The organism is Mycobacterium sp. NGS11, from assembly GCF_059813315.1.
Map to the genome: position 1 here is coordinate 1 of NZ_JCALEJ010000021.1, position 57671 is coordinate 57671.

The window sequence follows — 57671 nt, forward strand, 5'->3', positions numbered from 1 at the left end:
AACCCTCGGTGTTGTAGAACAAACCCGCAAACGGGCTGTAGCCGTTGACGAGCGTCCCGAGGTTGGTGGGAAACGTGGTCTGCCCGGTCAACAAAAACCAGATCTCGGACAACGGATCCGTGGCCGTGGTGGCCTGGGTGGTCGCGTTGGTGGTCGTGGTCGCCGCGGGCTGCGCCAGCGACTGCAGGGTCTTCGACGTGTTGGTCGCCGTCGAATTCGCCGTCGCGTTGCTGACCGCATTGGCCTGATTGGCCTCCCCGGACTGGTTGGTGACCTCGGGCGCCTTCTGGAACGGCGTCTGCTTGGTCGCGGTCGCCGATTGCCCGGCGTAGCTGTACATCGCTGCGGCGTCCTGAGCCCAGTACTCGCCGTACTGCGCTTCCAACTGGGCGATCAGCGGCGTGTTCTGCCCGAGGACGTTGGTCGCCTGCAGCTGGGTCACCTGGGTGCGGTTCGCCGCGATCAGCGGGGGCGGCACCGAGGAGGCGAGCGCGGTTTCGTAGGCCGCCGCGGCCGAACGCGCCTGCGTGGCGGCCTCCTCCGCCTGGGCGGCGGTAGTGGTCAGCCAGTCCACGTATGGTTGGGCCGCCTGTGCCATCGCCGTGGAGGCGGTGCCCAGCCACTCCTCGCTGTTCAGCGCGGTGATGACGTTGTCATAGCTCAGCGCGGCCGAGTTGAGTTCGGCCGCCAGCGCGCTCCAGGCCGATGCCGCAGCCACGAATGAACCCGACCCCGGACCCGAGTAGATCCGCGCCGAATTGAACTCCGGCGGGAACGCCCCATAATCCACCACGAATCTGCCCCTTAACCTGTGATTTTCGAATCGACGAGTCGAGTACTAAAAGACGTTAATGCGCTGGTGACCACCGCCACGGCGGTCGGTGCAGGATCGGCCATTCGGCGCGCCTGCGCATCGGGAATCGGAACCGGTCGCCCGGCCTCGGCCGGTCGCCCGCAGCCCGGCCCGAATCGTAGGTGTGAGCTGCCGAAATGGCCAGTACTGAGCATCTTCTGATCGCGTCCGGCGCGGTGCGATTGCGGCGTAGCCGGGCGCACATCTGTCGAGGCCTGGGAAAAAATCCGGCCGCGGATAAAGGTCAGGACGTACATCGTCGGATTCCGCCTGCTATCCGGCCGATGGCGGGCGGGTCAGCACGCTGTAGCGGAACCCGTATTTGTTGACGTAGCCGGCGGCGGCGCCGCGCCGTCCCATGCCGCCGACCGGCATCCCCCGCAGCAGGCCATTGGCCGGCGACCCGGGGGCTCCCGTCGCGCCGACGGCCTGGACGGGGGCGGCCTCCTCGGCGACCGCGGCCGGGCTGACCGCCGAGGTCAGCGTCGCCCAGTGCTGGGGCACCGAGAGCATCCCCACCCGCGCGGCCTGCCCGGCACCCGCGGAGACCGCACCCACGTGCCCGACCCCGCCGCCGAGGTTGCCCAGTCCCAAGCTGGCGAACTGCGGCGTCGGGAACCAGGCACCGCTGGCACCCGCGGTGCTACCACCCGGACCGAACGTCAACTGCTGCGCGATCGACGAACTGAAGCTCGCCAGACCGTTCGAGAAGTAACCCAGACCCGTCATCCGTTTGAGGATCGTGTCGAAGACGCTGGGAGTCAGCCCCAGGTAGTTATTGGTCGGGGTGGGCAGCCCGGAAGTCAAAAATCCTTGGATGAGGTTGTCCAGCCAAGTGAACGGCCCCGGCTCGGTGGCGGCCGTGGTCGACGCCTGGGTCACCGCCTGAGATGTTGTGGCGGACAACACTTGTGGGGTCGCCAGTTGCGAGGTGGCATTGGCGGTGCTCTGCGCGCTGTTGCCCGCCGGCTCGGCGACGGCCCGTGCGACGGCGTCGGCCTGGTTGGAAACCGCTTCCGGGGCGGTGGTATTGGGCGGCGCTGGGAACGGAGCCAGCACCGACGCGGTCGCCGACGATGCGGCGTAGCCGTACATGGCGGCGGCATCTTGTGCCCACATCTCCATGTACTGCGCCTCGGTGGCCGCGATCGCCGGGGTGTTCTGTCCGAAGAAGTTCGTCGCCACCAGGGTCGCCAGCAAAACCCGGTTGGCTGCGATGACCGGCGGCGGCACCGTCATCGCGAACGCCGTCTCGTAGGCCGCCGCGGCCGCCCGCGCCTGCCCTGCGGTCTCCTCAGCCTGCGCGCCCAACACGCTGAGCCAACTCACGTAGGGCGTGACCGCCGACAACATCGCCGTCGACGCCGGACCCACCCAGGGCGCGTTGGTCAGCTCCGAAATCACCGATGTGTAGCCGCTGGCCGCCGAGCCCAGCTCCGCACCGAGTCCGTCCCACGCCGCCGCCGCGGCCATGATCGGACCCGACCCCGGACCCGCGTACATGCGACCGGAGTTGACCTCCGGCGGTAATGCCCCGAAGTCCATGGCTACCAAGCACCGGGCTCGAACGACATGCATCCCCTCGCAGGTGATCTTTCAGCGATGGCCTTGACGAATTTGCTTGCCAAAGGCTAAGTGGCCGCACCGGCCCGTCGCCGCCTCGCGATACGGCCGACGGTCCGGTGGCGCCGATCTCGGCAGCGGGATTCCGGCCCAGCGGCGCGATTGGAAGACGCCGGACGGGTTGGCGTCGCCACGGCCACCACCTGCGGGAATGCCCTGGCGGGGCCGTCCGTCGCCCGGGCACTACCCCGGGATCGCGCGCCGTGCCGGCTCGACGGCAACGACGCGAAAACCCCAGCTGGGGATAAAAATCCGGCCGCAGATAAAGACCACCTGACGTTGCGCTCCGGCGGGGACTATCCGGCGAAGGGTGGTCGGGCCATGACGGTGGGCCGGAAGCCGTATTTGGGCCCGGCGACTCCGTGGCCCGCGGCGCCGGCGCCGGCCAGCGGCATCCCACCCAGCAGGTTGCCCGGTCCGCCCGCGGCTTCCGGGGCGGCGCTGATGCTGCTGACCGGGATGGCACGGCCCAACGTCGGGGCGGCTGCGGTCGGGCCACCCGACCACGCCACCGGCACGGACAGCTTGCCGCCCACGGAGGCCGCGCTGCCCAGCGCGGCCACTGGGTGGGCGGCCGCGGCGCCCCCGCCGAGCATGCCGCCCAGGCCGCCGAGTCCGGGCAGGGCCTTGGCCGCGGCCGGAGCCGCGCCGCCGATCACACCCAGCGACTTGGCGATCTGCACGAAGTTGTTGCCCATACCGATGCTGAAGTACGGCAGACCCTCGGTGTTGTAGAACAAACCCGCAAACGGGGCGTAGCCGTTGACCGCCGTTCCCAGGTTGGTGGGGAAGACGGTCTGACCGGTCAACAGGAACCAGAGCTCGGTCAACGGGTCCGTGGCCGCCTGAGTGGCCTGGGTGGTCGCGTTGGTCGTCGCGTTCGTGGCGTTCGTCGCCGCATTGCTCACGACCTTCGATGTGTTGCCCGCCGTCGAGTTCGCCGCGGCGTTGGTCACCGCATTGGCCTGGTTGGCCGTGCCCGCCTCGTTGGTGACCTTCGGAGCGGGCGCAATGTTGGCCATGCTCTTGGTGAGCGTGGTCGACTGAGCCGCGTAGGTCGACATCGCGGCGGCGTCCTGGGCCCAAAACTCGCCGTACTGCGCCTCCAACTGCATGATCAGCGGGGTGTTCTGCCCGAGGACATTGGTCATCTGCAGCTGCTGCGACTGCATCCGGTTTGCCGCGATCAGCGGTGGCGCCACCGACGACGCGAGTGCCGTCTCATAGGCGGCCGCCGCCGCCTGCGCCTGGGTGGCCGTCAACTCAGCCTGAGCCGCCGTGCTGCTCAGCCACTCCGCGTACGGAGTCGCCGCCTGAGCCATTGCTGCCGAGGCGGTTCCCGTCCACTCCTCACTGGACAGCTGCGTGACCACCGTCTGATAACTCAGCGCGGCCGATTGCAGCTCCGCGGCGATCGCATTCCACGCCGACGCCGCGGCCACGAACGAACCCGACCCCGGACCCGAATAAATCCGCGCCGAATTGAACTCCGGCGGAAACATCCCGTAATCCAACATCATCGACTCCTTAACCAGCCGCGACGGCGTTGGCCGCCTCAGTCAACGCGTACGACCCGGAGCTTGTGCTCAGGGTGTTGACGAACATTTCGTGGATCGCCGCAGCCTGAGCGCTGACGGCCTGGTACATCTGCGCGTGGGCAGCGAACTGCGCCGCCGTCAGCGCCGACACCTCATCGGCGGCAGCCGGCACCAGCCCCGTCGTTGGGGCCGCCGCCGCGGCGTTCTGGGCGCTCAGCGTGGAGCCGATTGTTTGGAGGTTGCCAGCTGCCGCTGCCAGCGCCTCCGGCTGCGTGGTCACAAACGACATCTAGATCCTTCTTCCCTTACATCCGACCCGGCGACGTTCCGGGGCTGGCTCGTGAGTGGGTTCATCTGGGCTCTCCGTTATCCGGCCGATGGCGGGCGGGTCAGCACGCTGTAGCGGAACCCGTATTTGTTGACGTAGCCGGCGGCCGCGCCGCGCCGTCCCATGCCGCCGACCGGCATCCCCCGCAGCAGACCATTGGCCGGCGACCCGGGGGCTCCCATCGCGCCGACGGCCTGGACGGGGGTGGCCTCCTCGGCGACCGCGGCCGGGCTGACCGCCGAGGTCAGCGTCGCCCAGTGCTGGGGCACCGAGAGCATCCCCACCCGCGCGGCCTGCCCGGCGCCCGCGGAGACCGCACCCACGTTGCCGACCCCGCCGCCGAGGTTGCCCAGACCCAAGCTGGCGAACTGCGGCGTCGGATACCAGGCACCGCTTGCACCGGCCGTGCTACCACCCGGACCGAAGGTCAACTGCTGGGCGATCGACGAACTGAACTGCGCCAGACCGTTCGAGAAGTAACCCAGACCCGTCATCCGTTTGAAGATCGTGTCGTAGAAGGTGGGGGTCAACCCTAGGTAGTTGTTGTCCGGCGTGGGCAGTCCGGACTGGAGGAAGTTCTGGATTGCGCTGGTAAGCGGATCCGATGCGTTCGCCGCGGCCGTGGGTGCCTGCACGGCTTGAGTTGTGCTGAGCGACAACCCTTGTGACGACGCCAATTGCGAGGTGGCGTTGGCTGTGGTCTGTGCGGTGTTGCCCGCCGGCTCGGCGGTGGCCTGCTCGACGGCGGCGGCCTGGTTGGCGAGCGCTTCCGGGGTGCTGGTGTTGGGCGGCGTCGTCACCGGAGGCAGCACCGACGCGGTGGCCGACGATGCGGCGTAGCCGGTCATCGCGGCGGCGTCTTGTGCCCACATCTCCATGTACTGCGCCTCGGTGGCCGCGATCGCCGGGGTGTTCTGCCCAAAGAAGTTCGTCGCCACCAGCGTCGCCAGCAACACTCGATTGGCCGCGATCACCGGCGGCGGCACCGTCATCGCGAACGCCGCCTCGAATGCCGCCGCGGCGGCCCGCCCCTGCCCGGCCGTCTCCTCGGCCTGAGTGGCCATCGTGCTCAGCCAGCTCACGTAGGGAGTGATCGCCGAAACCATCGACATCGATGCCGGCCCCACCCATGGCCCGCTGGTGAGCTCGGTGACGACCGAGCCGTAGCTGCTGGCCGCGACACCCAATTCCGCAGCAATCTCATCCCAGGCGGCGGACGCGGCCATCATTGGCCCCGACCCCGGACCCGCGTACATGCGACCGGAATTGATTTCGGGCGGTAACGCCGCGAAGTCAAACACCGTGTCCTCCTCAGTCGGCCGGAAACGCGATCTCGGCTGTCACACAGGTATCAGTGGTGGCTGTGGTCACGGCTCTGTCGACGACGCCACCGGTTGGCTGCCGCGCCCACGGGAGTCCACCAGCGGAGCCTCTTCACCCCGCAACCCCATCAGCCGGGCCGGCGGGCGCATGTTGACCAGTTGGCTGTGTCCGTAAAGGCGTTCTGCCACCGCGCTTTTCGGACGTCTGGTCGGAAACGACATGCACTCCCTGCCCCGGCTAATCTCCCGCTATCAGCAACCGAGCGACAGCTCTCGTAGTGCCCGAACTGCCGCCCGGCACTGAGATTAGTTCGTTAGGGGGCAAACACCGACACCCCGAAGCCACCTGTTGATCAATGGCCAGCCACTGTTCATTCCCGGTCGGCGGGAGTTCATGAAGGGCAACGAAATGTTCACTAACCGTTTGCTTTCCGCAAGCTGCGGTAGTGCCGCCAGGCCGCCGTCAGTCCTCTTCGAGCACCAGCGCCATTTCGGGACACGACGCGACCCCGTCACGGGTGGCTTGCTCGTCCTCGGGCCGGACCTCATGCTCCTCGAGGATCGAATAGCCCGACTCGTCGATGGGAAAAAGGTCTGGGTCGACGGCGTAGCACTGCGCGTGGCCCACACACTTCGACTGGTCCAGACGAACCCTCACGAGGCTTCCTCCCTAGGCGGCCCGGCCAGGCCGTAGACGGCTTCACGGTTCGGTAGCCAGATTAGTCGGTCGGTAAAGTGTCCAGAATGCTCGCGAACCGCTCACCGGCACCGGGAGCCCGGGATTAGCGCGGGCGCAGGGAGCGTGTTTCGTTGCCGCGCATGCAATATTGATGCGCCGCCCACTGTTGGTATCGACGACGTGCGACAGACAACCGGAGACCGAAACGCATGAGCGATGGCCAGCAAGGCTCGTTCTACCTACCCCGGCTCGATTTCGCGACGCTACCGATGACCGCCGACCGGGGTCTCGGGTGGAAGACGCTGCGCGATGCCGGACCGGTGGTGTTCATGAACGGCCACTACTACATAACCCGGCGCGAAGATGTGCTGGCCGCGCTGCGCAACACCAAGGTCTTCTCATCGACGGTGCTGCAGCCCCCCGGCCACCCACTCCCCGTGCTGCCATTGGCTTTTGATCCACCGCAACACACCCGCTACCGCCAACTCCTGCAGCCGTACTTCAGCCCGCACGCGCTGAGCAAGTCCCGTCCGGTGCTGGTGCGCCACGCCAGTGACATGATCGCGGCGCTGGCCGGCCGCGGCGGGTGTGAAGTGATGGCGGACTTCGCCCACCTCTACCCGTTCCAGGTGTTCCTGGACCTCTACGGTCTGCCACTGGAAGATCGTGACCGCCTCATCGATTGGAAAGACGCGGTCGTCAGCGACAAACCGTTCATCACCCGGACCGACATCGAGAAGTCCGAGCAACTGCTGGCGTACCTGGCCGATGCCATCGCCCAGCGCCGGCATAACCCGGGGTCGGACATGCTGTCGCAAGTCATGACCGGCAAGGGCGACTTCACCGACCTCGAACTGCTGGGCATGAGTCACCTGCTCATCCTGGCGGGCCTGGACACGGTGACCGCGGCCATCGGATTCTCGTTGTACGAATTGGCGCGCCGACCGCGGCTGCGCAACGAGCTGCGCGACAACCCGAAGCAGATCAGGGTTTTCATCGAGGAGATCGTCCGGCTCGAACCGTCGGCGCCGGTGGCGCCGCGGATAACCACCGACTTCGTCGAGGTCGGCGGCATGACGCTGCCGCCGGGCACCCCGGTGCGGCTGTGCATGGCCGCGGTCAACCGTGACGACAGCGACCCAATGTCCACCAACGAACTCAACATGGACGGAAAGGTCCACCGGCACTGGGGGTTTGGCGGTGGGCCGCACCGTTGCCTGGGTTCCCATCTGGCCCGCATCGAGCTGACTGTGGTCGTCGCGGAATGGCTGACCCAGATCCCGGATTTCGAGCTGCCGGAGGACTACTCCCCCGTGATCAATTACCCGTCAAAGAGTTTCGCGCTCAAGGAATTGCCGCTGCGCTGGGGCTGAACCTCGGTCCCACCCGGCCGCCCCGCGCAGCGGCTCCAGCCCTACTTGCGCAGTTCGGTCGCCGCGACCTGAACGAACACGCCGGTGTCCTCTGCCATCAGCAGGCCGCGGCCTCGAGGCAGCGGACCGCCCTTCATCTTGCCGCGGATGAATCCCTCGTCGGGGTCGGCGTCCATCACCAGCAGCGGTGCGTTCGCCTGCGCCAGCGCCCGCAACATCGGGTCGCTGCCGGCCGAAGACCAGCCACCGAACGTGCGCGTGACGATCACGTGCAGGCCGACGTCGGCGGCCCGGGTCACCCAGGGCGCGGCCTTGTGCAGCGGCGAGTCGAAACCGGCCGGCAGCTGCTGGATGTCGTCGACGATCAAGAAGATCTCCGGCCCGCTCCACCAGTTCCGCGCCAACAACTCCTCGGCGGACAGCCCCGGCGGCGGCTCGCGGCCGGCCAGGACGGCGGCCAGTTCGCCCATCATCGCCTGCACGCCATCGAGGTTGTAGGCGAACTTCTCCACGTAGTCGGAGCCAAGCGTGGTCAGCAGCTGACGACGCGGGTCCACCAGCCACACCTGGGCCGAAGGCTGCCCGGCCGGCGGCGTCGGTGCGCTGGTCGCCCCGGGCGCGTACAGTCGCCCGATCTCGGACATGATCGTGGCCAGTGTTGTAGTCCGCCCACATTCGCGACGCCCGGTCACCATCAGATGCGCGTTCTCGGCGAAGTTGAGGTAGACGGGTGACAAGTCCAATTCCGAGATGGCCCAAGCGATTCCGCCCGCGCCGACGCCCTGGCGGGTGTCCTGCGCGGCGAGCTCGCGAAGCTGTTCCACCCCGAACCTCGCCGGCAGCCGGCGCACCGGCGGAGCATGGCCGCTCGTGATCCGGCTGACGGCTTCCGCGACGCTGTCGGATTCGAACCGGTTGTCAGGCGTGGCGGCCAGCGCGGGACGCGCCACGAGGGTGTGCAGACCGGATTGCGGGTCGGCGTCGAGGCGGACATAGTTGACCGCGACCATGCCGCGCCCCGGCTTGACCGGAACGTCCTTGGCGAACCGGGACCGCACCAGCTTGGCGTCTTCCACGGCGGCCAGCCGCAACTCGACCCGGGAGCCGAAACCGCTGCGCACCGGTGGCCGCAGCTCCGACTCGCGATCGGCGGTGACCACCACGTGCACCCCGAACGAGGGGCCCTGGTTGATGATCACGTTCACCTGCTCGATCAGCACCTCGTTTTCCTCGGCCAGCGCCCGGTAGTTGTCGACAACCAGGTAGACATCGCCGAACCCGTCGTTGGGCACCGGACCCGGCTCGTTGCCGAATTTGCGCCGGCGGAACACCTCCATCGAGGCGATCCCGTACTCGAGGAAGCTGCGCTTGCGCTCCCGCACCAGGGCCAGCAGCTCGGCCACCGTGCGGCGGACGCCGTAGGGGTCGGTCGGGCCGGCCACCTCACCGACGTGGGGCAGGTGGGCGACCGTGGTCAGCGCGGTGCTGCTGTAGGCCAGGCAGTAGAACTGGATCTGCTCGGGAGTGTGGGTCAGCGCCGCCGAACAGATCAGCGTCTGCAGCGCGGTGGTCTTGCCGGAACCGCCGGCACCCAGAATCAGCACGTTGGCACCGGGCCCCGAGGTGTCGACCGTCCACGGCGGCTGGTCGTGCTTGAAGGGACGGTCGATGATGCCGATCGGGAAGACGAGGTCCAGGGCGGTGCCGTAGTCCTGCTGCCAGGGGCGCCCGAGGAACCGGTTCACCAGTTCGTCGATGGCGACGGGCTGGCTCAGCGGCGGCTGCCACAGCCGGTACGGCTCGAAGTCGATCTTGCGCAGCTGGTCGATGATGACCGTACCGACCTTGGGTGTACGGATCCCTTCGGAGTCGTCGTCCTCGGCCGCCTCGATCGGCAGCGCGTCGCCGTCGGCGGGGATCGCCGGGGCGGTGAGGTCCGGTCCCCCGACGCTGACTTCCAGCGGGGTGAACGAGTTGGTGAACAGTTGCGGACGGATGTAGTCGATGCTGTGCACCAGCGCCGGCGCTTCCTCTCCGTCGTCGGTGAGGCCGCGCGGAAAGTAGTCGCGCCAGAGGAATTCGGCCTGGAACCGGGTGATGTCTTCCAGGCTGCGGCGGAAGTAGCCCAGACCGGCCTGGGCGGGCAGGTTGACCGCGTTCGGCACGCCCGCCGCCTGCGCCGCACCGGCGGTGCGCGCCTTCAGCACCAACCGGTAACCCATGTTCTCCATGAGCTTTTCGGCGCGGCTTTCGATGGTCTGCGACGCCATCATCAGGTGGATCCAGTACGCGCGGCCCTGACGGCCGATCGAGTCGAGGACGTCGACCGCCGTCGGCATGATGCGGAACCACTCGTAGAACTCGTCGATGACGACCACCAGCATCGGCAGCGGGGCCATGTCCTGGCCGCGCGCCCGCATCCGGCTGCGCACCGAGTTGTATTCCTTGGCGTCGTCGACACCGGCGCTGTCGCAGATCGCCTTACGGCGGGCGATCTCACCCCACAGCGCGTCCAGGAAGCGCTCCATCAACGCCTGGTCTTCCTCCAGGTCGGTGATGATCCGGGACACGTGCGGCACCCCGGCGAACGGCTTGACGGCCGACCCACCCTTGAGGTCGGCCAGCACGAACTGCAGCTCTTCGGGCGGGTGGCTGAGCATCAGCGATTCGATCACCGTCCGCACCAGGGTCGATTTACCCGAACCCGTCGTACCGGACATGACGCCGTGCGGACCGTCACCGCCTTCGTCCAGCGACTTCATGTCCAAGAACAGCAGCTCGCCGTTGTCGGAGCGAACACCGAACGGCGCCCGCAACCGCGACCTGCCCATCGAGTCGTTGCGGCTACCCCACAGCGCCTCGAAGTCGATGCGGCCCGGATCGTCAATTCCGTAGTAGGCCATGATGTCTCGGGCGCCGATGTGCGCCACCCGCTGGCCGATCTCCTCGTACGCCTCGGCGAGCCGCCAGCGCGCCAGCTTCTGCGAGAACTCCTCGGCCTCGACGATGCTGATGTGGTCGGTGAGGGCGAAGAACCACGGCTTCTCGTCGATGACCATCCAGGTGTCGCGATCGCGGGGCAGCGCCTCGATCACACCCTTCTTGTCGAACCGCAGCGTCCGCTCCGGGACGGCGGTCCACATCGCCGAACCGGTGAGGTCGAAGAACGTCACGCCGTCGACGCCTTCGCCGCTGATCACGTACTCCCATTGCGGGTCAACGACATCGGCGATGATCACGGTGTGCGGCGTCGGGGTCTGGGCCGACGAACTGGCGTGCCGGGGCGTGAAAGAGCCACGGCCGGCGAACAATTCGGCCTGCTCGGCGGCGAACTCGCGCACCGAGCTGTAGACCATCCGCGCGTTGCCCGCGGCGTCCTGGCGGCGGGGGTCCCCGAAGTGCGGCAGCCACTTCACCCAGTCCCAGTCGTCCAGGTTCGAACTCACCACGATCATGCGCATGTGGTCGGGCCCGTGCGAGAACGCCAGCTGGCAGATGATCGCCCGCATCAGTCCCGCCGCCTGCTCGCGATCTCCGACCAGCGAGTACCAGGGCTCGACCAGCACCGAGATCATCTTCGGCAGGTTGTACACGACGCTCTGATAACGACCAAACTCCTGGAGCGCCTTACCGGTCACCGGCTCGAGCTCGATGTCGGTCGGCATGTTCTGGGGCTCGCCCCAGGTCACCTCGGGACGCGTCATACCGACGCCGACGCGGACCACGCCGAAGTTCAAGTCTTTGCCGTCGGGCTTGCGTTCCCACATCCGCGACGATCCGACCGCGGCGGCCAGCGTGGTGGGAGCCGGGTGAAACCAGCGGTAGTTCGCGTCCATGCTGTCGGCCGACTCGTGGGCGGTCTCCCGCAGCATGTCCAGCATCAGCATGAACTGGGCGCGCATCGAGTCCAGCTTGGGCCGGCTCATCTGCTGCTGGCCGCCGAATCGGCCGCCGAACATCATCATCGCGACGCCACCGATCATGAAGATCGGGAAGATCGAGCCGGCGCCGCCGAACACGTGCGAGCCGCTGGCGAAGGTCATGGCGACCATGCCGATCAGCAGGCCGACCACCACGACGCCGACCACGATCAGCCACCAGGGCTTGCCTTCGGGCGGCGGGATGCTCAGCGGCGTCGGAAGGACGATGTTCTCCGGCTTGATTACCGGGGGCTTCTCCGGCGTCGGCCGCGCAAATCCACGTTTCACTTCGGTACCGCCAACTCTCCTGGGGACATATCCATCGGTAGCGTGTCGTGGGCCACCAGCGCATCCGCTCGCGACAACGTCGGTCCTTGCGGGAGCAGCCGCAGCGCCACCCACGGCGCCAGGCCCGGTTTCGTCTTCAGGCCCAACGCTTCTCGCACCTCACGGGTGTCGTCGACCCCGAAGCGCGCACCCGCATCGGTGACCCACCACAGCGATTCGGTCGTCTTCGCGCCGGGGTCGTTTCCGGTGACGGCCACGAAGTTCGCGTAGTCGGGCCCGAAGAAGACCTGGTCCGCTTCGCGTCCGGTGGTGTCCGCCTTGACCAGCGACACCACCTTGTTGACGTCCTTGGACTCGACCGGAATGGTCGCGCCGGAGATGACCTGTACGCGGGCCCGGTTCTCACCGGAGGTCTTCTGCCACCACCAGCAGGTCGCCGGGTTCTCGCGGATGTCCATCACGTTCAGCGGTGCATCCGGGTAGGACGACAGGTCCAGCTTGTTGACCACCGGCATCTTCGCCAGCGCGGACGGTTCGACCGTCACCGGCTTGGTGTTGCCCGGTCCGGCGTTCTGCAGGATCTGGGCCACCAGCGGCGGCAGCGTCTGCACGCCGTCGGCCAACACCAATGAATACTGTTGCGGCCCACTGATTTGCGGGGTGACTATCACCGTCCCGATCGGGCCGGGCGCGTTCGGGAACGACGCCCCGGCGCCGGCATTCTGGATCTGCGGCACCGTCAGCTCCGGACCCACCGGCAAGGCGTCGTACAGGGCGCGGCTCATCGGCTTCGCCATGCTGACCTGCTCCGGGGTGAGCCCCAGCGGCAGCAGCACCGATCGGTTCGACCCGTCGATGCGTGACCGGCGCCCGTCGCGGATCACCCACGCGTCCCCGCCGTAGTTCAGCACCACCGCGTCCGACCCGGTGAGCACCCGCCGGTGGTTGCTCAGATCGGGATTGCCGTCGATCACCGTCACCGTTACACCCGACGGTGCGCCGGCGCCGGTCGAATTCGCCACGGTGTCGCAGACCAACCAGGAAGACGCGGTGGGGCTGGTCGGGTGAAAGCTCGACGGCGCGCCCGGAATGCCCACCATCGGACCGCGCGGCAGGGTGGCGATCTGGTTGGCCTTGACCAGGTGGGGGTTGTCGGGGCGCCCCGTGATGAGGCGGGCCGACGCCAGGTTCAGGGCCGGGTACAACTTGTCGCCGACGCGGACGTAGAGCGCGCCCGAGTCGCGGTCGGCGATGATCGGCGACTCGTTGATCTGGCCCGCCGGGCTGATGAAGGAGTAAAGCAGCGCGCCCAGGCAGATCACCAGGGCGGCCGAGATCGATGCCACGATGGCCAGGTTCTGCCGCCGGCCCGGCTCGACCTCCATGCGGACGCGCCACCGGGTCAGTGCCATCGCGGTCCGGCGCGCAAGGAACTGGTAGCCGGTCACCTGGGTCCGGGTCGACAACCCGAGGCCGTACCCCGACCCGCGCTGCCCGCGACTCTCTTCCGCCACTTAATTCACCATCCGGTCTGCTGATGCGTCTGAATATTTGTCCCTGCTGAACTGATCCAGCGCGAATTACATGACAACGTTAAGGCACCTGCGCGGACCTCGCCACGCGGCAACAAAGCCGTTCACGTCTACATCTCTTCGTGCACCCGAATCCGGCCGCGCCCACCGCGCCCGGAGCCCAGCGAGGGTGGCCGCGCCAGACGGCACTGAGCTGGCAGTTTCTTTTCCCCCACGGATGAGCTCACGGCTCCTTGTCATCTCCTCGAAGCATCGTAGTGGCCGCGCGGCCTCTCGTCCTGTCGAGCGCAGAGCCCCGTCGCCCGCAGAAGACTTCGATGAATGGCAGGCCACCGCCCAGCAAACAATGCGCTAACTTGCGCCGGGTCCGAGTCGCCGGCCCGCGAATCCTGGCAGCAAGATGGCGGTATGACTGAACTCGCGCCGTCGCTGATCGAACTGGCCCGCAGATACGGCATCGCGACGGATTACGAGGACTGGAGCGGCCGGCGAGTGCGGGTTTCCGAGGCCACGTTGAAGGCCGTGTTGGCTTCGCTCGGCGTCGCGGCCGACACCGAACAGGAGCGCAACGTCGCGCTGACCGCGAAGTTGCGGTCGCACTGGGCGCGCCCGCTGCCGGCGACCATCGTCGGGCGCACCGGCGAGCCGATCCGATTCTGGGCGCATGTCACCCACGGCGACCCCGCCGAGGTGTGGTTGCAGCTCGAAGACGGCACTACGCGCGCCGACGTCGAACAGGTGGACAACTTCACCCCGCCGTTCGACCTCGACGGCCGCTGGGTCGGCGAGGCGAGCTTCCTGCTGCCGGCCCATCTGCCGCTGGGCTATCACCGGGTACACCTGCGCTCCGGCGACACCGAGACCAGCACCGCGCTGATCGTGACGCCGGACTGGCTCGGGCTGCCGGAGCGGCTCGGCGCCCGCCGCGCGTGGGGCCTGGCCGCCCAGCTCTATAGCGTGCGGTCACGGCAGTCGTGGGGGGTCGGCGATCTGACCGATCTGACCGACCTGGCGGTCTGGTCGGCGTCGCGCCACGGCGCCGACTATCTCTTGGTCAATCCCCTGCACGCGGCCGCCCCGACCAAGCCGATGGAACCGTCGCCGTACCTGCCGACCTCGCGGCGCTTCGTCAACCCGATTTATCTGCACGTCGAGGCGATCCCCGAATTCGCCGACCTGACCAAGCGCAGCCGGGTGCGGCGGCTGCGCTCCGAGGTGCAGCAGCGCGCCGCCCGCGTCGACGCCATCGACCGCGACAGCTCATGGGCGGCCAAGCGGGCGGCACTCAAGCTGCTGCACTCAGAACCGCGGTCGGCGGGTCGCGAGTTGTCCTACACCGCGTTTCGCGACCGGGAGGGCCGCGCTCTCGACGACTTCGCCACCTGGTGCGCGCTGGCCGAAAGGTACGGCGCCGACTGGCATTCCTGGCCCGAGGCGCTACAGCACCCGGACGCGTCCGGGGTCGCGGACTTCGTCAAAAAGCATTCGGACACAGTCGATTTCCATCGCTGGCTGCAGTGGCAACTCGACGAGCAGCTTGCCGCGGCGCAGTCACAGGCGATCCGGGCGGGCATGTCGTTGGGCATCATGCACGACCTGGCCGTCGGCGTGCACCCCAATGGAGCCGACGCCTGGGCGCTGCAGGACGTGATGGCGCTGGGCGTGACCGCGGGCGCACCGCCGGACGAGTTCAACCAGCTGGGCCAGGACTGGTCGCAGCCGCCGTGGCGCCCAGATCGGTTGGACGAGCACGAATATCGGCCTTTTCGTGCGCTGATCCGCGCGGTGTTGCGCCATGCCGGCGGGGTGCGCATCGACCACATCATCGGGTTGTTCCGGCTGTGGTGGATTCCGCGGGGTAGCCCGCCGACCGAAGGCACCTACGTCCGGTACGACCACGAAGCCATGATCGGCATCGTCGCGCTGGAAGCGCACCGCGCCGGCGCGGTCGTCGTCGGCGAGGATCTCGGCACCGTGGAGCCGTGGGTGCGCGATTATCTGTTGTTGCGTGGGTTGCTCGGCACCTCGATCCTCTGGTTCGAGTTGGACCGCGACGGTAACGGCGGCCCGCTTCCGGCCGAGCGTTGGCGCGAGTACTGCCTGTCCTCGGTCACCACGCACGACCTGCCTCCGTCCGCCGGCTATCTCGCGGGAGACCATGTGCGACTGCGTGATTCGCTGGGTCTGTTGACACGTCCGGTGGAGGAGGAGCTCGAGTCCGACCGGACCGAGCTGGCGGCGTGGATGGCCGAGCTGCGACGCGTCGGGTTGCTCGGTGACGGCGAGGACGACCCCGAGCAGGTCTCGGAAAAGGTCATAGTGGCGCTGTACCGCTATCTGGGCAGGACGCCGTCGCGGCTGCTGGGAGTGGCGCTGACGGACGCCGTCGGTGACCGCCGAACCCAGAATCAGCCCGGGACCACCGACGAATACCCCAACTGGCGGGTGCCGCTGACCGGTCCCGACGGTCGCGCGGTGCTGCTCGAGGACGTGTTCGCCGATCGCCGCACCGCCGCGCTCGCCGAAGCCGTGCGTGCGGCGATCGCGCCCGTCGCCGCGGAAAGCGCGGCCCGCTAGTCGTCCCGGCTCGAGCCTTGTTAGCTTCGAAAACCATGAAGGTCTCAGTCGTGGCCCCGGTCGGCGACGGTGTCACCGCGGACCCCGACTGGATGGTGGCCTTCGCGCGCCACCTCGAAGCGTGCGGATTCGAATCGATCGTCGCTGTGGAACACACCGTGTTGGTCACCCGCTACGACAGCGTCTATCCCTACGACAATTCGGGACGCGTCGGCCTGGCGCCGGACTGCCCCATCCCGGATCCGCTTGACCTGCTTGCGTTTCTGGCCGGCCACACCAGCCGCCTTGGGCTGGCCACCGGCGTGCTGGTGCTGCCCAACCACCACCCGGTGGTGCTGGCCAAGCGGGCAGCCACCGTCGACGCCCTGTCGGGCGGCAGGCTGCGCCTATGTGTGGGCGTGGGCTGGCTGAAGGAGGAGCTGGCCGCCTGTGATGTGGACTTCGAGAGCCGGGGCCGGCGGGCGGACGAGCAGCTGGCCGTCATGCGGGAATTGTGGGCGCAGCGGCCCGACGGGGCGTCCTTCGCGGGCGAGTTCTTCGACTTCGAGAACGTCATGTGCTACCCGAAACCCGTTGCGGCGGAGCATCTCCCGATTCACATCGGTGGTCACAGCCGAGCGGCCGCACGCCGCGCCGGACGCCTTGGCGACGGCTTCCAACCGCTGGGGGTGACCGGGCCCCGGCTCGCGTCGCTGATCGCGCTCATGCGTGACGAGGCATCCTCGGCGGACCGTGATCCGGCGGCCCTCGAGGTGTCGTTGGGCCACGCGGTCACCAAGATCGATGCCGAGCGCGCGGCGGCCCTCGTGGACCAGGGCGCCGATCGTCTGGTGCTGGCCATGCCGCCGACCACCGACATCGAGCACGCGAAGGACGTGTTGTCGGCCTGTGCGCAACGGCTGTCCTTGAGCTCATGACGCTTTCGGCCGAACAGCGCGCCGCGCTGAGCGATCTGGTGCACCGATACGCCGCCTACGTCGATGATCGCGAATTCACCGCCGTTGCAGAGCTTTTCGTTGACGATGCAGAGCTGGTGCTGCCCGCACCGCCGGCCGACCTGCGGCCGGTCCGGTCGCATCGCGGCCGCCAGCCCATCGCCGTTGCGGTCGCGGCCGTCGCCGCGGTCGCCCGCACCGAGCACGCGATCATCGGTGAGGTGTACGACGCGGCCGCGCAACCCGGCACCGCCCGAGGGCGGATCGCCGCCGTCGCGCACCACTGGAACGAGCGCGACGGTGAGCTGGTGGACGTGGCGTGGCACCTGCGCTACGACGACGAGTATCTGCTGGCCGACGCGGGCTGGCGGATCAGCCGCAGGGCATTGACGGTCAACGCCATCGAAACCCGCCCGGTGCGCCGGCTGCTGCCGCATGACCCCGCCTAGCGTGTTGGCAGCAGATTATGCGCACACTCACAGCAAAACTCATCGGTTCTTATCTGCGGCGCAAATCGCCGCTTTCTTGGGGTAGATGCGGCTAGTGCTGCCGAGGGCCCGCGGAATTCTGAGCGCGCCGCGCGTTACCTGGCCATTCCTGCCCGCACGGGCGCCGCGACCATGGCCCCCGTTCCCGACCTACTCCAATTAGTCCAGGTCGATTCGTGTAATTTCGGCCGCGTGACGAACACCGTTGATTCCGCGGGGACCGGTGGAGGGCGGGCAGCGCAGGGCGGCTCGGTATCGGCCCTGGCAGTGGGCACGCCGCTGACGTCCATCCCGGACTTCCGCAACGAGATACACACCGCCGAAGACGTCATCGACGTGGAGCACTACGGCGGCGGCTTCGATCTCACCCGGCGGGCCACCGCTCCTAAGCTGCGAGTCGGCCGCGACAAGTGGTTCAACCTCCTGTGGCTCATTCCCATCGGCTTTGCCGTCCTGGTCGCGGCGGTGGCCATCGGCAAAGGGCTGTACAACATGCCCTCGGTGCAGGAATTCATTCATCGTTATCCCGGCGCCGACATCCCCGCGAAGGTGCCCGGCGTGCCCGCCTGGCTGGGCTGGACGCACTTTTTCAACCTGTTCATGATGATGTTCATCATCAGGACCGGCATCCAGATCCTGTGTGACCACCCTCGGCTGTACTTCAGCCGCAACGCCACCCCCGGCAAGGACGAGTGGCTGCGCGTGGGGCCTCCGGTGCCCGACGACGAGCTGTGGACCGCCAACGCCGACACCGTCGCCCTGCCCCCGCAGTTGGGATTGCCCGGGTTCCGGCACTCCATCGGCCTGGCCCGTTGGTGGCATCTGGGCATGGACGTGCTGTGGCTGGTCAACGGCCTGGTCTTCTATGTTCTGTTGTTCGTCACCGGGCAGTGGCGGCACATCGTGCCGACCAGCTGGGACGTGTTCCCCAATGCGCTTTCGGTGGCGATTCAATACCTGTCCGTGGAGCACTGGCCCGCCGATAACGGCTGGGTCGCCTACAACGGCATGCAGGTGCTGGCGTACTTCACCACCGTCTTCATCGCCGCGCCGGCAGCGTTGATCACCGGCCTGGGCATGTCGCCCGCGCTGTCGCAGCGCGTCCATTGGCTCAGTAAGCGGTTGAGCATTCAGCACGCCCGCTCGCTGCACTTCCTGGTGCTGGTGTACTTCCTGTTCTTCATCATCGTGCACGTCACGCTGGTGTTCGCGACCAGCGCGCTGAAGAACCTCAACCACATGTTCGCCGCCCGCGACGACAACGGCTGGATGGGCTTTTGGATCTTCGCGGCGGCGATGGTGGTGACGGCCGTTGCCTGGGTGTGGGCCACTCCGTTCACCATCAAGCACCCCCGGGTGGTTCAGCGCGTCGGATACGCCCTCGTGGGACCGTTCCAGCGGGTGCTCGAGCGGCTGGACCCCAAGCCCGGCGCCTTCACCGAAAAAGACATCTCGCCGCATCACTGGCGCAACGGCCGCCTGCCGGAGACCGTCGAGTACAAGGAACTCGAGCGTGACGACTTCAAGGACTGGCGGCTGAAGGTCTACGGTCTGGTCGAGCACCCGATGGAATTCTCGCTCGAGGATCTGATGGCGCTGCCCTACCACGAACAGATCAGCCAGCACTTCTGCATCCAGGCGTGGTCGGGCGTCGCCAAATGGGGTGGCGTGCAGATGAAAACGATCATGGACATCGTCAAACCGCTGCCCGAAGCGAAATGGGCGGTCTTCTATTCGATGGGCCTGGGCGCCACGGGCGGCATCTACTACAACGCCCATCACATCGGTCAGATGGACCACCACATGACGATGCTGGCCTACAACATGAACGACCAGCAGCTCCCGTACATGCACGGCAGACCGCTGCGGCTGCGCAACGAATTGCAGCACGGCTTCAAACTGGTGAAGTGGATCAAAGGCATCGAGTTCGTCGCCGACTACCACGACATCGGCAGCGGTTATGGCGGCTACAGCGAAGACCACAAGTACTTCGGGCGTCACCAAACTCTCTGAGCCGCGGCCGCACCCACCTCCGCCAAGTCGTTTGTCCCAACGGCCTTTCGGGTAGCTCCAACACATCGGTCGTAACGGATGTGACAGCAGAGGAGACGCCGATGAGGCACAGCCCTGTCGACCACGAGCGGACCGCTGATCGCGACGTCCACCGATCGGCCGAGGCGCGCACAGCCGGGCTCCTCGTCGTCGCGGCGGCGGCACTGGCGTTCGCCGTGTGCGTGACCACTTTCGCCCTCGGCGAGGCCCACGCGGGGGTTGTTTCCGCCATCGTCTCCATGCTCGCGTTCGGTGCCGGGCTGTCCTGGCTTGCGATGGACCGCAGGCGAGTCCGCGATGCCGAACGGAACTGGGTGCTCGGCCGCCGAATCCGCCGACGCAGCGGCTAACGCAGTGCCGCGAGGTTGTTCACGGACTTCTGCACGTCGGAGCGCAGGACGCGGGCGACCAAGCCCCCGACCGGCCCACCGAGCAACCCGCCACCGAGGTCGGCGGTGAGGTGAAACGTCGAGCCGGGGTGATCATCGGTCACGGTCATCGCCACCGTGAGGCGGATGCCGCCGCGCCCGCGGCCCTGCAACTCGATCGCTTTGGGCTCGTCGTATCGGGTGACCTTCCAGTGAATGACATTGCGGAAGCCCTTGACCTTGACGCACGACGACACACATGTGCCCTCTTCGATCGTGTCGGGCACCGGACCCCGCCACCCGGCAAAAATCGTCATCCACTCGTCGAATCGATCCAGGTCGGACGCCAGCTTCCATGCGGCTTCCGGTTCCACCTGCGACGACACCGAGACATCTACGCGAGCCAACGTCTTCCTCCCTGGCGATCAGAACGCACAACCTTGGCTGGGTACCCCGACGCCGCCGCACGTACTCCTGTGCCGGTCCGTTCAGGGCCAGGCCTGCTCCAGCTGCTGGGACACGTCGATGATCTGCGCCGCCTGCGATTGCGGCGCGTCGATCTCGGTGGCGACATATTGCGCGATGAATCGACGGATCTCGCCGTCGACGCCGGCAAGGATTCGCAGCACCTCGCCACGGATCGACTTCGACGAGACGTTGACGGTGATATCGGAAGGCCGCGGTTTGGCGACGTCGACGATCAGCAACAACGGTTCGGCCGCTCGCGCGGTCGCGCGCAATTGAATATCACCGGAGACCATGAAGCGCTGCTTGTCGAGCCATAGGTCGACCAGCAGATCGATCGAAAGCGGAATGTGAATGACGAACGTGATGGCCTCGCCCAGCCGGCGCGTTACCCGGGGCTCTTCGATCTTGACGTTGGCACTGACTTTGGCAATTCGCCCCGGCCCCTGGGCAATCGGCTCCATCGCGAACTCGCTGCCGGCGATGTCCGCGAACGCGGCAGCGACCCGCTCCGGAGTGACGGCGACCTCGAAGAACCTGCGGCCAAACTCTTCGTAGGTGACATAATCGTGGTTCGTCATAGGCTTATACCGTCTCATGTCGCCTGCCGGAACGGCCGCTGATCTGGTCGCGTCGCACGAATCGCGCGTCAGATCCACTTTCCGGAAGGATCAGCAAACCCGATCGGTGTCCGGGGGCGATCTGCGTCGATTCCAGCGGATTTGTGAAGCGCATCACAGACGAGGCGCTTCGATTCGATGTGTCGGGCGGTGGCCTGCGAGGCTTGATGGTGGAGGTGTTTCTCAGTCCCATGCCCCAGGAAGTAACTGAACAACGCGCGGGCCTGGCGGGGGTCCTCATCTGGCTCGGTGGCGGACACCGGCGCGAGCTGGGTGAGCGTCACGAACGGTCCGCCCACGCGGTCGCCGGCGCGGTCGTGCTGTCGGGTGCGGTGCTGGCCTGGCTGGTCGCGGCCCTGGCGATCAGCGAGTCGGCTCGCTGGCCGCTGCCGGCCGTCGTGCCGCTCACCCTCGTCTTCGGCCTACTGGTCGGCGCGGTCGCCCGTGCCACCATCCCGGGGCCGCAACGGACCCGCCCCGGTGTCGTGGGCCGCGCCGCGGTGGCGGCGGCCGCAGGAGTCGTCGTCGGTGAGCTTGCGGCACTGGTCATTCTTTCCAGCTCGATAGCCCATCGCCTCGACGAACGAGCGTTGCGCAGCGCCGAATCGGCCCCCGCCGTCGCGCAGGCGTCGGCGTCCCTGCAGCAATCCAGGGCTGCCCGCTCGGGGCTGGACAACGCGGTCGCGCAGGCCCATGACCGTCAGGACAAGGCCCTGGTCGTCGCCCGCTGCGAATACCATCCCACGCCCGGCTGCCCGCAGACCCGGATCACCGGTGATCCCGGTGCCGGGCCGGAAACCCGCACGGCCAACCAGCTTCTCGCGGACGCCCAGCGTGAATTGGACACCGCGTTGGCCACGCGCGACAGCCGCGCACCGGAGCTGGAAGCCACGATTTCACGACAAGAGCTGACGCTGCGCAACGCGCAAGACGGTGTCGTGACGGATGCCGGTCGCGGCCTGGGCGCACGTCGGGTCGCGATGAACGACCTCACCTCCGCCGACGCCGGGGCAATGACCCTGCGGCTGGCGACGATCGCGCTGTGCGTCCTGCTCTATGTGACGCCGGTGATCCTGGGTTTGTGGCGCGGTGAGACAACCCACGACCGGCGTGCAAATTCGCGTGCCGAGCGTGAACGCGCCGACCTCGAGGCGGACACCGCCATCGCGGTCAAGCGCGCCGAGGTGCGCCGCGAGGCCGAAATCCTCTGGGCCGAGCATCAACTGACGCAGGCTCGGCTTGCCATTGAGGCGCAGACCGAGATCGACCGCGAGCAGCAACGCCGCCGGGTCTCCGAGGCGTTGGACGTTGCGGTGCACGCGCCGTCGCACCGGGCCTTCGAACCAAGCGCCGACGACGTGTACCTGCCGATCGCCGCCGAAGCCGAGGCGGCCAGCCGGGCGATCACCCGACTGCCCGCCCCGGAACCGGCCGCAGACATCGCCCACGCCCCCGATGTTCCGGACAACCTGCCTGCTCCCCTGTCGCCGGCCGGAGAGGTCGAAGCCCACGAGCAACGGAGCGCCCCGTCGATCCCGTCGATCCCGGACGCCACCAAGGCCGCGGCCCGCTGGATTCGCCCGCTGGTGCCGCCCTTCGTGGCGAAGGTGATCGACACCACGACTGCGCCACTGCGCACCGCCCGCCAGGCGTTCGAAGGCGTCCTCGAGGAAACCGAGGAAATAACGTTCACCCTCAAACGCTCCCGAAAGGTGACGGTCAGCTCGGAGGCCTCGGACACCCGGCTGTCCGGGCGCCCCGCAAGCGCTGAAACCAGCTCGGCGGAAACGGAATTCGTCAGTTCGTCGCGGCATGAACCCGGCAGTCGAGAACACCGGCAGCTGGCGGGTCGCGATTTCGGTTCACCCTTGCCGCGGCGGTCCGATGATGCTCGACGGCTGTCGGTGGAATCCGGTGACGGCGGCCGTCGGCGGGCGCTGACGAAGCGTGATGGGCCACCGGAATTGGATCCGCCGGATGGCCCGCGTCAGCTGCCGCCGCCGAAATAGCCTGCCGCTATCTGCAAACCCAAGGCGTTGTCGTCCAAACGCGGTTGGGAAATGTGGTAGTTGGCGGCGGCCGGGCAACCCCTCGAAGCTCGGCCGCCCCAACGTCTTGGCGCCCTCAGCAGGTCAGGGCGGCGGATTTGAACAGCGCACCCCACTCGTGACGGGCCGCGGACTGCGCGTCGACGAAGCTGGGGGTCTTCTCGCCGTCGCCCGCCAGGTGGACCAGCGCCCATGCCATGGCGAATACCGGAACCTTGTGCCGTATCGCCGCGCTGTGCAATTCGTCCAACGCGGCGTCGGAAGGACACCGGCGCAGGCCGATGAGAATGCCCCGTGCGGTGTCGAGAATACGACCGGAATTCGGGCCACAAGAAGTTTGGGCGGGGACCCAGTTCGTCGTCATGCTGTGTGATACCTCCTGCTGCGCCCTTGCGAAACCGCTACCCGAACAGCGGCAGGAATGTGTGCGGTACGCTTCGTCGCGGCCGCAATCCCCAAAAGGCGCCCTGTGCAATGATTTGCGGATCTGTCGCGTTGTGCCAGTCAACCATTGACATTGAGACACGGCCGTGACCGTTTCGGAATCGGTTGCTCATCAAGAAATTCGCGACACGTGGTATCGAAAAAGGCTGTGAAGCAGCGCAATCAGCTGCACCGGACCCGCTAGAGGATTGCCTTGGCCGCCTTGGCCTTCGCGATGTCGTCCCAGTCGATGTCGAGTTCCAGCAGGATTTCTTCTGTGTGTTGCCCGTGCTCCGGGGCGCGCGCGGGGGCCGGTGGTGTCTCGTTGAATTGCACTGGCGCGGCGACGATTCGGTACTTCTCGCCGTGGTCGTCGACATTGGTGACGACGTATCCGTTCGGTTCGACCTGTGGATCGTTGAGGGTTTCGCGCGGGGTCGCCAGCGCGCCCCACACACCGGGCTCGTCCTCGAGCACCGCCTGCCAATGTGCGAGGTCGTGACGCGCGAAAGTCTTCGCCAGCAGCTCGGTCGCCGCCGCCGCGTTGGCGATCAAGTTGGTGGAGGGGACGAATCGCTCGTCGTCGGCCAGTTCCGCAAGTCCCATGCGCCGGCAGAAGCCCACCCAGAATTTGTCCGGCTGTAAGAACACCAGCTGGATCCACCTGTCGTCTTTGGTCTTGTACCGGTTGACGAGCGGGTTGATGGCCAGGCCGGGCGGGGCGCCCGGAATCCCATCGATATCGAAGAAGTCCGCAGCCGAGATCGACGGCGCTATCGACCACATCGCCTGCGCCAGCAGCGAAGAGTCGACGACGCTCGGTTCGCCCGTGCGTTCGCGGTGAAACAGTGCCGCGCACACCCCGCCGGCCAGCGTTGCCCCGCCCTGCAAGTCGCCGAAGCCGGGCCCCTGTACCGCGGGCGTCTCGCTTCCGAACGGCGTGAGCGTATAGGCGACCCCACCGCGCGCCAGGTACGTCGCGGCATCGAAACCGCCGCGATCGCGATCCGGACCGCGGACGCCCAGGCCTGTCCCGCGCGCGATGATGATCTTCGGGTTGAACGAGCGGATGTCCTCGACCGTCAGCCGGGCCCGTTCGAGCGCACCGGGCAGCCAATTGGTCAAGAACACATCCGCACTGGCCAACAGCCGGCCGAACAGCTCGCGACCCGTGTCCGATTTGATGTCGATGGCGATGCTGCGCTTGCCGCGGTTGCCCAGCTCGAGAATGAAGTCCGCATCCGGGCGGGCCGCCTGCCGGGTGAACCCGCCCACGACCAGCGCGCGCCCGGGATCGCCCATGGCGACTCCTTCGACCTTGATGACGTCGGCACCCCAGTCCGATAGGGCGGCACCGGCAGAGGGCACATAGGTCCAGGACGCCAATTCGACCACCCGGACACCGTGAAGCACTCCGCCGCGCCCGCCAGACATCGCCAACTCCCTCGTCGCGTCCATTCCTTGCTATTTTAGATATTCTAGCTAGTCTGGGGCGTAGTGATAGCCCCTCTGCAGGTCAGCGCAGTTTTTCGTGGAAGAGATGCGATGGAGCCGACCGAAGCTCTCAGTCCGACGCCCGCCGCGGTGACCGCGCGCCGCAATCCGGCGCGGCCGGGCCGGGAGTCGATTCATCTCCCCTTCAACCTCGGCGGCGGCAGCGAATGGCGTTGGGCCGCAACGCGGGTCGTGGCATAGAGACTCGGACGAAGGACGGGCGATGGGCAGGGTAACGGGCAAGGTGGCCGTGATCAGTGGCGCCGCGCGCGGTCAGGGCCGCTCGCATGCGCGACTGCTGGCCGCCGAAGGAGCGGACATCATTGCCGTAGACCTCTGCACGGACATCGACACCAATGAGTATCCGCTGGCCCGCCCCGAGGACCTGGACGAAACGGCGCGGCTGGTGGAAAAGGAGGGGCAGCGCGCGTACACCGCGATCGCCGACGTCCGCGACCGCGTCGCCCTGTCCGCGGCCATCGACGAGGGCGTCGCCGAGTTCGGCCACCTCGATGTCGTGGTGGCCAACGCCGGCATCTGCCCGCTGACCGCGGGGCTGCCGCCGAAGGCTTTCGCCGACGCGGTGGACGTGGATTTGGTTGGCGTGCTCAACCTCGTCCATGCCAGCCTCAAACACCTCGAGGCCGGCGCGTCGATCGTGGTGATCGGTTCCAACGCCGCCTTCATGTCGTCGATGAACACCACCGGCATCGACGGCGGCCCCGGCGGGGCCGGCTATGCCTTCGCGAAACTGGCTGCCGCGCACTACGTCAACGACTTCGCCCTGGCGCTCGCGCCGTTCTCCATCCGGATGAACGCGGTGCATCCCACGAACGTCAACACCGACATGTTGCACAGCCCGCCGATGTACCGGGCCTTCCGGCCCGACCTGAAGGAGCCGACCCGCGAGGACGCCGAACCCATCTTTCCCTTCGTCCAGGCGATGCCGATCCCCTACGTCGAGCCCGAGGACATCAGCGAGGCGGTGCTGTTCCTGGCATCCGACGCCGCCCGCTATATCACCGGCCAGCAACTCCGGGTGGACGGCGGCGGTTTCCTCAAGGTCAAGCCATGGTCGCGTGCGTGACGGCAGTGTCACCAATCGGGATGCAGCACAACGGGACTGCGCGATGACCGACGATCCCGCGATGCAACGCCGCCTGTACGAGCTCATGGTACTGATGAAGGCGGCCGACGACCGGCTGTCCAAGGGGATCGGCACCGGGGAGTTCATGTGCGTGTACTGGCCGTCGCGCGGTCAGGAGGCGATCGCCGCCGCGATGGGTGTCGCGCTGCGGCCCGACGACCAGCTGGTGACCACGTATCGCGGATTGCACGACCTCATCGGCAAGGGAGTGCCGCTCGAGGAGATCTACGGCGAGATGATGGGCCGGACGGTCGGCGCCAGCCGCGGCAAGGGCGGCACCATGCACATCGCCAAACCCGAGGCGGGCGTGATGCTTTCGACCGGCATCGTCGGAGCCGGGCCACCGGTGGCCGTGGGGCTGGCGATGGCCGCCAAGCGCAAGGGGTTCGACCGCGTCACCGTCGTCAGCTTCGGTGACGGTGCCACCAACACCGGCTCCTTCCATGAGGCGGCCAACATGGCCGCGCTCTGGGACCTGCCCATGGTGTTCGTCTGCCAGAACAACCTGTACGCCGAGATGACACCGACAGCAGACACCATGAAGCTCGAGCGGGTGGCCGATCGGGCCGCCGGCTACGGCATGCCGGGTGTTCGCGTCGACGGTAACGACCCGTTGGCGGTCAAGGCCGCGCTCGACGCGGCGCTGCAACGGGCCCGCGGCCGCTCGAATGAACGGGGCCCCACCTTCATCGAGTGCGTGACATTCCGTTTCCGCGGCCACTACTTCGGCGACCGAATGCCGTACATCCCCACCGATCAACTCGAAGCGGCGATGGCCGCCGACCCGGTGCCACGCTTCCGCCGGCACCTGGTCTCCGAAGGCGTGTGTGGGGAAGACGAACTCGCGCGCATCGACGACGAGGCGCTGGCGACGGTGGAATCCGCCCTGCAGACGGTGATGAGCGCGGATCCGCCGACGGCAGACGAACTCGACCGGGACGTGTACGCGACTGGAATCCGGTTCCCGGTCTGAGGATTTGGCGATGGACGACAAAGAGATGACGATGCGCGAGGCGTTGAACCTCGCACTGGATCAGGCGCTCGCGGCCGACGAGCGGGTATTTCTGCTCGGTGAAGACATCGCCGATCCCGGCGCGTCCGGCCCGACGGCCGGGCTGTCGACCAAGTACGGCCACGACCGCGTCCTTGACACCCCGATTTCGGAGGCAGCGATCCTGGGCGCGGCCATCGGTGCCGCCATCGACGGATTGCTGCCGGTCGCCGAGATCATGATCATGGACTTCATCGGCATCGCCGCCGACCAGCTGATCAACAACGCCGCCAAACTGCGGTTCATGACCGCCGGGCGCACGTCGGCGCCGATCACCGTCCGCACCCAGGTCTACGCGGGGCTGGCCACCGGAGCGACGCATTCGCAGAGCCTCGAGGCGTGGTTCATGCACATCCCGGGCATGAAGGTGATCGTGCCGTCCACACCGCGCGACGGGAAAGGCCTGCTGACGTCGGCGATTTTCGACCCCGACCCCTGCCTGTTCGTCGAGACCATCCGGTTGCAGGGAAAGAAAGGGCCCGTCCCCGTCGACCCCGGCTTCTCCATCCCCTTGGGCCACGCCGACATCAAACGGCCCGGCACCGATGTGAGCCTGATCGGCTACGGGCGCTGTGTGCACGACGCGCTCACCGCCGCGGACACGCTGGCCGAGCGCGGCGTCAGCACGGAGGTCATCGACCTGCGCACGCTGGTGCCGCTGGACGTCGAAACCATCGTCGAATCCGTCCGGCGGACTCGCCGAGCCGTCATCGTGCACGACGCGGTCCAATTCGCGGGCCCGGGAGCCGAAGTCGCCGCGATCCTGTCCACCGAGTTGTTCGGTGAACTTGCCGCACCCATCGAGCGGGTCGCCGCACGGTTCGTACCCAACCCGGCCGCCGCGGCGCTCGAAGCACAGGTGTATCCGTCACCGGCCCGCATCGTGGAAGCGGCACAACGCACGTGCGCGGGGGCGAAGGTGCATGGCTGACTTCATCATTCGCATCCCCCGCGTCTCGGTGGCGGTCTCCGAAGCCGAACTCACCGGGCTCTTGGTGGGCGCCGGTGAGCATGTCGAGGCGGGCACGCCGATCTATGTGATAGCCACCGAGAAGGTGGAGCAGGAGATAGAAGCCGGAGCATCCGGCACCGTCAGCTGGACGGGCCAGGTCGGGACCATTTACGACATCGGCGCCGAAATCGGCGTCATCACGTCCTAACGAGGAGAGGTAAAGCCGGATGGATCTCAACGAGACCCGTGAAAGAATCATCTACGAAAAAGAGGGCCCGATCGCCCGCGTCACGCTGAACTGGCCGGAGAAGGCCAACGCCCAGGACCAGAAGCTGGCCGAAGAGGTCGACGCCGCGCTGCTCGACGCCGACCGCGACTACGACATCAAAGTGCTGATCATGAAGGCCAACGGCAAGGGCTTCTGCTCGGGACACGCCATCGGCAACAACGCCGTCGACTACCCGTCGTTCGTCGAGGGCGCCAAGGTGATGGGCACGCCGTGGAAACCCCAGACCGACCTCTTCGTCAAGCCAATCCTGAACCTCTGGGAATTTTCCAAGCCGACCATCGCCCAGGTGCACGGGTATTGCGTGGGCGGCGGCACCCACTACGGACTGACGACCGACATCGTCATCGCATCGGAGGACGCGTACTTCTCCTACCCGCCCCTGCAGGGTTTCGGCATGCCGTCGGGTGAATGTTCCATCGAGCCATGGGTGTTCATGAACTGGCGGCGCGCCGCGTACTACCTCTACCTGGCCGAGGTGATCGACGCGAAGAAGGCTCTCGACGTCGGTCTGGTCAACGAGGTCGTTCCGCGCGACCAACTCGACGACCGGGTCGAGGCCATCGCCCGCCACATCGCCCAGGCCCCGATGACGACCCTGCTGGCCACCAAGGCCAACCTGAAGCGCGCCTGGGAGCTGATGGGCATGCGGGTGCACTGGCAGAGCTCGAACGACCTCGTCGCGCTCGCCTCCATCAGCAAGGATGTGCAGGAGCTGATTCAGACGGTGTTCAAGGACAAGGTGCTGCCGTCCGAGCAGGCTCGCCGCCAGGCCGCGGCCGCCGCCCAGACCGACGGCGCCGCAACGACTTAGGACCGTTGGTGAACATCGCCGATCACGCGATCGCAGCCGCACAGTCGCCGGCCCTGATCACCGACGACGGCCCGATCTCGTTCGGCGAACTGTATGCCCGCAGCCAACGAGTGGCCGCCGCATTGCACGAGGCGGGGCTGCGCCGCGGCGACGGTGTGGCGCTGGTCCTGCCAAACCGGCCGGAGTTCCTCGAAATCACTTGGGGGGCCCAACTTTCCGGACTCTACTACACCGCGGTCAACACCCACTTCATCCCCGCGGAAGCCGGCTACGTCATCGACGACTCGGACGCCAAGGCTGTCTTCGTCGATGCCTCGATGCCCGAACTGGCTGCGCATATCCGCGATTGCAACGCCAGGGTGGTCGCCCGTTTCTCCGTCGGCGGCCCCCTGGCCGGCTGGCGCTCCTATGAAGACGCGCTGACGGCGGCGGGCGAGGCCCCACCGATATCGGACGGCTCGGAGATGCTCTATTCGTCCGGCACCACCGGACGGCCCAAGGCGGTGCGACGACCGCTTCCCGTCGACGGCAACGGGTCCTGGGCGCAGTCGGTGCTCGAGATGGCGCTGATCCACAAATACGGCATGAGCTCCTCGAGTGTCTACCTGTCCCCCGCGCCGCTGTATCACGCGGCGGGGGTGAACTACACCATGGCGGCCAACCGGGTGGGCGCGGCGTCGATCCTGATGCGCAAGTTCGACGCCGAGGCGGTGTTGCGGCTGATCGAGACCCACCGGGTGACCCACGCGCAGTTCGTACCGACGATGTTCGTGCGCATGCTCAAGTTGCCCGAGGCCGTGCGGAAACGCTATGACGTGTCCAGCTTGCGGTGCGTCATTCACGCGGCGGCGCCGTGCCCGGTCGATGTCAAGCACCGAATGATGCAGTGGTTCGGGCCCATCATTCACGAATACTACGGCGGCACCGAGGGATTCGCGGGAACCACGATCGGTCCGCAGGATTGGCTCGCCCATCCCGGCTCGGTGGGGATTCCGATGGCCCCGGTGCACGTGCTCGGCGAAGACGGGCAAGAACTTCCCGTCGGTGAAACCGGCGAGCTGTACTTCGAAGGCGGGCCCGACTTCGAATACTTCAAGGATCCCGCCAAGACCGCGTCGGTGTCCAACGACCGCGGGTGGCGATCGCTTGGCGACATGGGCTATGTCGACCGCGACGGGTTCCTGTACCTCACCGACCGCTCGACCTTCATGATCGTCTCCGGCGGGGTCAACATCTACCCGCAAGAGGTGGAGAATCTGCTCATCATGCATCCGAAGTTGGTCGACGCGGCGGTATTCGGGGTTCCCAACGGCGAATTCGGCGAAGAGGTCAAAGCCGTCGTGCAACCGGCCGACGGCGTGCTGCCCGGACCCGAGCTCGAGGCCGAACTCGTCGAGTACTGCCGGGCCCACCTGGCCGGGTACAAGTGCCCGCGCACCGTCGAATTCGACTCGCTGCCGCGCGACCCGAACGGAAAGCTGTACAAGAGACGCATCCGCGACCGCTACTGGCAGGGACGGGTATCGAGGATCGTATGAACGAGGGATGGCCATGAGTACGGACGTGAACTGGACCCCGCTTCCGGTGCCGTGGGCGGTCCGGGCCGCCGATCGCATCCCCAAGCAGCGATACTACGACCCGGAGTTCTACGCGCTCGAAAAGGAATTGCTCTGGCCGCGCGTGTGGCAGATGGCTTGCCGCCTCGAGGAGATCCCCAAGCCGGGCGACTATGTCGAGTACGAGATCCTCGACGATTCCATCATCGTCGTGCGGCTCGACGCCGAGAACGTGCGCGCCTATCACAATGCCTGCCGCCACCGCGGCGTAAAGCTGGTGGAAGGCAACGGGAATCGGCGCACCTTCGTGTGTCCCTTCCATGGCTGGTGTTGGGGCATGGATGGGCGTAACACGTTTGTGCTGAGGCCCGAGGAGTTCGACGAGCACAACCTGAACCCGGAGGATCTTCGCCTCGTCTCGGTGCGATGCGAGGTGTGGGGCGGCTGCGCATGGATCAACCTCGACGACGCCGCACCGCCGTTGCGCGACTGCTTCGAACCGTTCGCGTCGATCTACGACGCCTGGAAGGTGGAGTCGCTGCGCGTCGAATGGTGGCAGTCGTGCCGGCTGCCGGTGAACTGGAAGCTGGCGACGGCCGCCTTCATGGAGGGGTATCACGTCCCGCAGACCCACCCACAACTGCTGCCGTCGAGCATGCCCGCCTCGTCCGCCCAGCCACCGGGATTGGCACAGACCAACCTGTATTTCATGCGCACCCTCGGCGAGGGCATGGCCGGTATGACGCACGAGAATGACGTCCGCCTCGCCGAAGGCCTGCAGGACATGGAATTGCCGTCCGATCCGGCCGAGGCGATGAACGTCTGGCGTACCACCCTCAACGACGCCATCGTGCATTGGCATCGAGCCAGGGGCTGCGACATCCCCGACCTCAACGAACTGGCGCGGCGCGGCATCACCGAGGCCATCAATTTCTGCTTCCCGCATTACTTCGTCCTGCCGCAGTACAGCAGCGCCTCGTCCTACCGGATCCGTCCGCTGGGACCGGAGGAAACCCTCTTCGAGATCTGGTCGCTCACCCGCATCCCACCCGACCAGATCACGCCCAAACCGACGCCTCCGGACCCGATGGCGCCCGACGACCCACGCTGGCCGCCGATACCCGCGCAGGACTTCTCCAACCTGCCTAAGCAACAGAAAGGGTTGCACTCCAGGAGTTTTGAATACATGAGACTGTCCAGCCGAATCGAGGGACTGATCTCGAACTTCGAACGGGTCATCGACGGCTTCCTCGCCGGGCTGCCGTACGACACGCTGGTACCCGCCATCCAGAAGACCAACACCACCATCGACGTGCCGATGGTGGATCTCGGCCTCGCTTCGACGCCTGGGGCCATCGGTAGGGCGGCACGATGAGCACGCGGTGGGACCACTCCGTCGATCTGCTCATCGCCGGCAGCGGCGGGGGCGGCATGGCCGCGGCGCTGGCGGCGCTCGACTCCGGCATCGAGCCCCTGGTGCTCGAAAAGCAGGCGCTGGTAGGCGGTTCCACCGGACTGTCCGGTGGCATGGTGTGGCTGCCGAACAACCCGTTGATGCGCGCCGACGGCATCGCCGACTCGCATGAGGACGGCCTGGCGTACTTCGACGACGTCGTCGGCGACATCGGGGCCGCCTCGTCACCGGCGCGCCGCGAGACTTTCCTGACCGCGGGCTACGAGATGATCAACTTTTTGGCCCGTAAGGGCGTTCGGTTCGTGCGGTGCCCCGGCTGGAGCGACTACTACCCGAACCACAAGGGCGGCAACGAGTCCGGCCGAGCCATCGAATGCGTTCCGTTTGACGCCGCGGCGCTGGGAGACTGGCGCGACAAGGTCCAGCCGTCGATGGCCAAGAGCTACGGGGGTTTCGTCCTCAAGACGAACGAGTTGCGCTCGGTGCAGTACTTCAACCGGTCGCCACGAGCCTTCGCGGTGGCCACCCGGGTGTTCGCCCGCACCAGGGCGGCGCGGCTGCTCCGGCGGGAAATGCTCACCAACGGCGCGTCGCTCATCGGCCAGATGCTGAAGGTGCTGATCGACCTGCGCGGCGACCCGCCGATCTGGACTCACGCGGCCATGGCCGATCTGATCGTCGAGGACGGCCGTGTCGTCGGCGCGCGGGTCTGCCGCGACGGGACCACGCTGAATGTCGAGGCGCGCAAGGGCGTACTGCTCGCGGCGGGCGGCTTCAGCCGCAATGCGGACATGCGCCGTCGCTACAGCGGCGACCAGCCCAACGAGGCGCGCTGGTCGATCGCCAATGCCGGAGACACCGGCGAGGTGCTTGAGACCGCGATGCGGCTGGGCGCGAAAACCGACCTGCTGGACGAGGCCTGGTGGCTGCCATCCATTTTCGTCGCCGACGGCGGTGATGCAGCCAGGGCGCTCGGCAGCGGGCGGCAGCGCCCCGGGGCCATCTACGTCGACGGGGCCGGCAAGAGATTCTGCAACGAGTCGAACTCCTACGTCGAAGTCGGCAAGGCCATGTACGCCAACAAGGCGGTGCCGTGCTGGATGGTCTTCGACGAGGGCTACATCCGCCGATACGTCTCGGGCGCCAACCCCTTCAAGAAGCGCAGCCTGCCCGAGGAACTGATAGAGCGGGGCGCGGTGCTGCGCGGTGCAACCGTCGCCGATCTCGCCCGACAGATCGATGTCCCCGCCGACGCGCTCGAGCAGACGGTCAAGCGGTTCAACGGGTTTGCGGTCAAGGGCCTCGACCCCGATTTCGGCCGCGGCCAGTCGGCCTACAACGACTGCCTGGGTGATCCCGGCTACCGCCCGAACGCCGCGCTCGGGCCGCTCGAGCGGCCACCGTACTACGCCACCCGGGTCTTGCCCGCCGATGTCGGGACGTGCGGCGGCGTGATCACCAACGAGCACGCGCAGGTGCTCGACTCCGACGACTGCGTGATCGACGGCTTGTACGCGACGGGCAACATCACGGCGACGGTGATGGGCCGAAACTATTTGGGCGCGGGCGGAAGCATCGCCTACACCATGGTGTTCGGCTACGTCGCGGCGCGACACGCCGCCGGCCGAAAGGTCGCCGGCGAGCGGACTCGCTAGGCGGACGGTCCCGCCGAGCGTGAAACTGGTTTCACGCTCAGCGCCGACCGTGAAACTGGTTTCACTTTGGCGGGCAGTATTTTTCGTCGCGGTCGACGAAATCGCGCGGCTTCATGCCGGACTGCATCAGCTCGGCCCGCCGCGCCTGCACGTCGGATGCGGCACCCACCATGTTGGTCAGGATGTGGCTGACCTGGAGATGAACCCGCATGCCCATCAATTCCCACGCGCGCTTCACGTTGTTCTTGACGGCCATCAGTGTGGTTAGCGGGATTTGGGCGATCTTGCGCGCCATCTCCTCCACGGTGTCCTCGAGGTCGTCGCGTGCAACCACCCGGTTGAGCAGGCCCCAGTCGAGGGCCTGCTGCGCCGACAACGTGGGAGCCAGCAGCAGCCAGTCCATGGTGCGATGCCAGTTCATCAACAGCCACGGCTCGATCATTGTGTGCCCGCCCGGTTCGCCGAGGCTTTGGGCAAGTGGCATCTGGAAATACGCGTCCTCGGATGCGACGCAGAAGTCGGTCAGCAAACCCAGATATATCCCGCCGCCCATGCAATAACCGTGGATCTGCGAGATGGTCGGCTTGGGGAATTCCCACAGATACAGGGTCGGCCATAAAAACAAATCGGCGGTGCCTTTGTACAGGTCCTCGAACGTGTCCCCGAAATCGGGATACGGGTTTTCGTCCGGACCCCAGCGCGCCACATGGCCGCCGCAGAATCCCTTGCCGTTCGCCTTGAGAATGACGACCTTGATGTCCTTGTCCCGGTCCGCCTCGTGCAGGCACTCGTCGACCTCACCGACCAGGACGGCGTCCTTGGTATTGGCTTTGTCCACCCGGTTGAGAATGATCCGCGCAATCGGCGGTTCGCGTTCATAAATGACCGCTTCCAGGACACGCCGCTCCATCACGGTGACACTACCGGAGAGCGTCATTCTGCGAATTGGCTTTGCGGTTGCGCAATGTCGGCCGTCGGGGTTTCGCGGCTGGTTAGGGCATTGGCGTCCCGATGCGCTAGGCTGGCGGCAACGTTGGCTACATGACATCGCATGCCAACACCGTCGTGGAACGCTTCCTCATCCCAATGCTTGTCTCGCGGCGATCGATTTTGCCATCCGGCAATCTCGCCACCTCGTGCCGATGCCGCGCGGCGCTTTCGCCTGCGGCACAGCACCACCGATGCCCGAAAGGCACCGAAAAGTGACTACCAGCAAGACTTTCGCCGACCTCGGCGTGCGCAATCAGCTCGTCGATGCGCTCGCCAAGCGCGGCATCACCCACCCGTTTCCGATCCAGGTCGAGACGCTGCCCGACACGCTCGCCGGACGCGACGTTCTCGGTCGCGGAAAGACCGGCAGCGGCAAGACCCTGGCCTTCTCGATCCCGCTCGTCAGTCGTCTGTCGGGCGGGAACGGGCGCCCCTCCCGGCCATCCGGGTTGGTCCTCGCGCCGACCCGGGAGTTAGCGACGCAGATCACAGCGACCCTGGAGCCACTGGCGACGGCCTGCGGCCTGCGGGTCACCACGATCTTCGGCGGCGTTTCCCAGACCCGCCAGGTCGCCGCCCTCAAGTCCGGCGCCGACATCGTGGTGGCCTGCCCGGGCCGGCTCGAGGACTTGATGAAGCAGCGCTTGATCAGTCTCGACGCGGTCGAGATCACCGTGATCGACGAGGCCGACCACATGGCCGATCTCGGCTTCCTGCCCGGCGTCACCCGGATCCTGGCCGCAACTCCGAATGGTGGTCAGCGGCTGCTGTTTTCGGCGACGCTGGACAACGGCGTCGACAAACTCGTCAAGCGGTTCCTGCGAAACGAGGTGCTGCACTCGGTCGACGAGGCCAACTCGCCGGTATCCGAGATGACCCATCACGTATTTCACGTCGCCAATGTCGAGGCCAAGAAAGAAGTCGTGCACCGGCTCGCATCCGGCACCGGACGCCGGATTCTCTTCATGCGTACCAAGCATCAGGCGCGCAAGCTCGCCAGGCAGCTCACCGAGTCCGGCGTTCCGTCAGTTGACCTGCACGGCAACCTGTCTCAGCCCGCACGAGAGCGCAACCTCGCGGCGTTCGCCTCGGGTGGCGCCCGGGTGCTGGTGGCAACCGACATCGCCGCGCGGGGCGTGCACGTCGACGAGGTCGAACTCGTGGTGCACATCGACCCGCCAGCCGAACACAAGTCCTATCTGCACCGGTCCGGGCGCACGGCCCGGGCGGGAAGCGCCGGCGACGTCGTCACCGTGGTGCTGCCCGAGCAGCGCCGCGACACCCAGGTGCTGATGCGCAAGGCCGGTATCAACGTCGCCCCTCAGCAGGTGACTGCCGCATCGGAGGCGGTGCAGGCGCTCGTCGGTGAGGTGGCGCCATACCAGGCCCCCGCGCCGGCCCGGGCGCCTTCGCGCGCGCCTCAGCACCATCGGACCGGTGGGCAGCGGCGCGGCGGGTCCCGCAGGTCGCCGAGGACCGCGCCGACCGAGTCGGCGATGCCTCATCGCAGCGGTACGCGACGGCCCGATCGCCGCCGCTCGAGCCGAGCGCAAGGGAGTGCCGGGTAGCCCGCCGGACAGACCGCGTCATCGCCGGGCCAGCAGCCACGCCTGACCTTCGCCTTCGCCGGCGTCGATCAAGTCCAGGCCGGCAAAGGCAGCGGGTAGCTCTCCGGCCGCCACGCGGAAGGGACCGGGGCTGGCACCAACCTCACTGAGCGCGGCGATCGCCAGCAACCCGCCCGGCGACAGCCGTTCGATGATCGCCCGGTCGAGGCGAGGGTCCCGGAACTTACAGCAGACGATGACGTCGACCGGCGCCCCAGCCGGCAGGCCGTCATCGAGGTCGACGACGTCGAAACGACAGCGATCGCCCACCGCGGCGCGGCCGGCCAGTTCCCGCGCGTGGCCGATGGCCACCGGGGAGACGTCGAACCCCACCACCTGCAGGCCGCGTGCGGCCAGCCAGACCGAGCCGGTGCCCTGTCCGCAGGCGAGGTCCAGGGCCGTGCCGGCCGTGGGAAACAGATCGGCATGGCCCGCGAAAACGGAGGGCGGGGCAACCGAACTCAACGGTGACGGCCCCGTGGCCGCATACCGTTCGTCCCAGCGCTGCCGGTCCGCTTCGCTCATGGGCGCCACTCTAGAACCCGAATTCTTCTGGACAGCTGTCTGGTATCGGGATGCCCCGTTCGCGCCGACCGCGCTCGATGGATGTTGTTGGCGGCGACCCGCGTTCTTACACTGGACGAGTGTCTAGAGATGCGTCGTCCCCGGTCGTTGCCGGGAACACCGCCCCCGCGAACGCGGCCCGCCGGTCGGATCGTCGGCCGGGGCAGACCATTCGCAAGGTCCTCGATGCCGGGCTGACGGAGCTGCGGGAATCCTCGTACGCGAACCTGACGATGCGCGCGGTCGCGACTCGCGCCGGAGTATCGCCGGCCAGCGCCTATACCTACTTTCCGTCGAAGAGCGCGCTCGTAGCGGCGGTGTACCTGCGGTTCCTGCGCGACCTGCCGCTACACACCGACGTCAACGACTCGACCAAGACCCGGGTCAGCGCCACGCTGCGGGACATGGCGGTCGTCGTCGCCGATGAGCCGGAGCTGACCGCCGCCTGTGGCGCCGCGCTGATGGCCGACGATCCGGCGGTCGCACCGCTGCGGGAACAAATCGGCGAGGAAGTGGCCAAGCGAATCGGGGCCGCGCTTGGTCCGGGCTGGCCAAGAGCGGTGAAATCCACGCTGCAGATGACCTTTTCCGGCGCGCTGATGACCGCCCGGTTCATCAGCTTCGCCGAGATCTCCGGGCAGCTCGACGAGGCGGTCAACCTCATTCTGGGCGCATCGGTGGCATGAAAGTTGCGGCATCCCAAGCTAATAGGTGCGCCTAACCGGTGTGGGCCAGCTTTCGCGCCGGGCTGCCCCCGGCCCGGAGGAATTCACCGAAACGCCGCCGGCCCAACTCCGGGGAAGCCTCACCCGCGCCGAAGGCGAGTCTCCCGGACACCAGGACCGCCGTGACGGTCTCGTCGTTGCGGTTCACCATCCGCGACAGCCCGCCGTAGGACTGGACCGGATGCTCGGCGTACCGCTCGAGTGACGCGTCGAGCTTGTCGGGGTCGATGACCACGATGTCGGCGCGGTCGCCTTCGCGCAGCGTGCCGGCGTCGATCTCGTACCACGCACCGAGCTCACCGGTAAGCCGGTGCACGGCGCGCTCGATCGACATGAACGGCGTGCCTTGCCTCTCGGCGTCGCGCACGTGGCGCAGCAGGCGCAGGCCCGAGTTGTAGAACGCCATGTTGCGCAGGTGCGCGCCCGCGTCCGAGAACCCCATCTGCACGCCTGCGCTCTGGGCCAGCTTCTTGAGCAATTCGGGCCGGTGGTTGGAGATCGTGGTGCGCCAGCGCAGCTTGTCGCCGTGCTCGAGCACCAGATCGAGGAACGCGTCGACCGGATGCAGCCCGCCGCGATCCAGACCCACCCGGCCGAAGGATTTACCGACCACCGATTGGTCCGGGCACGCGACGATCTCGGCGTCGAAGAAGTCGCGGTGCCAGACCCTGGGCCCGTATTTCTGGTCGTAATCCTTGCGGAACTGGCGCCGGTACTCCTCGTCGCGCATCAGCTCGTTGCGGGCGATCTCGTCCTGCAGGTGCAACGCGGCGGCGCCGGACCCGAACTCTTCGAAGATCACCAGCGAAATTCCGTCGGCATAGACCTCGAACGGCACCGGCAGATGCTGCCACCGGAAATCCGCGCCAAGGGCATTGACCGCCCGCGCGAGCCAGTCCATGAGGTAGATGACCGGCGGCAGGGACTTGACGTCAGCGGCCGACAGCAGGCTGGTCTTCAACCGCCGGCGCCCCACCCCGAGCGAGGTGGCCAGTTGAGACACTATCGATAATGGGTTCTTGATGTCGGGCCCAGACTGCAGAATTTTGTTGCGCCGCCGCAGGATAGCGTTCAGCCGCCGGAGTTCGCGCGGCTTGGCGTAGGTCGACGGCAAGGTGCGCGATCGGCAGACCTCGCCGTCGAGCTTGTCGAAAAGCAGTTGCTGCGAGGACAGTCCGACGAAGCCTTCGTCGAGTGCGTCTTCGAGCATCGACTCCATCCGAGCCAGCTCCGCCGCCGACGGGCGCGTGTCCTTGCGGGTTGCCCGGTCCAGTCCCATCGTCGCGGCGCGCATGTCGGAGTGACCGATGAACGCCGCAATGTTCGGGCCGAGGTTCAGCTGTTCGAGTGCGGCCACGTATTCCTTTGGGCTGCTCCATGATCGGGCTTCGTTGAGGTGCTCGATGACATAGCGCCGCGGAATCGCCTCGACGCGGCCGAAGATGTCGCCGGCGTCGACGTTGTTCAGGTACACGGTGGACAGCGAGCAGGATCCCAGCATCACGGTCGTCACGCCATGTCGCAGCGATTCGGAAAGTGCCGGCTCACAGAGTGTTTCAATGTCGTAGTGGGTGTGGATGTCGATGATGCCCGGAATCACCCACTGACCGGTGGCATCGATGACCTCAGCGCCCGTCGTGTCGAGTGGCTCCTCGGCGATGGTGACTACCCGCCCGTCGCGTACGCCGATGTTCCTTAGGGCCGACGGGCCGCCCGTCCCGTCGAACCAGCGCCCATTCGTGATCACCGTGTCGTACTGCATCGGTCGGCCTCTCTGTCGCGCCGGAGCCCCGGATTGGCAGTGATCATACATAATGTGCATATTGTCTCGCCGCGCGATGCGGGCACCACTCGGTGGTTAGCCAGCGTAGTTAGCCAGCAACGATGGCGCCTCGGAGACGTTATGATCCGGCTGTGGGGTTCACCGGCTACGGGTTTGCCACCCGGTAATCATGCGCAGTCACGGTTGGGCAGGAAATACGCCGTCGTCCGATGCGGAGGCGATCGAGCGCATCCTCGACGCCGCGGACAGAATCATCGACGAACGTGGCTCGGCGATGCGGATCGCGGACGTGGCGCGGGCGCTGGGGGTGACCCGCCAGACCGTCTATCGGTACTTTCCTGGAACGCAGGCGCTGCTGGTGGCCTGCGCGATGCGCTCGGCCGACGGCTTCCTCGATCGCATGGCGGCCCACCTGCAGGGCGTCACAGACCCCGTGGTGGCCATCACCGAGGGAATGGCTTTCGCCGTCGAACAGCTGGCCTCGGACAACCAGGTCGAATTCGTGCTGAACCAGCGCCACCGCGGCGCCCAGAAGGTTTCGATCGTCTCCGATACAGCGCTGGCCTTCGGCCGTTCGATGCTTCATCGCTACGACATCGATTGGGAGCATTACGGTTTCGATGAAGCTGGCCTGGGCGAACTGAACGAATTCTCGCTGCGGGTACTGCATTCCTTCCTGTCCGACCCGGGCCGGCCTCCTCGCAGCGGTGCCGACCTGCGCCGCTACCTCACCCGCTGGATCGGGCCGGCGATCGCCTATCCGCAAATGGTCCGCGCCATGGACGCACTGGGTGCCCCGGAGGCGGCGAGAACACGCCGGCGCTCTTCGAAAGCCTCCTGAGCCGGGGAGGGCAGGACCGACGAAACTGACCATACATTCACGCCGTTGTGTCACCGCGGTCGCGCTCCATGCCCCGCCTATCGGAGCCGTTCCCCGGCTCTGCGAGCCTCAACGGGACGGCGTGGTTCACCAACTAAAGGTTGTCCACCAACTGAAGGAGGCGCGGCGTGGTGGGTTTGGGACAGGTCGCGCTGAACAGCGCACCCATCTTCGGTGGTGCGCTGCTCGCGGTCGCGGCGGGGCAATTCAAAGCCCCGGATTACCGAGAAGCGATCAGGCAGGACATGGACCTGCTCGATCGACTGCCCCCCGAGGACGTGGACAGACGCGCCGAACTACGGCGCGCCATCGAAGGTCGCATCGATGATCTGATCGATGCCGCGGACCGTAGCCGAGCGCTGCGCAGGGCCGCCTTCTCCTACCACGGCAATTGGCGAGACGCGGTTCTGCTGCTCTGTGCCGTGCTGTTCACGATCGTCTGGTGGAACGTCAGCCACAGCAGGGACAACTGGCTGCCGATGTTCGTCGTCTTGATCGTGCTGTGCGGGCTGGCCGCCACTCATGCGTTCCGCGGGGTACTGCACACGGCCCGCTCCGCCCTTCGCGCCAAGCGGCAGGGTCACGGCGAGGGCTAGTGGCCGCTCGCGATCATTGACTCGGAGGCTTTCGTCACATTCTCCGCGATGAGCGACCGCCCAACGCGCGTTCCCAGATGTCCTGTGGCACGATCGCGATGTGAAGGCGCATCGTCTCGTCGTGTTGACTTGTGCTGTGCTGTCACCGATTTGGGTTCTGCCCATCGGTCCGGTCGCCACGGTGTCGGCAGAACCATGCCCCGACGTCGAGGTGGTGTTCGCCCGCGGCACCACCGAGCCGCCCGGTGTCGGGCGCATCGGGCAGAACTTCGTCGACACCTTGCGCTCACACGTCGGCGGTAAGTCCGTGGGCGTGTATCCGGTCGACTACCCGGCCACCACCGACTTCCCCACGGCCGCCGACGGCATCAGCGACGCCGGCAGTCATGTCGAGCAGATGGTGGCGACCTGCCCCCGCACGAAGATGGTGCTGGGCGGCTACTCGCAGGGCGCCGCGGTGATCGGCTTCGTCACCGAGAGCGCCGTCCCGGACGGGGTGCACTTGGTGCAGTCACTACGGCCGATGCCGGCCGAAGTGGCCAACCACGTGGCCGCGGTTGCGCTGTTCGGCAAGCCATCGGGCCAGTTCATGAGCATCATCAATCAGCCGCCGGTGGACATCGGGCCGTTGTATTCGGCGAAAACGCTCGAATTGTGTGTTCCCGGCGACCCGGTCTGCTCCGGCGCGGTCAACCCCGCCGCCCACCGCCAATATGTCGAGGCGGGCATGGTCGACCAAGCGGCCGACTTCGCCGCCGAGCGGCTCTCGTAAGGCTCGACGCGAGCATCGCACGCCAGCCTCGTCACTGGCCCGTCTCTCCGATCATGTGGTGGACGTCGCGCACCGACCATGGCCCGGTCTGGTGATGGTCGCGGTAGCCGAGCAGCCGTGGCGTTTGGCGATCGAAGCTACCCACGAAACCGCCTGCTGCAACAAAGATTCGGCCGGTGACCTCGCGCGACAAATCGCTCGCGAGGTAAGCGTAGACGGGCGCGACGAACTCTGGCGGAGCGCTGTCGAGTGACGCCCGCATGGTCACCTCGTCGAGCAGCCCCCGGCGGTGCAGGTCTTCGATGTGTCGTTCGTATTGCGCACCGGTGGAAAGCCGTGTCCTGGCGCCGGGACACACCACATTGGCCCGCACGCCGTGCTGCCTCAGTTCGGCGGCGATGGCCATCGTCAGCCCGTTGACGGCGCCCTTTCCCGCCGGATAGCCGGTCCCGCCGTAATCACCCAGAAACGCCACCGAACTGGTGTTGATGATGGCGCCGTGCCCCTGGGCGGCCAGCACCGGGGCGGCCACCCGACAGGTGTGAAAGGCGGTGCCCAGGTGGCCGCTGATCAGGCGCTCGAACTCTGCCGGGGAGATCGTCATGATGGACGAACCCGGCGGTTCGGCGATGCCGGCGCAATTGATCAGAGTGTCCAGCCGCCCGAATGTGCTGATGCATGCGTCGACGAGCGAGTGGGCGACGCGCTCTTCGTCTGCGGCTCCGACCACCCCGGTGGCCCGCCCGCCCTGGGCCGTGATCGCTGCGACCGCCTCCTGCACGGCCTGCTCGTCACGCCCGTTGACGACCACACCGGCGCCCAGGATGCCCAGCAGCTCAGCGACTGCTCGTCCGATGCCGCGGCTGCCGCCCGATACCACGATGCCGCGCCCGGCCAGCGGGACCTCGGTGCCGCTCACCGCCCGCTCCCGTAGCGGACGCGGTGAAGACCGCGTAATACGTTGCGTGCGAATCGGTCTCGCCATCGGCGGTAGCCGAGCTCGCCGATCGAGGTCACGAACATCAACCGAACAGTACCCAGCGGGATCGGAAATGAGAATCAACCACCGCAGCTCCCATTCGTCAAACCGGCGATAAGTGTTTGCCAGAGCTCCGGCCACTTCGTCGTCGGCCACGGTACGGCGCACAACGCGCCAGCTAGAGGACGGTCCGACTGTTGACGGAGTCCATAGCTGCGGACCGGCGGCTTGCAGCGACCCCGCTCGTACACCGCGGAAACTGTTCACAATTTAGAAGAATTTGTTGCGCCAAGCCTCGCCGGGCCGAGCGCAGCGGCGTATAGTCTCCAATGAAGTCCGTTATGGACGTGTCGCCGTTTAGCTAAAAGCGGTCCAGTCAGCCGCACGGCTTACTGAGCTCGGTATGGCTCCGGCGAATCAGCCCCAGTCAGCTCCCCGCTCCTACGTGCGCTGGTGATTCGACAGTCCGGCGGATCGAGATGCAGTGGGGGCGAGAATTGCGCATAGCTGCAACGTCCCGGTGCACACGACTCTAGGAGAGTCAGCATGGAAACTTGTTCTCGCGCACTGGTTTACCCGATTCATCGAATGATCATGGAGTGCGTCGGCCGATGACCAACGTTATTTCCGCAACACGTCCGGCCCCGCCACCCACAACCAAAACCGACGATTCGTACGACGATGTCGTCGCAATGTTCGTGGCGCTGCAGCAGCTGCCGGCCGAATCGCACGAGTACGCCCACCAGCGTGAACGCATCGTGTCCCGCTGCCTGCCGCTGGCGGACCATGTCGCCAGTCACTTCGCCCGTCGGGGCGAAGGCCTCGAGGACCTGATCCAGGTTGCGCGGCTGGGCTTGATGAATGCTGTCAACCGGTTCGACCCCGCGAAAGGTCCCAGCTTCATCGGGTTCGCCGTGCCCACGATGATGGGCGAGGTCAGGCGCTACTTCCGCGACTACAGCTGGGGGATGCGCGTCCCACGGCGGCTGCGCGAGCTGCACGTTCAGATCAGCAGGGCGACCGCGGATCTGTCCCAGCAGCTCGGGCGCGCGCCCACCGCCGGCGAGCTGTCCCAGTTGCTCGAGGTGCCGCGGGAGGAGATCGTCGAATGCCTCGTCGCGGGCGACGCCTATCGGCTCGACTCTCTCGATGCGCCGCTCGGCGCGGACAGCTCGGGAACGCCTCGTTCGGTGGCCGACTCCGTCGGCGATATCGACCCACAGATCGAACACATCACCAACCGGGAAGCCTTACGGGTGCTGGTTGCAACCCTCCCGCAGCGTGAACGCGAGGTGTTGCGCATGCGGTTCTTCGAATCGATGACGCAGAGCCAGATCGCAGAGCGGATCGGCGTGTCGCAAATGCAGGTATCCCGGATCTTGGCAAACACGCTGAGCTCCCTGCGCGATCAACTCGAGTAGGCGGTAATTCCCTAGGCGCTGCGCGGCATACCCTGCCGCGCAGCCCTGTACTGTGCGACTGAAATGGGCAACCCGAACTTTGTCGCCCAGCAGTACCGGGAAGGGAGCTCCACGCGATGAGGATGTCACGAACGGTGATCGCGGGTGTCGCAGCGGCGGCACTGGCGGTGGCGGTGGCCGGCTGCGACAGCAACAAGGCGCAGCCGTCAAAGTCGGGTTCGGCGACCTCGTCGCCCTCGGCCAGCGGCTCCGCGCCGGCATCATCGGCGCCGGCGCAGCCCAATGAGTACACCAAGTTGCTCATCCAGCCCAGTGACATCAACGCCCCGGTCCCCTTCACCGCCGCGCCCCCGACGAGCAATCCCAACGGCCAGCCGGGCGTGGCGACCACCTTCAAGGACGACGACGGTAGTCACGCGATCAAGGTGACGATCCAGGTCTACGACGACGCCGATGAGGCCACAAACGCGTTGAACACCGCGAAGGGACAACAGGGCGGCGTGATCAAAGAATCCACTACGCAACCGTCGACCATCGGCAGTGGCGGAACGATGTTGATGGGCAACACCCCGGATCGCAGCAAGGGCGTGGTAATCCTGCTTTTCACCGAGGGCAGGGCGCTCGCCACGCTGGAATTCGACGGCCCAACGGACACGCTGGCCCCGCCGGACTTCGTCAACGACGTCGCCCAAAAGCAAGATGCGGCCATCAAGAAGGGGCTCGGCGGCTAGGTCCTGCGCGACCACCATCGGGGGACGCTGATGAACGTCATCAATGGCATGCCGGCTCACGCCCTGCTGCTGCATTTCGTGCTGGTGCTGGTGCCGTTGACCGCCCTGCTGGAAATCGTCTGCGGATTATGGTCGGCGGCGCGGCGCGGTCAGCTGATGTGGCTCACGCTGCTCCTCGCCGCGGTCACCATGGTGTTGACGCCGATCACCATCAACGCCGGCGGATGGCTCTACGACCAGAAGAAAAATCCCAGCCCGATCCTGCGGGAGCACGCCGAGCGGGGCAGCCTGATGTCGTATTTCTCGGCCGCATTGCTGGCGCTCGCCATCGTGCTGGTCGTCGTGCGCATGATCGAACGCCGATCCGGCAGGAGCAGCGCCGCGACGCGGACACTCGTCGCGATACTCGTTCTGGCGGTGGCGATCTCATCGATGGTCCAGATCTACCGCGTGGGCGACGCCGGTGCGCGATCGGTCTGGGGCACCGCGATCGCGCACCTGACGAAGACCTACCCGGGCTGACGACGCCGCTCGCAGCAACATCCTTCGACCCATGCCGGGCAGGTTACGAAGGATAACTGTCGCGCGCTAACCATATTCTGCGACATGGGCGCTGGCGGTGCATTACCGTTTGCGGTGTCGAAGCCGGGGGCGGAAGGAAACGTTCATGAGCAAATTCTCCGGGCTTGCCTTCGGATTGCCGCTGACGCTGGCGTTGGCGGGCGCGACGGTGGTCGGCTGTAACAGCGGTTCGAAATCATCGCCGGCCACCTCGTCGTCGGGTCCATCATCGACAACCTCGAGTTCGGCGGGCGTCACCACGACGTCGGCGTCCGCGGGCGCCCAGGCGTCCGACTACACCCGGCTACTGATCGCGGCCAGCGATATCAACGCCCCGGAAATCTTCACGGCCACTGCACCGATCAACAACCCCAACGGGCAACCGGGGGCAACCGCGACTTTCAGCAACAACGACCGCACGCACGTGATCATCGACAGCATTCAGGTCCTGTCCGACCCTGCCGCCGCGCAGAGCGCGTTGGAATCCGCGAAGTCGACGCGTGACGGCTACGTCCACGGGCCACCCCAGCCGATCGAGATCGGCACAGGGGGCACCACGATCTCAGGCCCCTCGCCGGACGGGGCCAAGGGAGTCACCCTGCTGCTGTTCACCGAAGGAAAGGCCTTTGTCGAATTGGAATTCGACGGCCCGCCCAACTCTCTCGTGCCGCCGGACTTCGTCACCGACGTCGGCCAAAAGCAGGACGCCGCGGTCAAGAAAGGACTCGGCGGCTAAAACGGTGACCCGTTGCGCCGCTTTCAGATTCGCCGAGACGATGAATCGCCGTCGACGAACCGTCGTTTGGCCGGCCGCGTTAGCCTGGGCGCCGCGCAATAAATAAATTGCTTGATTTAACGCGGCGCTAGGTGTTCACTGAGGCGATGATTGCCGAGCGGGTTGCTCGCCCCGACCGGTCGACGGGCACCCGCGAGGCCATCTTGTCGGCCGCCGAAGTGCTTTTCGCCGAACGCGGGATGTACGCCGTGTCGAACCGGCAGATCAGCGAAGCGGCCGGACAGGGCAACAACGCCGCGGCGTGCTACCACTTCGGCACCAGGATCGATCTGCTCCGCGCGATCGAAAGCAAACATCGCGAGCCGATTGAGGACTTGCGTGCCCAGATGTTGTCCGCCATCGGCGATTCGACCGAGTTGCGCGACTGGGTCGGCGCATTGGTGCGTCCGTTGACCGATCATCTGTCCGCGCTGGGATCGCCGACGTGGTACGCGCGCTTCGCCGCACAGGCCATGGCCGATCCGACCTACCGACATGTGGTCACCAAAGACGCACTGTCGTCACCGTTGCTGGTGAAAACGCTCGACGGCATCGACCGCTGCCTACCGGAGCTGCCCAAGCGAGTGCGCGCCGAACGGATGGTGATGGTGCGCAACCTGCTCATGCACACCTGCGCGGAACACGAAGGCGCACTGGCAGAGCATGGGCCGCGGTCCCGTTCGCCGTGGCCGGTTGCCGGCGAAGGACTGATCGACGCGATCGTCGGCCTGTGGCGCGCACCGGTGCACGTCGGTGCGGCCGGCGGCCAAGCAGAACGGGCAACCGCGCAGGACAACAACCGAGGAGCACGATGACCGAGGGATCCACCGCGACCGATATCCCGGAGTTTCCGATGGCACGGGCGCCCGGCTGCCCGTTCGCCCCTCCCCCGAAGCTATTGGGACTCAACGCCGACAAGCAGTTGAGCAGGGTCAGGATCTGGGACGACAGCACCCCATGGCTCATCCACGGCTACGAGGCGATCCGCGCGCTGTTCACCGATTCCCGCACCAGCGTCGACGACCGGTTGCCCGGCTATCCGCACTGGAATGAAGGCATGCTGGCCACGGTGCACAAGCGGCCGCGCTCGGTGTTCACCTCCGACGCCGAAGAGCACACCCGGTTTCGCCGGATGCTGTCTAAACCGTTCACGTTCAAGCGAGTTGAAGCGTTACGGCCCGCGGTGCAGAAGATCACCGACGACCACATCGATGCGCTGCTGGCGGGCCCGAAGCCGGGCGACGTCGTCGGCACCCTGTCGCTGCCGGTTCCCTCGCTGGTGATCAGCGAACTGCTGGGTGTGCCCTATGAGGATGCGGAATTCTTTCAGGCACAGGCCCAGCGAGGCATGGGCCGCTACGCGACCGAGCAGGACACCGCCCAGGGCGCCGCCTCGTTGGCGAAGTATCTGGCCAACCTGGTTCGGGCGAAGATGCAAAATTCCTCAGAGGATTTGGTTTCCGACCTCGCCGAGCGGGTCAACGCCGAAGAGATCAGCGTGCGCGAGGCGGCACAACTCGCCACGGGCGTGCTGATCGCGGGCCATGAGACCACCGCGAACATGATCAGCCTGAGCATCGCGGCGTTGCTCGAGCATCCCGATCAACGCGCCCTACTGCGTGACACCGATGACCCCAAGGTCGTCGCGACCGCGGTCGAAGAGCTGATGCGCTTTCTCAGCATCATCCAGACCGGCCAGCGCCGAATCGCCATCGAGGACATCGAGATTGGTGGCGAGACGATCCATGCCGGCGACGGGATCATCTTGGACGTCGGCCCGGCCAACTGGGATGAGCGTCAGTTCCCCAACCCGGACCGGCTGGACCTGCTCCGAGAAGACGGGCCGCACGTCGGCTTCGGCTACGGCCGTCACCAATGTGTGGGTCAGCAACTGGCCCGCATGGAATTGCAGATCGTCTTGCCCACGCTGCTGCAACGCGTTCCGACGTTGCGGCTTGCCGTGCCACTGAATGACCTTCCGTTCAAGCACGACGCGCTGGCCTACGGCCTCTACGAGCTGCCCGTCACGTGGTGAAGTCCGAACTGCTGTTGGCAGTTCCAGATTGGCGTGGCAGATTGGCCGTAGTGACCGGGGCCAACAGCGGTCTCGGCGGCAATATCAAGGAGTTCCTGGGGACCCCGCATGACGGACTCACTTACCGCTAACGCCTCGGTGCTCGACATCCCCGATGAGCCGGACTGGCCACGCATGCGCACCGAGACCGGAGCACGGCTGCGGTCCGCGATGGCCGAACACGGTGTCGACGCGCTGATCTTGCTGATGAACGGATACGTCGGATACGCGACGGGTGCCAGCTGGCCGCTCCTGGACGCGGGCCTCTCGCACATGGAGCGCCCGGTCGCCGTGGTGCTCGCCGAGGACGTGCATCCGCACCTGTTCATGCCGTTCCGCAGCGGGGCGTCCCTGGAATATCCCGTGCCCGACGATCATCTGCATGGCCCGGCCTATCTCGAATCCGACTATGGCGTGCGGGATTTCGCGCGGTATCTGGCCGGTCTGGTCCGGCCGGGGGCACACATCGCCGTCGACGAACTCACCGGTGCGATGCGGCGGGCGGCGGACACGCTGTTCCCCGGCGGCCCGCCGACGGATGCGGCGATCGTGCTCGGCGCCGCCCAATTGGTGAAGACCCGCGACGAGTTGTCCTGTCTGCGCAGGGCGGCCCGCATCACCGAACAGGCGATCGTCGACGTGCAGCAGGCGCTACGACCCGGTGTGCGACAGATCGATCTTTCGGCCAGCTTCGTCCGGCACGCGTTCGAACTCGGCGCCACGACCAACATGCTGGAGGCCATCTGGCAGGTGATGCCGACTTCGCGGGAGGCCGGGGTATGGACGACGCACGGTGACCTCGCGCTGCCGCTGCTCCCGACCGATCGGGAACTGGCCGCCGGCGATGTGTTGTGGACCGATATCAGCATCGCGTATCACGGGTACTGCTCGGACTTCGGACGCACCTGGATCGTCGGCGAATCGCCCACGCCGAGACAGCAAGACCAATTCCGGCAGTGGCGCGCAATTTTGGACGCCGTGCTCGCGGTCACCAAAGCCGGCGTGACGTCGGGCGACTTGGCGCGCGCCGCGATCGCGGCCAATGGCGGCCGCAAACCGTGGCTGCCGCACTTCTATCTGGGCCACGGCATCGGCACCTACCCCGCCGAAGCTCCGATGATCGGAACGGACCTCGGCGAGGAGTTCGACGACAACTTCGTCTTTTCTCCCGGCATGGTTTTGGTGCTCGAACCCGTGGTGTGGGAGGACGGCACCGGAGGCTATCGCAGTGAGGAGATCGTCGTGATCACCGAGGACGGCTATGCGCCGATCACCGACTACCCCTATTCCCCCTATGGCCACTGAAGTCCTGCCCGATACGCTCGCGTTGCGGTCCGGTCGGCGCGAACGGGCGCTGGCCCAGATGGAGCGGCACGGTCTGGACATCCTGGTGCTCGGCCGGCAGGCCAACATCCGTTACGTCACCGGCGCCCCGCAGTTGTGGATAGCCGGTACCCGACCCTTCGGGCCGATGTGTGTACTGGTGCGCGCCACCAAAGACATCTACCTCAACAGCACCGACGACGAGGGCGTTCCGGAGGAGATCGGCCACGATCACCTGTACGGCCTGGCCTGGAACCCGATGACGCTCATCGACGTCCTGAAGAAGATCGACGGCGCCGAGGCTGCGCGGCGGGTCGGAACCGACGCGATTACACCGACTTTCGCGGCACTGCTGCCCGAGGCATTTCCCAATGCCGAGCTCGTCGATGCCGAGCCCGCGATGCGTGCGGCGCGGCGCGTCAAGACCCCCGATGAAATCGCGGCGATGGATCAGGCCGTGCGTGTCGCCAAACACGGGATGGCCACCGCCCTAGCCGAATTGGCGCCGGGAGTTTCGGAGCGGACACTCGCCGGGGTGATGATGGAGGCGATGGCCGCGGGCGGAGTGAGCACGCCGGCAACCCAGGACGCCGCCTGGGTGACGTCGCGAGAACAGCCGTGGCGGCGCGCTGCTGCGCACGAGGTCGGGTCGGGCGATCTCGTCGCCTTTGCCGCCGGTGCGCTGGCGAATGGTTATGTCGCCGAAGTCGGCCGCACCTGGCCGGTCGGCGATACCGTCACCGCTGAGGTCCGCACGCTCTTCGAGCGCTCGGATGGGTTGTACGACAAGATGCTTGCCGCCTGCCGGGCGGGCGCGGACACCCGCGATCTGCTTGCCGCATACGACGCGGCCGGTGAACCGATCCCGCCGATGCCGGTCGCGCACGGGCTGGGCCTGGGGTTCGATCCGCCCGTGGTGTCCGAAACACTCTTGGCTGCGGGCGAACACGACCGGATCGAGGCCGGGATGGTGTTGGCGATCACCGGGTATGTGTGGCAGCAGGGCGTCGGCGCCGTATTCCGTCGAGACACCGTGCACATCGCCGAGAGCGGTGTCGAGGTGCTTACCCTCAGCCCGTCGTGGAGCCAATGAGAAAACTTGTGCCACTTTGGTTTCAGTGGTCACAGGGTCGCCGTTTCTGTCGGTGGGTGCGGCTAGTTTCGACGGTGTGGGTCCGAGTGATCAGCAGGATGTCGATGCGGTGTTCGACGCAATCGATGCCGCGTGGGATCGACTCTGCGCGCTGAACTTCGACGCCCTGCACCCGCAGCAACAGCTGGCGGTGTTACAGCGTTGCGAAAAGCAGCGCCGGCGCATCCCAGCCGTCGAGCATCCGTTGATCAATTCCCTTGCCCGCCAAGCACCGTCCGAGGAGCTCGGCGGAACGCTGTCGCATGCGATCGCGGAGACGACGCTGATCAGCCGCGCCGAAGCCGCCCGCCGCATCAAAGAGGCGCGCGATTTGGGCCCCCGCCACGGCCTGACCGGCGAGCCGCTCGCACCGATGCTGGCGGCGACCGCGGCGGCCCAACGCGACGGCGCGCTCGGCACCGGCCAGGTCTCGGTGATCCGCAAGTTCTACCACCAGCTGCCCGCCTGGATAGATGCGGCCACCCGCGAGCAGGCCGAGGCCAAACTTGCCATGGAGGGAACCCGGTATCGGCCCGAGCAGCTCGGCAAGCTGGCCGACATCTTGGCCGATTGCCTCAATCCCGACGGCACCTTCACCGACGAGGACCGGGCTCGGCAGCGCGGCCTGACGCTGGGCAACCAGCAAGCCGACGGCATGTCGGCGCTGGGCGGCTGGCTCACCCCCGAGGCGCGCGCCACGTTCGAGGCCGTCTTGGCCAAACTGGCCGCGCCGGGCATGTGCAATCCACTGGACGAAATCCCCTGTATAGATGGGGCTCCCACCCAAGAGGCCATTGAGCGCGATCCGCGATCGGCCGCCCAGCGCAACCATGACGGACTCAACGCGGCGCTGCGAGGCCTACTGGCTTCCGGCGAGTTGGGTCAGCACAACGGCTTGCCGGCCTCCATCGTGGTGACCACGACGCTTCAAGAGCTCGAATCCGCCGCCGGACGCGGATTGACCGGTGGCGGCACCATCCTGCCGATGAGCGACGTGATCCGGCTGGCTCGTCACGCGCATCATTATTTGGCGATCTTCGACAAGGGCAAGGCCCTGGCGCTGTATCACACCAAACGCCTCGCCTCACCCGGGCAGCGAATCGTGTTGTACGCCAAGGATCGTGGCTGCTCGGCGCCCGGGTGCACCACACCCGGCTACTACTGCGAGGTCCACCACGTCACCGAGTACGCCAGGTGCCAGACGACCGACGTCAACGACCTCACCTTCGCCTGCGGACCCCAGCACCGCCTCCTGCGACCCGGCGGGTGGACCACCCGCAAGAACGCCAGGGGCGATACCGAGTGGCTTCCGCCCCCACATCTGGACCGGGGTAGGCCCCGCGTCAACGTGTTTCATCATCCCGAGAAGCTGCTGCACGACAGAGACGACGACGCACCCTAAGCGACGCGCCCTTCCTCGGCCAAGGCTTCGTCAAGCAGGCCGCCAAGCGGGTACCGCTGCCACAACAGCAGCAGATTCGACAGCATCTGCAGCGGTGCGCGCACGCCCTCGTCGTCCCTGATCCGCGGGTCCGTGCGGCTGCTCGGTGCGACGTCGAATCGCTTACGTAGCAACGCCGGTACGTCCAGCAGCCAGGCCACGCCCATCACCGCCGCATACAGCAGCGTGTGGCGGCGCAGCCGGTCCGGCTCCAGGCGTGGACCGCCACAACGTTCGAATTCGGCGACGAAGAGCTCCAGCATGTCGTCGAGATGGACATCCCACAGGTAGTTCTCGGCGCCGGACATCGCCCCCCACAGGGCCATGCCCAGGTTCATCTGGCCGACGCAGCCCCAGTCCATCAGGCCGCAGCGCAGAGTGCCGTTGTCCTCCCGCCAGAACCAGGCGTTGTCGATATTGGCGTTCCAGTGGCACAGCGCGATGTAGTCGCCGTCGGCGGCCAGGTGATCGGCGACCGCGTTCTCGCACAGTGCTAACCGAGGCGCCTCATCGGCCAAGCGCGCCAAGAACTCCGGGGAGCCGGCGCCAGCCGGCACCAGCCCGGGGCAAACGCCGACGAACTCGGCCAGCTGATCGACCCGCCGTTTCAGTTTGGCCGCCGGTAGCGGCGCACGCTTTCCGACGGTTGCCGCCCGCACATCCAGCGGAAAGTGCGCGGTCTGTTCCGCGGGCAGCCGGCCGGACCGGTGCGTGCCGGCAAGCCGCGCCAGCGCGGTGAGCAGCGCGCGGTAGTGCTCCACCGGCGCGGGCATCTCGTAATCGAGGCACTTGTGGTATTGGCGTTCGATCCCGTTGGCGCCGAGATTGATTCGTTCGGTGATCAAGATCCCGGCGCCGCTACGACGGTGATAGTCGGCGAACTGCGGGCTGGGCACCGCGATGGGGAATCCGGGCGCTCGTGCCAAGGAGGCGAACCGCACCTCGGACTGCATCTGGGTCTTTCCGCGATCGCGCACCGGATCGTCGAGATCGCGGGAGAACTTGACGAACAGGTCGGTGTGCAGATCCGGTGCGGGCTTTTCGTATTCGACCGACAACACGACCTTGCGTCCGGTACTTCCACCGCTGATCTCGCGGAAGTCACCGATCCGGGCGACGCCGTTGCGACCCAGCACTCCGGAGGCCCGCAATGCGTCGGTCAAAAACCGCACCCCGCCGGAGCGCAATGCCGCGGGATCAACCGGGAACGGCAATCCGCAATGATCGCCGATCACCCAATCCGAGGCCACGCCGCTACCAGGTCTGCTCGGCCGAGCGCACCAACATGTGATTGACCGCGACCCGGCGGTCGCGCGTCACCATGAACAACACGGCGTCCGCGATGTCGTCGGGCCGCAGCATGACCATACCGGCCGTCTGCCGTTCGAACGCCTCGCGCGACTTCTCGGCGAGGTGGCTGAAGATTTCGGTGTCGACGGTTCCGGGGCCCACCACCCCGACCCGGACCCGCTTGCCGAGCACCTCTTGGCGCAGGCCCTCGCTGAAGGCGTTCACGCCGAATTTGGTCAGCGAATACACCGCGGTGTTCGGCCGGGCCACCCAGCCGGCGGTGGAACTGACGGTGACCAGGTCGGCCACCCCGCGCGGCGAATCGGCGGCCGCGTCGATCAGATGCGGAAGCGCGGCGCGGGTGGCGTACAGGACACCCTGCACGTTGACGGACACCATGTTGTCCCAGTCCCGCAGCGACGCCTCGGTCGCGGGCGCCGATTGCATCAGGCCGGCGTTGTTCACCAGGATGTCGAGGCGCCCCAGCTCGGCGACGGTGCGCTGCACGGCGGCCGCCACCTGTTCGGCATCGGTCACGTCGGCAGGCACCACCAGCGCTGTGCCACCGGCCGATTCGATCTCAGTCTTGAGCTCGGTCAACCGGTCGACCCGGCGGGCGAGCAGGGCCACCGCGGCCCCGTGGGCCGCCAGCGCTCGAGCCGTTGCCGTGCCGATGCCGCTGCTGGCGCCGGTGACCAGGGCCGCTGTGCGGGCCAGTGTCGTCATGTTCCGCCAATCGGTTGGCTGCCGAGTATCTCGTTGAGAACATAGTCGGTGTCCTCGCCCAGGTCCGGCGCCCCGCGCTCGATCCGCGCCGGGCAGCGGGCCATCCGCCAGGACGGCCCCAGCACCGGGCGCTGGCCTTCGCGATGATCCGTGACGAAGCGGTACAACTCGCGGTCCCACAGCCGTTGGTCGGCAATGACATCCACCGATGTGGCGCTCTTGGCGGCCGGTACCCCGGCCGCGCGCAGTCGCTCGGCGAGCCGCTCGGCGTCCCGGCCTCGAGTGAACCGGGCGAGGTCCGCGTCGAGCGCTTCGGTGTGCCGGTGTCGCGCCTCGCGGGTGGCGTAGCGGGGTTCGTCGGCCAGGGTCGCGGCGCCGAGTGCCTCGCACAACCGTTGCCATTCGGCATCATTCGCGACGGCGATCGTGATCCACGTGCCGTCGGCACACGGGTAGCAGCCATGGGGGCACATATCCGGGTGCGCATTGCCGCTGGGCCCCAGCGGCCGCCCGGTCAGCGAATGCTCCAGCAGGCAGTCACCGATCATCGAAGAAAGGGTCTCCACGGCCGACACATCGACGAACTGACCCGCGCCGCTGAGCTCCCGGTGCAGCAATGCCACCACAGCGGCATATGCGGCCGCCGCGCCCACCGTCGAATCGCCGTAGCGCATGCTCGTCCCGAGCGGCGGCCCGTCGGGGTAGCCGACCAGGGAGGCGGGCCCGGCCAGCGCGGCAAAGCATGGCGCATAACCGGTTTGGTGACCCAGTGGCCCGTCGTTGCCCCACATCTTGATCGACACGGAGATGATGTCGGGCTTGATCTCGGTGAGCTGTCGGTATCCCAGGCCCTGGCGTTCCATGGCACCCGGGCGCAGGTTGTTGATGACGATGTCGCTGCGCGCGATCAGCTCGCGCAGCCGCGCCATCCCCTGTGCCGACTTGATATCGAGGTCCACACTGAGGATTTCGGGGTTGATGCTCAGGAAGTAGGGCGCGTGGTTTATGTCGGTGCCGCCGTATGCGCGCATCTCCTCGGGGCTGTCGGCCGTCTCGATCTTGATCACTTCGGCGCCCAGCATCGCCAGTAACTTTCCGGCGTACGGACCGGCCCACACTTTGGTGAGCTCGACGACCCGCACGCCTTCCAGCGGCCCGCCCCTGGCATCCCTGGGTGGCTTCAGTTGCGCCGACTTGACCGTCGGCCGGGCGCGCGGGGAGTCGACGCTTTTCAGCACCGACCGGGTGTGCTCACCGAGACCGGGTGCGGCACTGGTGATTCGGGCGGGCGATGCGCTGAACGCATAGGGCACGGTCGGATACGCCGCTTCACCCAGCACCGGATGGCGGACTCCTTGGAAGAAGCGGCGGTGGCGATACTGTGGCGACTGATGCAGGTCGGCGGCGCCGTTGACGGGCACCAGCGGCACACCGAGCCGCTGGGCCCTTTCCGATGCCTGCTCTTTCGGCAGGCCGGCAACCCAGGAGGCGAATCCGCACTGAAACGCGGTGACCTTCTTTGCGGTGACGGAGAACTCCAGCCAGTCGTCCTCGAAAGCGTCGAGCCATTCGGGCTGGTCCATCAGGGTTTTCACCCCGGACCAATGCGCAGCGCTGGTCATGTACAAGTAGACGAAGCCGTCCGCGCAGGCGAAGAACGATGCCGGCCCGGCCTGATCGTAATCAGCGCGCGCACCGTCGGCCGGCACTTCGCCGGTGACGAGGCGACCCAGGATGCAATCGGCGCGCGAGACCAGCACGGCCTGCTGGGAGACGTCGATGGACTCGCCCTGGCCGGTGTGCAGACGCCCGCACAGCGACGACACGACACACAGCGCCGCTTCCAGCCCGGCTTCGTAGTCGGCGAGGAAGCGACCCGGTCCCTGCAGCGGGGGCTTGGCGGGGTCTGGATGGCTCGGAGTGTGATATCCCCACCCGCTGGCGTGAAAAACGTTGATGCTGCGGGCATTGTCGAACTCGGCGGCCACCCCTTGCCCGTATGGGGTGATGGAGCAGAAGACCACGGACGGATGGCGCGCGGACCAGTCCGGTGACCGGCCGTCGATGACCGCGTCGGCGGTGTCGATCAGCCGGTGCAGCCGCTCGACGTCGGCCGCCGAGCCTCGATCGAGTACGACGGAGCGCTTGTTGGTGTTGAGGTAGGCGAACAGCGCGCTGCCTTCGCACCCGTCGGCGAGGATGGGCGCCATCGCGCGGGTCGCGCTGCCGCCCTCCGGAGCCTCGATTTTGATGACCTCGGCGCCGAAGTCGGACAGCAGCTTCCCGCAGTACTCCCCCGCGACGGATTCGGCCAACTCGACGACCCTGATCCCCGTCAGCGCGGACATGCACGCCTCGCCAAAACGGTCAGGGCTTCGCGCGGCCCGAGCGGCTCAGGCGCCACTCCGGCGGGAAGTTCATGTCGTTGTCCTTGACCACGTTGTTGAGGCCCTTGTTGAAAGTCCCTTCGGTGAGGTCGACCTCTTCCGCGTCGTTCTGGATCATCGGCAGCATGCCCTCGACCATGCCGGTCAGCAGGCTGCCGAAGTACTCGCCCTTGTGCTGCTTGTACAGCTCGAGGAACGTCTTTTGGACCGCGACCGTGTCGGTCGGGCGGGACCGTGAGCATGCCATGGCGTATTTCTCGGTCTCGGCCTCCAGCTGGTCGCGGGGCACGACGCTGTTGACGAAGCCGCAGTCGTACATTTCCTTCGCGCTGAACGGCCTTCCGGTGAACAACATCTCGGAGAACTTGCGCAGGCCCATCGTCTCGGCCCACCACCACAACCGGGGTCCCCAGCCCACGTACCGAAACGCCGGGTGCCCGAACAGGGCGTCGTCGCTGGAGATCACCAGGTCGGCGTCGCCGGCCTGATAGAAGTGCCACCCGTAGCAGTAGCCCTTGGCCTCGATGATGCTGATCTTCCGAAGTTCCTGCAGCGGACGGTTTCCGGCGCGGGCCTTGGCGTAGAAGTCGGTGACGGTGGACAGGTAGCGGTACGAACCACCGGGTGGGTACTTGACGTCGTCGTCGTTGATCGCGAGCTCGTGATGCAGGGGCAGGCCCGGGTTCTCCAGCATCGGACGCTGCTCGGGCAGGTCGCCGCCGCTGCCGAAATCTTGTCCCTCGCCGCGGATCACCACCACTTTGACGTCGTCGTCCACGTTGCACTTGTGGATCAGGTCCGCGTAGTTCTGCCGCATGCCCAAACTGGTGGCGTTCTGCGCGTCGGGACGATCGAACGTGATGTACGCGATCCGGTTCTTCTTGTCCTTCTCGAACTTGATGTACTGCTCGGCTTCCTTCTTCAGCTTTGCGTAGTCATATTCGGGCATGGGCTTCTTCTTTCACTTGATTCTTAGTTGACGCTATTTGAGCAACGCGCCCGCATCGACTGGCAGCGAAACGCCGGTGATGTAACGAGATTCGTCAGAGGCGAGGAACAGGACGGCGTTGCTGATGTCGATGGCTTCCACCCAGGGCACCGGCATCGTGTGGG

General features: G+C 66.8%; 52 protein-coding genes (1 of these 52 running past the window's edge). 29 read left to right on the forward strand and 23 right to left on the reverse strand.

Translation table 11 applies throughout. From position 1 onward, the window contains the following. The 8 genes from AC5Y4T_RS19770 to fdxE form a co-directional block, all read right to left on the reverse strand. A partial coding sequence (locus AC5Y4T_RS19770) for a PPE family protein (protein WP_499954974.1) occupies positions 1-793 on the reverse strand: 793 nt, incomplete at its 3' end. 11 nt (positions 794-804) lie between these two features. After that, positions 805-1110: a hypothetical protein gene (locus tag AC5Y4T_RS19775; RefSeq protein WP_499954976.1), complete on the reverse strand. Its 306-nt coding sequence runs from the start codon at positions 1108-1110 to the stop codon at positions 805-807. Between the two features lie 16 nt (positions 1111-1126). Continuing rightward, positions 1127-2398 carry a PPE family protein gene (locus AC5Y4T_RS19780; protein WP_499954978.1) on the reverse strand — a complete coding sequence of 424 codons (1272 nt, stop codon included), beginning with the start codon at positions 2396-2398 and terminating at the stop codon, positions 1127-1129. A gap of 374 nt (positions 2399-2772) precedes the next feature. Continuing rightward, a complete protein-coding gene (locus AC5Y4T_RS19785) occupies positions 2773-3996 on the reverse strand; it encodes a PPE family protein (protein WP_499954980.1) in 1224 nt (407 codons plus the stop codon). Positions 3997-4003: 7 nt separating this feature from the next. Then, on the reverse strand, positions 4004-4303 hold the full coding sequence (locus tag AC5Y4T_RS19790; protein WP_499949443.1) for a PE family protein: 300 nt from the start codon (positions 4301-4303) through the stop codon (positions 4004-4006). 77 nt (positions 4304-4380) lie between these two features. Then, a complete protein-coding gene (locus AC5Y4T_RS19795; RefSeq protein WP_499954982.1) occupies positions 4381-5643 on the reverse strand; it encodes a PPE family protein in 1263 nt (420 codons plus the stop codon). A 66-nt stretch (positions 5644-5709) separates the two neighbouring features. After that, a complete protein-coding gene (locus tag AC5Y4T_RS19800) occupies positions 5710-5886 on the reverse strand; it encodes a hypothetical protein (protein ID WP_499954984.1) in 177 nt (58 codons plus the stop codon). A gap of 241 nt (positions 5887-6127) precedes the next feature. Next, entirely contained in the window at positions 6128-6322 is a 195-nt protein-coding gene (gene fdxE / locus AC5Y4T_RS19805) for a ferredoxin FdxE (RefSeq protein WP_499949439.1), read from the reverse strand. Positions 6323-6552: 230 nt separating this feature from the next. Here fdxE and AC5Y4T_RS19810 point away from each other — a divergent pair, with 230 nt between their 5' ends. Continuing rightward, positions 6553-7716, forward strand: a complete 1164-nt coding sequence (locus AC5Y4T_RS19810; protein ID WP_499954986.1) for a cytochrome P450 — start codon at positions 6553-6555, stop codon at positions 7714-7716. A 41-nt stretch (positions 7717-7757) separates the two neighbouring features. On the opposite strand, the gene eccCa is transcribed toward AC5Y4T_RS19810, so the two are convergent. Both eccCa and eccB read right to left on the reverse strand, forming a co-directional pair. Further along, positions 7758-11924 carry a type VII secretion protein EccCa gene (gene eccCa / locus AC5Y4T_RS19815; protein WP_499949437.1) on the reverse strand — a complete coding sequence of 1389 codons (4167 nt, stop codon included), beginning with the start codon at positions 11922-11924 and terminating at the stop codon, positions 7758-7760. Then, positions 11921-13438: a type VII secretion protein EccB gene (gene eccB / locus AC5Y4T_RS19820; protein ID WP_499921114.1), complete on the reverse strand. Its 1518-nt coding sequence runs from the start codon at positions 13436-13438 to the stop codon at positions 11921-11923. The genes eccCa and eccB overlap by 4 nt, the downstream gene beginning before the upstream one ends. A 426-nt stretch (positions 13439-13864) precedes the next feature. On the opposite strand from eccB, the gene malQ reads away from it, so the two are divergent. The 5 genes from malQ to AC5Y4T_RS19845 all read left to right on the forward strand — a co-directional run bounded on the left by malQ (position 13865) and on the right by AC5Y4T_RS19845 (position 19858). After that, on the forward strand, positions 13865-16033 hold the full coding sequence (gene malQ / locus AC5Y4T_RS19825; RefSeq protein WP_499949436.1) for a 4-alpha-glucanotransferase: 2169 nt from the start codon (positions 13865-13867) through the stop codon (positions 16031-16033). Positions 16034-16068: 35 nt separating this feature from the next. Further along, positions 16069-16950 (forward strand): LLM class F420-dependent oxidoreductase, encoded by an 882-nt coding sequence (locus AC5Y4T_RS19830; protein ID WP_499954988.1) that lies wholly within the window; start codon positions 16069-16071, stop codon positions 16948-16950. After that, positions 16947-17417 (forward strand): nuclear transport factor 2 family protein, encoded by a 471-nt coding sequence (locus tag AC5Y4T_RS19835; protein ID WP_499954990.1) that lies wholly within the window; start codon positions 16947-16949, stop codon positions 17415-17417. The genes AC5Y4T_RS19830 and AC5Y4T_RS19835 overlap by 4 nt, the downstream gene beginning before the upstream one ends. Before the next feature lie 306 nt (positions 17418-17723). Beyond that, the gene (locus tag AC5Y4T_RS19840) at positions 17724-19469 is read left to right on the forward strand and encodes a molybdopterin-dependent oxidoreductase (protein ID WP_499949517.1); all 1746 of its coding nucleotides are present in this window, start codon (positions 17724-17726) and stop codon (positions 19467-19469) included. Positions 19470-19570: 101 nt separating this feature from the next. Next, positions 19571-19858: a LapA family protein gene (locus AC5Y4T_RS19845; RefSeq protein WP_499954992.1), complete on the forward strand. Its 288-nt coding sequence runs from the start codon at positions 19571-19573 to the stop codon at positions 19856-19858. On the opposite strand, the gene AC5Y4T_RS19850 is transcribed toward AC5Y4T_RS19845, so the two are convergent. Both AC5Y4T_RS19850 and AC5Y4T_RS19855 read right to left on the reverse strand, forming a co-directional pair. Beyond that, positions 19855-20283 carry a type II toxin-antitoxin system Rv0910 family toxin gene (locus tag AC5Y4T_RS19850; RefSeq protein ID WP_499954994.1) on the reverse strand — a complete coding sequence of 143 codons (429 nt, stop codon included), beginning with the start codon at positions 20281-20283 and terminating at the stop codon, positions 19855-19857. The two genes, AC5Y4T_RS19845 and AC5Y4T_RS19850, sit on opposite strands and share 4 nt — an antisense overlap. A gap of 81 nt (positions 20284-20364) precedes the next feature. Continuing rightward, complete coding sequence (locus AC5Y4T_RS19855) at positions 20365-20922, reverse strand: hypothetical protein (RefSeq protein ID WP_499921106.1); 558 nt, start codon at positions 20920-20922, stop codon at positions 20365-20367. 230 nt (positions 20923-21152) lie between these two features. On the opposite strand from AC5Y4T_RS19855, the gene AC5Y4T_RS19860 reads away from it, so the two are divergent. Further along, the gene (locus AC5Y4T_RS19860; RefSeq protein WP_499955066.1) at positions 21153-22970 is read left to right on the forward strand and encodes a DUF4407 domain-containing protein; all 1818 of its coding nucleotides are present in this window, start codon (positions 21153-21155) and stop codon (positions 22968-22970) included. A 115-nt stretch (positions 22971-23085) separates the two neighbouring features. On the opposite strand, the gene AC5Y4T_RS19865 is transcribed toward AC5Y4T_RS19860, so the two are convergent. Together AC5Y4T_RS19865 and AC5Y4T_RS19870 are read right to left on the reverse strand one after the other, a co-directional pair. Further along, a complete protein-coding gene (locus tag AC5Y4T_RS19865) occupies positions 23086-23373 on the reverse strand; it encodes an ANTAR domain-containing protein (protein WP_067123258.1) in 288 nt (95 codons plus the stop codon). Positions 23374-23633: 260 nt separating this feature from the next. Next, entirely contained in the window at positions 23634-24890 is a 1257-nt protein-coding gene (locus AC5Y4T_RS19870) for a CaiB/BaiF CoA transferase family protein (protein WP_499949429.1), read from the reverse strand. 259 nt (positions 24891-25149) lie between these two features. On the opposite strand from AC5Y4T_RS19870, the gene AC5Y4T_RS19875 reads away from it, so the two are divergent. The 8 genes from AC5Y4T_RS19875 to AC5Y4T_RS19910 are packed head-to-tail and all read left to right on the forward strand — an operon-like array spanning position 25150 to position 33801. Beyond that, positions 25150-26013 (forward strand): mycofactocin-coupled SDR family oxidoreductase, encoded by an 864-nt coding sequence (locus AC5Y4T_RS19875; RefSeq protein WP_499954996.1) that lies wholly within the window; start codon positions 25150-25152, stop codon positions 26011-26013. 43 nt (positions 26014-26056) lie between these two features. Then, positions 26057-27046, forward strand: coding sequence for a thiamine pyrophosphate-dependent dehydrogenase E1 component subunit alpha (locus AC5Y4T_RS19880; RefSeq protein ID WP_499954998.1), 990 nt, complete (start codon positions 26057-26059; stop codon positions 27044-27046). Between the two features lie 10 nt (positions 27047-27056). After that, positions 27057-28055: an alpha-ketoacid dehydrogenase subunit beta gene (locus AC5Y4T_RS19885; protein ID WP_499955000.1), complete on the forward strand. Its 999-nt coding sequence runs from the start codon at positions 27057-27059 to the stop codon at positions 28053-28055. Next, positions 28048-28284 carry a biotin/lipoyl-containing protein gene (locus AC5Y4T_RS19890; protein ID WP_499955002.1) on the forward strand — a complete coding sequence of 79 codons (237 nt, stop codon included), beginning with the start codon at positions 28048-28050 and terminating at the stop codon, positions 28282-28284. Before AC5Y4T_RS19885 ends, AC5Y4T_RS19890 begins: the two co-directional genes overlap by 8 nt. Before the next feature lie 19 nt (positions 28285-28303). Continuing rightward, positions 28304-29176: an enoyl-CoA hydratase-related protein gene (locus AC5Y4T_RS19895; RefSeq protein ID WP_499921097.1), complete on the forward strand. Its 873-nt coding sequence runs from the start codon at positions 28304-28306 to the stop codon at positions 29174-29176. An 8-nt stretch (positions 29177-29184) separates the two neighbouring features. Continuing rightward, on the forward strand, positions 29185-30714 hold the full coding sequence (locus tag AC5Y4T_RS19900) for an acyl-CoA synthetase (protein ID WP_499955004.1): 1530 nt from the start codon (positions 29185-29187) through the stop codon (positions 30712-30714). 13 nt (positions 30715-30727) lie between these two features. Further along, a complete protein-coding gene (locus AC5Y4T_RS19905; protein WP_499955006.1) occupies positions 30728-32107 on the forward strand; it encodes an aromatic ring-hydroxylating oxygenase subunit alpha in 1380 nt (459 codons plus the stop codon). Then, complete coding sequence (locus tag AC5Y4T_RS19910; RefSeq protein WP_499955008.1) at positions 32104-33801, forward strand: FAD-binding protein; 1698 nt, start codon at positions 32104-32106, stop codon at positions 33799-33801. The genes AC5Y4T_RS19905 and AC5Y4T_RS19910 overlap by 4 nt, the downstream gene beginning before the upstream one ends. 61 nt (positions 33802-33862) lie before the next feature. On the opposite strand, the gene AC5Y4T_RS19915 is transcribed toward AC5Y4T_RS19910, so the two are convergent. Further along, the gene (locus tag AC5Y4T_RS19915; protein ID WP_499921091.1) at positions 33863-34711 is read right to left on the reverse strand and encodes an enoyl-CoA hydratase-related protein; all 849 of its coding nucleotides are present in this window, start codon (positions 34709-34711) and stop codon (positions 33863-33865) included. Positions 34712-35003: 292 nt separating this feature from the next. Here AC5Y4T_RS19915 and AC5Y4T_RS19920 point away from each other — a divergent pair, with 292 nt between their 5' ends. Then, positions 35004-36359: a DEAD/DEAH box helicase gene (locus AC5Y4T_RS19920; RefSeq protein ID WP_499955010.1), complete on the forward strand. Its 1356-nt coding sequence runs from the start codon at positions 35004-35006 to the stop codon at positions 36357-36359. A gap of 18 nt (positions 36360-36377) precedes the next feature. Here the strand turns inward: AC5Y4T_RS19920 and AC5Y4T_RS19925 are convergent, their stop codons facing one another. Then, complete coding sequence (locus AC5Y4T_RS19925; protein ID WP_499921088.1) at positions 36378-36923, reverse strand: class I SAM-dependent methyltransferase; 546 nt, start codon at positions 36921-36923, stop codon at positions 36378-36380. Positions 36924-37042: 119 nt separating this feature from the next. On the opposite strand from AC5Y4T_RS19925, the gene AC5Y4T_RS19930 reads away from it, so the two are divergent. After that, positions 37043-37648 (forward strand): TetR/AcrR family transcriptional regulator, encoded by a 606-nt coding sequence (locus tag AC5Y4T_RS19930; RefSeq protein ID WP_499921086.1) that lies wholly within the window; start codon positions 37043-37045, stop codon positions 37646-37648. A gap of 31 nt (positions 37649-37679) precedes the next feature. Here AC5Y4T_RS19930 and AC5Y4T_RS19935 read toward each other — a convergent pair whose 3' ends face one another. Beyond that, positions 37680-39449, reverse strand: coding sequence for an N-acyl-D-amino-acid deacylase family protein (locus AC5Y4T_RS19935; RefSeq protein ID WP_499921085.1), 1770 nt, complete (start codon positions 39447-39449; stop codon positions 37680-37682). Positions 39450-39639: 190 nt separating this feature from the next. On the opposite strand from AC5Y4T_RS19935, the gene AC5Y4T_RS19940 reads away from it, so the two are divergent. From AC5Y4T_RS19940 to AC5Y4T_RS19950, 3 genes are all read left to right on the forward strand, one after another. After that, on the forward strand, positions 39640-40311 hold the full coding sequence (locus AC5Y4T_RS19940) for a TetR/AcrR family transcriptional regulator (protein WP_499955013.1): 672 nt from the start codon (positions 39640-39642) through the stop codon (positions 40309-40311). Between the two features lie 167 nt (positions 40312-40478). Next, positions 40479-40946 carry a hypothetical protein gene (locus AC5Y4T_RS19945; protein WP_499955015.1) on the forward strand — a complete coding sequence of 156 codons (468 nt, stop codon included), beginning with the start codon at positions 40479-40481 and terminating at the stop codon, positions 40944-40946. A gap of 136 nt (positions 40947-41082) precedes the next feature. After that, positions 41083-41718 carry a cutinase family protein gene (locus AC5Y4T_RS19950; RefSeq protein WP_499955068.1) on the forward strand — a complete coding sequence of 212 codons (636 nt, stop codon included), beginning with the start codon at positions 41083-41085 and terminating at the stop codon, positions 41716-41718. A 31-nt stretch (positions 41719-41749) separates the two neighbouring features. Here the strand turns inward: AC5Y4T_RS19950 and AC5Y4T_RS19955 are convergent, their stop codons facing one another. Beyond that, the gene (locus AC5Y4T_RS19955; RefSeq protein ID WP_499921081.1) at positions 41750-42637 is read right to left on the reverse strand and encodes an SDR family NAD(P)-dependent oxidoreductase; all 888 of its coding nucleotides are present in this window, start codon (positions 42635-42637) and stop codon (positions 41750-41752) included. A 671-nt stretch (positions 42638-43308) separates the two neighbouring features. Here AC5Y4T_RS19955 and AC5Y4T_RS19960 point away from each other — a divergent pair. The 9 genes from AC5Y4T_RS19960 (at position 43309) to AC5Y4T_RS20000 (ending at position 52116) form a co-directional block, all read left to right on the forward strand. Continuing rightward, complete coding sequence (locus tag AC5Y4T_RS19960; protein WP_499921080.1) at positions 43309-44118, forward strand: SigB/SigF/SigG family RNA polymerase sigma factor; 810 nt, start codon at positions 43309-43311, stop codon at positions 44116-44118. 116 nt (positions 44119-44234) lie between these two features. Further along, entirely contained in the window at positions 44235-44849 is a 615-nt protein-coding gene (locus tag AC5Y4T_RS19965) for a hypothetical protein (RefSeq protein WP_499921079.1), read from the forward strand. 30 nt (positions 44850-44879) lie between these two features. Continuing rightward, positions 44880-45371, forward strand: a complete 492-nt coding sequence (locus tag AC5Y4T_RS19970) for a DUF2231 domain-containing protein (RefSeq protein ID WP_499921077.1) — start codon at positions 44880-44882, stop codon at positions 45369-45371. Positions 45372-45516: 145 nt separating this feature from the next. Next, positions 45517-46146, forward strand: a complete 630-nt coding sequence (locus tag AC5Y4T_RS19975; protein WP_499921075.1) for a hypothetical protein — start codon at positions 45517-45519, stop codon at positions 46144-46146. A gap of 131 nt (positions 46147-46277) precedes the next feature. Continuing rightward, positions 46278-47000: a TetR/AcrR family transcriptional regulator gene (locus AC5Y4T_RS19980; protein ID WP_499921074.1), complete on the forward strand. Its 723-nt coding sequence runs from the start codon at positions 46278-46280 to the stop codon at positions 46998-47000. Further along, positions 46997-48220: a cytochrome P450 gene (locus tag AC5Y4T_RS19985; protein ID WP_499955017.1), complete on the forward strand. Its 1224-nt coding sequence runs from the start codon at positions 46997-46999 to the stop codon at positions 48218-48220. The genes AC5Y4T_RS19980 and AC5Y4T_RS19985 overlap by 4 nt, the downstream gene beginning before the upstream one ends. Positions 48221-48328: 108 nt before the next feature. Beyond that, complete coding sequence (locus AC5Y4T_RS19990) at positions 48329-49564, forward strand: M24 family metallopeptidase (protein WP_499921070.1); 1236 nt, start codon at positions 48329-48331, stop codon at positions 49562-49564. Then, complete coding sequence (locus AC5Y4T_RS19995) at positions 49554-50675, forward strand: M24 family metallopeptidase (protein WP_499921069.1); 1122 nt, start codon at positions 49554-49556, stop codon at positions 50673-50675. Before AC5Y4T_RS19990 ends, AC5Y4T_RS19995 begins: the two co-directional genes overlap by 11 nt. Positions 50676-50751: 76 nt before the next feature. Then, on the forward strand, positions 50752-52116 hold the full coding sequence (locus AC5Y4T_RS20000; RefSeq protein ID WP_499921068.1) for an HNH endonuclease signature motif containing protein: 1365 nt from the start codon (positions 50752-50754) through the stop codon (positions 52114-52116). On the opposite strand, the gene AC5Y4T_RS20005 is transcribed toward AC5Y4T_RS20000, so the two are convergent. The 5 genes in view from AC5Y4T_RS20005 to AC5Y4T_RS20025 are tightly spaced (at most 33 nt apart) and all read right to left on the reverse strand, a layout consistent with a single transcriptional unit that may run on beyond the window. After that, positions 52113-53390 (reverse strand): hypothetical protein, encoded by a 1278-nt coding sequence (locus tag AC5Y4T_RS20005; RefSeq protein ID WP_499921132.1) that lies wholly within the window; start codon positions 53388-53390, stop codon positions 52113-52115. The two genes, AC5Y4T_RS20000 and AC5Y4T_RS20005, sit on opposite strands and share 4 nt — an antisense overlap. Positions 53391-53409: 19 nt before the next feature. Next, a complete protein-coding gene (locus tag AC5Y4T_RS20010) occupies positions 53410-54171 on the reverse strand; it encodes an SDR family NAD(P)-dependent oxidoreductase (RefSeq protein ID WP_499921066.1) in 762 nt (253 codons plus the stop codon). Continuing rightward, positions 54168-56519 (reverse strand): CaiB/BaiF CoA transferase family protein, encoded by a 2352-nt coding sequence (locus AC5Y4T_RS20015; protein WP_499955019.1) that lies wholly within the window; start codon positions 56517-56519, stop codon positions 54168-54170. Before AC5Y4T_RS20015 ends, AC5Y4T_RS20010 begins: the two co-directional genes overlap by 4 nt. 19 nt (positions 56520-56538) lie before the next feature. Continuing rightward, positions 56539-57507 carry an enoyl-CoA hydratase/isomerase family protein gene (locus AC5Y4T_RS20020; protein WP_499921064.1) on the reverse strand — a complete coding sequence of 323 codons (969 nt, stop codon included), beginning with the start codon at positions 57505-57507 and terminating at the stop codon, positions 56539-56541. 33 nt (positions 57508-57540) lie between these two features. Beyond that, positions 57541-57671, reverse strand: partial view of a mycofactocin-coupled SDR family oxidoreductase gene (locus tag AC5Y4T_RS20025; RefSeq protein WP_499949386.1) — the end only. Its footprint extends 706 nt past the window's final position; only the last 131 of its 837 coding nucleotides appear in the window; its start codon lies off the right edge, out of view — the gene reads right to left on this strand; it ends in the stop codon at positions 57541-57543.

Coding starts and splice junctions, on each gene's coding strand:
- AC5Y4T_RS19775 (WP_499954976.1), bottom strand. CDS start 1,110: ATGTACGTCCTGACCTTTATCCGCGGCCGGATTTTTTCCCAGGCCTCG.
- AC5Y4T_RS19780 (WP_499954978.1), bottom strand. CDS start 2,398: ATGGACTTCGGGGCATTACCGCCGGAGGTCAACTCCGGTCGCATGTAC.
- AC5Y4T_RS19785 (WP_499954980.1), bottom strand. CDS start 3,996: ATGATGTTGGATTACGGGATGTTTCCGCCGGAGTTCAATTCGGCGCGG.
- AC5Y4T_RS19790 (WP_499949443.1), bottom strand. CDS start 4,303: ATGTCGTTTGTGACCACGCAGCCGGAGGCGCTGGCAGCGGCAGCTGGC.
- AC5Y4T_RS19800 (WP_499954984.1), bottom strand. CDS start 5,886: ATGTCGTTTCCGACCAGACGTCCGAAAAGCGCGGTGGCAGAACGCCTT.
- AC5Y4T_RS19810 (WP_499954986.1), top strand. CDS start 6,553: ATGAGCGATGGCCAGCAAGGCTCGTTCTACCTACCCCGGCTCGATTTC.
- malQ (WP_499949436.1), top strand. CDS start 13,865: ATGACTGAACTCGCGCCGTCGCTGATCGAACTGGCCCGCAGATACGGC.
- AC5Y4T_RS19830 (WP_499954988.1), top strand. CDS start 16,069: ATGAAGGTCTCAGTCGTGGCCCCGGTCGGCGACGGTGTCACCGCGGAC.
- AC5Y4T_RS19835 (WP_499954990.1), top strand. CDS start 16,947: ATGACGCTTTCGGCCGAACAGCGCGCCGCGCTGAGCGATCTGGTGCAC.
- AC5Y4T_RS19845 (WP_499954992.1), top strand. CDS start 19,571: ATGAGGCACAGCCCTGTCGACCACGAGCGGACCGCTGATCGCGACGTC.
- AC5Y4T_RS19855 (WP_499921106.1), bottom strand. CDS start 20,922: ATGACGAACCACGATTATGTCACCTACGAAGAGTTTGGCCGCAGGTTC.
- AC5Y4T_RS19860 (WP_499955066.1), top strand. CDS start 21,153: ATGCCCCAGGAAGTAACTGAACAACGCGCGGGCCTGGCGGGGGTCCTC.
- AC5Y4T_RS19865 (WP_067123258.1), bottom strand. CDS start 23,373: ATGACGACGAACTGGGTCCCCGCCCAAACTTCTTGTGGCCCGAATTCC.
- AC5Y4T_RS19870 (WP_499949429.1), bottom strand. CDS start 24,890: ATGGACGCGACGAGGGAGTTGGCGATGTCTGGCGGGCGCGGCGGAGTG.
- AC5Y4T_RS19875 (WP_499954996.1), top strand. CDS start 25,150: ATGGGCAGGGTAACGGGCAAGGTGGCCGTGATCAGTGGCGCCGCGCGC.
- AC5Y4T_RS19880 (WP_499954998.1), top strand. CDS start 26,057: ATGACCGACGATCCCGCGATGCAACGCCGCCTGTACGAGCTCATGGTA.
- AC5Y4T_RS19885 (WP_499955000.1), top strand. CDS start 27,057: ATGGACGACAAAGAGATGACGATGCGCGAGGCGTTGAACCTCGCACTG.
- AC5Y4T_RS19890 (WP_499955002.1), top strand. CDS start 28,048: ATGGCTGACTTCATCATTCGCATCCCCCGCGTCTCGGTGGCGGTCTCC.
- AC5Y4T_RS19895 (WP_499921097.1), top strand. CDS start 28,304: ATGGATCTCAACGAGACCCGTGAAAGAATCATCTACGAAAAAGAGGGC.
- AC5Y4T_RS19905 (WP_499955006.1), top strand. CDS start 30,728: ATGAGTACGGACGTGAACTGGACCCCGCTTCCGGTGCCGTGGGCGGTC.
- AC5Y4T_RS19910 (WP_499955008.1), top strand. CDS start 32,104: ATGAGCACGCGGTGGGACCACTCCGTCGATCTGCTCATCGCCGGCAGC.
- AC5Y4T_RS19915 (WP_499921091.1), bottom strand. CDS start 34,711: ATGGAGCGGCGTGTCCTGGAAGCGGTCATTTATGAACGCGAACCGCCG.
- AC5Y4T_RS19925 (WP_499921088.1), bottom strand. CDS start 36,923: ATGAGCGAAGCGGACCGGCAGCGCTGGGACGAACGGTATGCGGCCACG.
- AC5Y4T_RS19935 (WP_499921085.1), bottom strand. CDS start 39,449: ATGCAGTACGACACGGTGATCACGAATGGGCGCTGGTTCGACGGGACG.
- AC5Y4T_RS19940 (WP_499955013.1), top strand. CDS start 39,640: ATGCGCAGTCACGGTTGGGCAGGAAATACGCCGTCGTCCGATGCGGAG.
- AC5Y4T_RS19960 (WP_499921080.1), top strand. CDS start 43,309: ATGACCAACGTTATTTCCGCAACACGTCCGGCCCCGCCACCCACAACC.
- AC5Y4T_RS19965 (WP_499921079.1), top strand. CDS start 44,235: ATGAGGATGTCACGAACGGTGATCGCGGGTGTCGCAGCGGCGGCACTG.
- AC5Y4T_RS19970 (WP_499921077.1), top strand. CDS start 44,880: ATGAACGTCATCAATGGCATGCCGGCTCACGCCCTGCTGCTGCATTTC.
- AC5Y4T_RS19975 (WP_499921075.1), top strand. CDS start 45,517: ATGAGCAAATTCTCCGGGCTTGCCTTCGGATTGCCGCTGACGCTGGCG.
- AC5Y4T_RS19985 (WP_499955017.1), top strand. CDS start 46,997: ATGACCGAGGGATCCACCGCGACCGATATCCCGGAGTTTCCGATGGCA.
- AC5Y4T_RS19990 (WP_499921070.1), top strand. CDS start 48,329: ATGACGGACTCACTTACCGCTAACGCCTCGGTGCTCGACATCCCCGAT.
- AC5Y4T_RS19995 (WP_499921069.1), top strand. CDS start 49,554: ATGGCCACTGAAGTCCTGCCCGATACGCTCGCGTTGCGGTCCGGTCGG.
- AC5Y4T_RS20010 (WP_499921066.1), bottom strand. CDS start 54,171: ATGACGACACTGGCCCGCACAGCGGCCCTGGTCACCGGCGCCAGCAGC.
- AC5Y4T_RS20015 (WP_499955019.1), bottom strand. CDS start 56,519: ATGTCCGCGCTGACGGGGATCAGGGTCGTCGAGTTGGCCGAATCCGTC.
- AC5Y4T_RS20020 (WP_499921064.1), bottom strand. CDS start 57,507: ATGCCCGAATATGACTACGCAAAGCTGAAGAAGGAAGCCGAGCAGTAC.